At 30.2% G+C, this 57,671-nt stretch carries 59 protein-coding genes; all 59 read left to right on the plus strand.

Going from position 1 to position 57,671, the window contains the following annotated elements; translation table 11 throughout:
• Positions 1–225: 225 nt before the first annotated feature.
• Positions 226–633, plus strand: coding sequence for a DUF6241 domain-containing protein (locus ACX6CF_RS24520; RefSeq protein WP_458788011.1), 408 nt, complete (start codon positions 226–228; stop codon positions 631–633).
• Between the two features lie 479 nt (positions 634–1,112).
• The gene (locus ACX6CF_RS24525) at positions 1,113–2,651 is read left to right on the plus strand and encodes a YifB family Mg chelatase-like AAA ATPase (protein ID WP_458788012.1); all 1,539 of its coding nucleotides are present in this window, start codon (positions 1,113–1,115) and stop codon (positions 2,649–2,651) included.
• Between the two features lie 84 nt (positions 2,652–2,735).
• Positions 2,736–3,839: an alanine racemase gene (gene alr / locus ACX6CF_RS24530; RefSeq protein ID WP_458788013.1), complete on the plus strand. Its 1,104-nt coding sequence runs from the start codon at positions 2,736–2,738 to the stop codon at positions 3,837–3,839.
• Positions 3,839–5,068: a lipid II:glycine glycyltransferase FemX gene (locus tag ACX6CF_RS24535; protein ID WP_458788014.1), complete on the plus strand. Its 1,230-nt coding sequence runs from the start codon at positions 3,839–3,841 to the stop codon at positions 5,066–5,068. The genes alr and ACX6CF_RS24535 overlap by 1 nt, the downstream gene beginning before the upstream one ends.
• Positions 5,069–5,095: 27 nt before the next feature.
• Positions 5,096–6,193 (plus strand): DNA-processing protein DprA, encoded by a 1,098-nt coding sequence (gene dprA, locus ACX6CF_RS24540; protein WP_458788015.1) that lies wholly within the window; start codon positions 5,096–5,098, stop codon positions 6,191–6,193.
• 12 nt (positions 6,194–6,205) lie between these two features.
• Positions 6,206–8,281 carry a type I DNA topoisomerase gene (topA, locus tag ACX6CF_RS24545; RefSeq protein WP_458788016.1) on the plus strand — a complete coding sequence of 692 codons (2,076 nt, stop codon included), beginning with the start codon at positions 6,206–6,208 and terminating at the stop codon, positions 8,279–8,281.
• A 201-nt stretch (positions 8,282–8,482) separates the two neighbouring features.
• Positions 8,483–9,250 (plus strand): GTP-sensing pleiotropic transcriptional regulator CodY, encoded by a 768-nt coding sequence (gene codY, locus ACX6CF_RS24550; protein ID WP_458788017.1) that lies wholly within the window; start codon positions 8,483–8,485, stop codon positions 9,248–9,250.
• A gap of 317 nt (positions 9,251–9,567) precedes the next feature.
• Positions 9,568–9,942 (plus strand): flagellar basal body rod protein FlgB, encoded by a 375-nt coding sequence (gene flgB / locus ACX6CF_RS24555; RefSeq protein ID WP_458788018.1) that lies wholly within the window; start codon positions 9,568–9,570, stop codon positions 9,940–9,942.
• A 58-nt stretch (positions 9,943–10,000) separates the two neighbouring features.
• Entirely contained in the window at positions 10,001–10,438 is a 438-nt protein-coding gene (gene flgC / locus ACX6CF_RS24560) for a flagellar basal body rod protein FlgC (RefSeq protein WP_458788019.1), read from the plus strand.
• A 37-nt stretch (positions 10,439–10,475) separates the two neighbouring features.
• Complete coding sequence (gene fliE / locus ACX6CF_RS24565) at positions 10,476–10,781, plus strand: flagellar hook-basal body complex protein FliE (RefSeq protein WP_458788020.1); 306 nt, start codon at positions 10,476–10,478, stop codon at positions 10,779–10,781.
• Positions 10,782–10,858: 77 nt separating this feature from the next.
• Entirely contained in the window at positions 10,859–12,454 is a 1,596-nt protein-coding gene (gene fliF, locus ACX6CF_RS24570) for a flagellar basal-body MS-ring/collar protein FliF (protein ID WP_458788021.1), read from the plus strand.
• Between the two features lie 7 nt (positions 12,455–12,461).
• Positions 12,462–13,469, plus strand: a complete 1,008-nt coding sequence (gene fliG, locus ACX6CF_RS24575) for a flagellar motor switch protein FliG (RefSeq protein ID WP_458788022.1) — start codon at positions 12,462–12,464, stop codon at positions 13,467–13,469.
• Positions 13,462–14,214, plus strand: coding sequence for a FliH/SctL family protein (locus ACX6CF_RS24580; protein ID WP_458788023.1), 753 nt, complete (start codon positions 13,462–13,464; stop codon positions 14,212–14,214). The genes fliG and ACX6CF_RS24580 overlap by 8 nt, the downstream gene beginning before the upstream one ends.
• Before the next feature lie 13 nt (positions 14,215–14,227).
• Positions 14,228–15,553: a flagellar protein export ATPase FliI gene (fliI, locus tag ACX6CF_RS24585; protein WP_458788024.1), complete on the plus strand. Its 1,326-nt coding sequence runs from the start codon at positions 14,228–14,230 to the stop codon at positions 15,551–15,553.
• Positions 15,553–15,990 (plus strand): flagellar export protein FliJ, encoded by a 438-nt coding sequence (gene fliJ / locus ACX6CF_RS24590; protein WP_458788025.1) that lies wholly within the window; start codon positions 15,553–15,555, stop codon positions 15,988–15,990. The genes fliI and fliJ overlap by 1 nt, the downstream gene beginning before the upstream one ends.
• Positions 15,991–16,084: 94 nt before the next feature.
• Positions 16,085–16,846 (plus strand): MotE family protein, encoded by a 762-nt coding sequence (locus ACX6CF_RS24595; RefSeq protein WP_458788026.1) that lies wholly within the window; start codon positions 16,085–16,087, stop codon positions 16,844–16,846.
• A gap of 47 nt (positions 16,847–16,893) precedes the next feature.
• On the plus strand, positions 16,894–18,192 hold the full coding sequence (locus tag ACX6CF_RS24600; RefSeq protein ID WP_458788027.1) for a flagellar hook-length control protein FliK: 1,299 nt from the start codon (positions 16,894–16,896) through the stop codon (positions 18,190–18,192).
• 13 nt (positions 18,193–18,205) lie between these two features.
• Entirely contained in the window at positions 18,206–18,784 is a 579-nt protein-coding gene (locus ACX6CF_RS24605; protein WP_458788028.1) for a flagellar hook capping FlgD N-terminal domain-containing protein, read from the plus strand.
• Between the two features lie 19 nt (positions 18,785–18,803).
• Entirely contained in the window at positions 18,804–19,196 is a 393-nt protein-coding gene (locus ACX6CF_RS24610; RefSeq protein ID WP_458788029.1) for a TIGR02530 family flagellar biosynthesis protein, read from the plus strand.
• Positions 19,197–19,275: 79 nt separating this feature from the next.
• The gene (locus tag ACX6CF_RS24615) at positions 19,276–20,586 is read left to right on the plus strand and encodes a flagellar hook protein FlgE (RefSeq protein ID WP_458788030.1); all 1,311 of its coding nucleotides are present in this window, start codon (positions 19,276–19,278) and stop codon (positions 20,584–20,586) included.
• Between the two features lie 77 nt (positions 20,587–20,663).
• Positions 20,664–20,855, plus strand: coding sequence for a flagellar FlbD family protein (locus ACX6CF_RS24620; RefSeq protein ID WP_458788031.1), 192 nt, complete (start codon positions 20,664–20,666; stop codon positions 20,853–20,855).
• A 152-nt stretch (positions 20,856–21,007) separates the two neighbouring features.
• On the plus strand, positions 21,008–21,814 hold the full coding sequence (locus tag ACX6CF_RS24625) for a motility protein A (RefSeq protein WP_458788032.1): 807 nt from the start codon (positions 21,008–21,010) through the stop codon (positions 21,812–21,814).
• Positions 21,807–22,628, plus strand: a complete 822-nt coding sequence (locus tag ACX6CF_RS24630; protein ID WP_458788033.1) for a flagellar motor protein MotB — start codon at positions 21,807–21,809, stop codon at positions 22,626–22,628. Before ACX6CF_RS24625 ends, ACX6CF_RS24630 begins: the two co-directional genes overlap by 8 nt.
• Positions 22,629–22,638: 10 nt before the next feature.
• Entirely contained in the window at positions 22,639–23,157 is a 519-nt protein-coding gene (locus tag ACX6CF_RS24635) for a flagellar basal body-associated FliL family protein (RefSeq protein WP_458788034.1), read from the plus strand.
• A gap of 93 nt (positions 23,158–23,250) precedes the next feature.
• Complete coding sequence (fliM, locus tag ACX6CF_RS24640; protein ID WP_458788035.1) at positions 23,251–24,234, plus strand: flagellar motor switch protein FliM; 984 nt, start codon at positions 23,251–23,253, stop codon at positions 24,232–24,234.
• Positions 24,235–24,237: 3 nt separating this feature from the next.
• Positions 24,238–25,386, plus strand: a complete 1,149-nt coding sequence (gene fliY, locus ACX6CF_RS24645) for a flagellar motor switch phosphatase FliY (protein WP_458788036.1) — start codon at positions 24,238–24,240, stop codon at positions 25,384–25,386.
• A 23-nt stretch (positions 25,387–25,409) separates the two neighbouring features.
• On the plus strand, positions 25,410–25,772 hold the full coding sequence (locus ACX6CF_RS24650; protein ID WP_458788037.1) for a response regulator: 363 nt from the start codon (positions 25,410–25,412) through the stop codon (positions 25,770–25,772).
• Between the two features lie 4 nt (positions 25,773–25,776).
• A complete protein-coding gene (gene fliO / locus ACX6CF_RS24655) occupies positions 25,777–26,142 on the plus strand; it encodes a flagellar biosynthetic protein FliO (RefSeq protein WP_458788038.1) in 366 nt (121 codons plus the stop codon).
• Positions 26,143–26,165: 23 nt separating this feature from the next.
• Complete coding sequence (gene fliP, locus ACX6CF_RS24660) at positions 26,166–26,966, plus strand: flagellar type III secretion system pore protein FliP (RefSeq protein ID WP_458788039.1); 801 nt, start codon at positions 26,166–26,168, stop codon at positions 26,964–26,966.
• Positions 26,967–27,005: 39 nt separating this feature from the next.
• Entirely contained in the window at positions 27,006–27,278 is a 273-nt protein-coding gene (gene fliQ / locus ACX6CF_RS24665) for a flagellar biosynthesis protein FliQ (RefSeq protein ID WP_113675203.1), read from the plus strand.
• 10 nt (positions 27,279–27,288) lie between these two features.
• The gene (fliR, locus tag ACX6CF_RS24670; RefSeq protein ID WP_458788040.1) at positions 27,289–28,071 is read left to right on the plus strand and encodes a flagellar biosynthetic protein FliR; all 783 of its coding nucleotides are present in this window, start codon (positions 27,289–27,291) and stop codon (positions 28,069–28,071) included.
• A gap of 4 nt (positions 28,072–28,075) precedes the next feature.
• Positions 28,076–29,209, plus strand: coding sequence for a flagellar biosynthesis protein FlhB (gene flhB / locus ACX6CF_RS24675; RefSeq protein ID WP_458788041.1), 1,134 nt, complete (start codon positions 28,076–28,078; stop codon positions 29,207–29,209).
• A gap of 5 nt (positions 29,210–29,214) precedes the next feature.
• Positions 29,215–31,257 carry a flagellar biosynthesis protein FlhA gene (flhA, locus tag ACX6CF_RS24680; protein ID WP_458788042.1) on the plus strand — a complete coding sequence of 681 codons (2,043 nt, stop codon included), beginning with the start codon at positions 29,215–29,217 and terminating at the stop codon, positions 31,255–31,257.
• Complete coding sequence (flhF, locus tag ACX6CF_RS24685; RefSeq protein ID WP_458788043.1) at positions 31,254–32,405, plus strand: flagellar biosynthesis protein FlhF; 1,152 nt, start codon at positions 31,254–31,256, stop codon at positions 32,403–32,405. Before flhA ends, flhF begins: the two co-directional genes overlap by 4 nt.
• A gap of 2 nt (positions 32,406–32,407) precedes the next feature.
• Entirely contained in the window at positions 32,408–33,292 is an 885-nt protein-coding gene (locus ACX6CF_RS24690; protein ID WP_458788044.1) for a MinD/ParA family protein, read from the plus strand.
• A 13-nt stretch (positions 33,293–33,305) separates the two neighbouring features.
• Positions 33,306–33,977 (plus strand): flagellar brake protein, encoded by a 672-nt coding sequence (locus ACX6CF_RS24695; protein WP_458788045.1) that lies wholly within the window; start codon positions 33,306–33,308, stop codon positions 33,975–33,977.
• Between the two features lie 13 nt (positions 33,978–33,990).
• A complete protein-coding gene (locus ACX6CF_RS24700; RefSeq protein ID WP_458788046.1) occupies positions 33,991–35,064 on the plus strand; it encodes a protein-glutamate methylesterase/protein-glutamine glutaminase in 1,074 nt (357 codons plus the stop codon).
• A gap of 1 nt (position 35,065) precedes the next feature.
• Positions 35,066–37,123, plus strand: coding sequence for a chemotaxis protein CheW (locus ACX6CF_RS24705; RefSeq protein ID WP_458788047.1), 2,058 nt, complete (start codon positions 35,066–35,068; stop codon positions 37,121–37,123).
• 14 nt (positions 37,124–37,137) lie between these two features.
• Positions 37,138–37,584, plus strand: a complete 447-nt coding sequence (locus tag ACX6CF_RS24710) for a chemotaxis protein CheW (protein ID WP_458788048.1) — start codon at positions 37,138–37,140, stop codon at positions 37,582–37,584.
• Between the two features lie 79 nt (positions 37,585–37,663).
• Positions 37,664–38,287 (plus strand): chemotaxis protein CheC, encoded by a 624-nt coding sequence (locus ACX6CF_RS24715; RefSeq protein ID WP_458788049.1) that lies wholly within the window; start codon positions 37,664–37,666, stop codon positions 38,285–38,287.
• Between the two features lie 3 nt (positions 38,288–38,290).
• Entirely contained in the window at positions 38,291–38,776 is a 486-nt protein-coding gene (locus ACX6CF_RS24720; protein WP_458788050.1) for a chemotaxis protein CheD, read from the plus strand.
• Between the two features lie 14 nt (positions 38,777–38,790).
• Complete coding sequence (locus ACX6CF_RS24725; RefSeq protein WP_458788051.1) at positions 38,791–39,099, plus strand: hypothetical protein; 309 nt, start codon at positions 38,791–38,793, stop codon at positions 39,097–39,099.
• Between the two features lie 20 nt (positions 39,100–39,119).
• Entirely contained in the window at positions 39,120–39,887 is a 768-nt protein-coding gene (locus tag ACX6CF_RS24730) for a FliA/WhiG family RNA polymerase sigma factor (RefSeq protein WP_458788052.1), read from the plus strand.
• Between the two features lie 12 nt (positions 39,888–39,899).
• Positions 39,900–41,504, plus strand: a complete 1,605-nt coding sequence (locus ACX6CF_RS24735) for a DUF342 domain-containing protein (RefSeq protein ID WP_458788053.1) — start codon at positions 39,900–39,902, stop codon at positions 41,502–41,504.
• A 28-nt stretch (positions 41,505–41,532) separates the two neighbouring features.
• The gene (locus tag ACX6CF_RS24740; RefSeq protein WP_458788054.1) at positions 41,533–41,850 is read left to right on the plus strand and encodes a hypothetical protein; all 318 of its coding nucleotides are present in this window, start codon (positions 41,533–41,535) and stop codon (positions 41,848–41,850) included.
• Positions 41,851–41,897: 47 nt separating this feature from the next.
• Entirely contained in the window at positions 41,898–42,461 is a 564-nt protein-coding gene (locus tag ACX6CF_RS24745) for a DUF6115 domain-containing protein (RefSeq protein ID WP_458788055.1), read from the plus strand.
• A 19-nt stretch (positions 42,462–42,480) separates the two neighbouring features.
• Positions 42,481–43,014, plus strand: a complete 534-nt coding sequence (locus ACX6CF_RS24750) for a hypothetical protein (RefSeq protein WP_458788056.1) — start codon at positions 42,481–42,483, stop codon at positions 43,012–43,014.
• 137 nt (positions 43,015–43,151) lie between these two features.
• Positions 43,152–43,886 carry a 30S ribosomal protein S2 gene (gene rpsB / locus ACX6CF_RS24755; RefSeq protein ID WP_458788057.1) on the plus strand — a complete coding sequence of 245 codons (735 nt, stop codon included), beginning with the start codon at positions 43,152–43,154 and terminating at the stop codon, positions 43,884–43,886.
• A gap of 194 nt (positions 43,887–44,080) precedes the next feature.
• Positions 44,081–45,001: a translation elongation factor Ts gene (gene tsf, locus ACX6CF_RS24760; RefSeq protein ID WP_458788058.1), complete on the plus strand. Its 921-nt coding sequence runs from the start codon at positions 44,081–44,083 to the stop codon at positions 44,999–45,001.
• Between the two features lie 126 nt (positions 45,002–45,127).
• Positions 45,128–45,832 carry a UMP kinase gene (gene pyrH, locus ACX6CF_RS24765; RefSeq protein ID WP_458788059.1) on the plus strand — a complete coding sequence of 235 codons (705 nt, stop codon included), beginning with the start codon at positions 45,128–45,130 and terminating at the stop codon, positions 45,830–45,832.
• A 72-nt stretch (positions 45,833–45,904) separates the two neighbouring features.
• Positions 45,905–46,459 carry a ribosome recycling factor gene (gene frr, locus ACX6CF_RS24770; RefSeq protein WP_458788060.1) on the plus strand — a complete coding sequence of 185 codons (555 nt, stop codon included), beginning with the start codon at positions 45,905–45,907 and terminating at the stop codon, positions 46,457–46,459.
• Positions 46,460–46,549: 90 nt separating this feature from the next.
• Positions 46,550–47,275, plus strand: a complete 726-nt coding sequence (locus tag ACX6CF_RS24775) for an isoprenyl transferase (protein ID WP_458788061.1) — start codon at positions 46,550–46,552, stop codon at positions 47,273–47,275.
• A 20-nt stretch (positions 47,276–47,295) separates the two neighbouring features.
• A complete protein-coding gene (locus ACX6CF_RS24780; RefSeq protein WP_458788062.1) occupies positions 47,296–48,102 on the plus strand; it encodes a phosphatidate cytidylyltransferase in 807 nt (268 codons plus the stop codon).
• Positions 48,103–48,218: 116 nt separating this feature from the next.
• Positions 48,219–49,361: a 1-deoxy-D-xylulose-5-phosphate reductoisomerase gene (locus ACX6CF_RS24785; RefSeq protein ID WP_458788063.1), complete on the plus strand. Its 1,143-nt coding sequence runs from the start codon at positions 48,219–48,221 to the stop codon at positions 49,359–49,361.
• Between the two features lie 32 nt (positions 49,362–49,393).
• Positions 49,394–50,419 (plus strand): RIP metalloprotease RseP, encoded by a 1,026-nt coding sequence (gene rseP, locus ACX6CF_RS24790; RefSeq protein WP_458788064.1) that lies wholly within the window; start codon positions 49,394–49,396, stop codon positions 50,417–50,419.
• Between the two features lie 119 nt (positions 50,420–50,538).
• Positions 50,539–51,597: a flavodoxin-dependent (E)-4-hydroxy-3-methylbut-2-enyl-diphosphate synthase gene (ispG, locus tag ACX6CF_RS24795; RefSeq protein ID WP_458788065.1), complete on the plus strand. Its 1,059-nt coding sequence runs from the start codon at positions 50,539–50,541 to the stop codon at positions 51,595–51,597.
• 21 nt (positions 51,598–51,618) lie between these two features.
• Positions 51,619–55,944, plus strand: a complete 4,326-nt coding sequence (locus tag ACX6CF_RS24800; RefSeq protein WP_458788066.1) for a PolC-type DNA polymerase III — start codon at positions 51,619–51,621, stop codon at positions 55,942–55,944.
• Between the two features lie 103 nt (positions 55,945–56,047).
• Positions 56,048–57,550 carry a sodium-dependent transporter gene (locus ACX6CF_RS24805; protein WP_458788067.1) on the plus strand — a complete coding sequence of 501 codons (1,503 nt, stop codon included), beginning with the start codon at positions 56,048–56,050 and terminating at the stop codon, positions 57,548–57,550.
• Positions 57,550–57,657 (plus strand): MetS family NSS transporter small subunit, encoded by a 108-nt coding sequence (locus tag ACX6CF_RS24810; RefSeq protein ID WP_458788068.1) that lies wholly within the window; start codon positions 57,550–57,552, stop codon positions 57,655–57,657. Before ACX6CF_RS24805 ends, ACX6CF_RS24810 begins: the two co-directional genes overlap by 1 nt.
• Positions 57,658–57,671 lie beyond the last annotated feature (14 nt).

Consider the following 57,671-nt stretch of genomic DNA (forward strand, 5'->3'; position numbering starts at 1 on the left):
CCTTAACTTAATGACATTGCCCCTAGGGGAAACCTTTTTTTGTTTTTTATAGGAAAGTTACGACGGAAGACGAGGCATAGCTTCTTTTCGTGTATGGAATAATATAACACTTGTTAGTTTAGCATGAATATAATAATCCTAATTCAGATTGGAAAAGCTAGTATAAAAGGGAAACTTATTCTAATTATACAATTATAAATGTTTAACTAGCTAGAGGTGACAGACTTGAAAAAAAATGGGATGTTTATAACAATATTAATAATTATAGCAATGACTGGATGTTCAAATAAAATAGAACAGATAGATGATACTAAGTATCAAGAACTCATTCAAAAAACTGAATTAACAAAAGTATATGTAAGATGTGAAGAAGAAGTTTGGGAAGAAATGCATATGATGGCTAATACAAAAATTGTTGCTGATGAAATATGGGGTGAAATTGAAATTACTGAGGAAAGAGTGGATTATTTAATTACAGAAGTTCTTGTATCAGAGTATTCAGATAGAAAAAAATTATTAAGCATATTATACAATTGGAAGAATAAAGATTTTTCTTGTGCAGTAGATGAACATAATTATCTATGGGAAAAATTAGGAGGAAGTGTTGGAAAAGCTTATGAATTAAGGAAATAGTCAATTTTGGATTTAATTAGCTGTAATAGAAGAATGATTATCTTCTTATAATTGCATATTTTGGCTTTAAATGGATTTTTAATACTAAAGCCATATAATTATACGTTTTGTATTTTTAAAGCAGTAATATGGGCGTTTTTTTAAGTGCGCATATATTTTTCATATGTTCAGCAACTTGGTTTGAACTAGTTTCTTCTATATTAATAGAGGGCTGATTTCTATTATTATAATTTATTTGGTATGAGTAATAGATTTAAAAAATATAGAAACTGGTATTTAATTTTTTACTATATTTAATTGGAATGATAATTTGTTATTAATAATATGATTATTTTATGATATAATGATATAAATTGCTTATATACTAAATATTACTAATAAGGTTAATGCTTTTAATAAGTTAAACAAAATAAATTATTAATTTGTTTAACATTTCATTTTATTGCATAACCAAATATACATATGATAAGGGGGACAACATGTTTAACAGAGTTTATAGTGCTGCATTAATGGGTATTGATGGATATATGGTAGGAGTAGAGGTAGATATATCAAGTGGCTTTCCTAGGCTTGACTTGGTCGGGTTACCAGACTCTGCTGTTAAAGAGTCTATAGAAAGAGTAAGAACATCTATAAACAATTCAGGATTTCAGTTTCCTTGTAAAAGAATAACAGTAAATTTAGCTCCAGCTGATATAAGAAAAGAAGGACCTGCATTTGATTTACCAATTGCTGTTGGTATTCTAGCATGTATGGAGTTAATAGATACAAAATCATTGGATAAAACATTAATTATTGGGGAATTATCTCTAAATGGTGAAGTGCAGAAAGTAAATGGTATACTACCTATTGTTTACAAAGCATATAAGAATGGCTTCAGACGATGTATCCTTCCCTTAGATAATGTTGATGAGGGTGCAGTAGTAGAAGGTATTGATGTTATTGGTGTTAATAATCTATCTGAAGTAGTCAAATTATTAAATGATGATATAAAAATGAAACCAAAGAAAATTGACATAGAAAAATTATTCAAAGAATCATGGAACAATGAAGAAAATACAATAGATTTCAGTGATATAAAAGGACAAGAAAATGTAAGAAGGGCATTAGAAATTGCAGCTGCTGGAGCTCATAACGTTTTAATGATAGGACCACCTGGTTCTGGTAAAACCATGATGGCAAAAAGATTACCTACTATATTACCAGACTTGACTTTTGAAGAAAGTATTGAAATAACAAAAGTATATAGTGTGGCTGGATTATTAAGCACAGATCAGGCATTAGTAACTAAAAGACCATTTAGAGCTCCCCACCATACAGTATCTAATTCGGCATTGACAGGTGGAGGTAGAATTCCGAGACCAGGAGAAATCAGTTTATCTCATAATGGGGTTTTGTTCCTAGATGAAATGCCTGAGTTTAGCAAAAATGTATTAGAAGTAATGAGACAACCACTAGAAGATGGCAAGGTAACAATTTCTAGAGTAAATGCAACAATTACATATCCAGCGAATTTCATGCTTGTAGCGTCTCTTAATCCGTGTCCATGTGGATATTATCCCGACAGAGAAAAATGCAGTTGTACTCCACTACAAATAAAAAGATACGTCAATAAAATATCAGGACCACTTCTTGATAGAATAGATTTGCATGTAGAGGCCAATAATGTTAATTACAATGATCTTAATAATAAAAAGAAGATGGAGTCTTCAAAAGATATTAAAAACAGAGTAATGAAAGCCCATAAGATTCAACAGCAGCGATATAAAGATTCTAAGATATATTTTAACTCAATGTTAAGCGTGGTTCAGATTGATAAATATTGTAAGTTAGATGATTCGTCAAGGGAAATGATGCAATTAGCCTTCAAGAAGCTTGATTTGAGTGCTAGAGCATATCATAGAATATTAAAAGTCGCAAGAACAATAGCGGATCTAGAAGGTAAAAATGACATTGAGGAGAAACATCTAGCAGAAGCAATACAATATAGATCTCTTGACCGTAACTACCTAGATTAAAAAATAGTAACTTGATATTATTCCATAAACTGTTTATAATGTTAACTTAGGGAAATTAATAGAATGATTTGAGGAGGAAAACAATTGTCTGATATCTATTTGGAAGTTAACCTTCATAACCTATATTATAATCTATCCAAAATTAAAGAACAACTAAATAATGATACTATGATTATGGCAGTTGTAAAAGGTAATGCTTATGGACATGGTAGTGGAGAAATTGCAAAAGCATTAAGGGATGATGTGGATTATTTTGGAGTAGGATTACTTGATGAAGGTGTTCAACTTAGAAAAAATGGTTTAGAACAATCTATTTTTTTAATGGGTCCCACAGAGGAATTTGAAATAGTCTATGAGAATAATATTACTATGAGCATTTGTTCATTAAGCCAATTAAAAAAATTAATTAATTGGACAGATAATTATAAGAAAAAAATCAAGTTTCACTTAAAAGTAGAAACGGGAATGAATAGATTTGGCATAAATTATGACCAATTGGAAGAAGTTGAATCACTATGTAAAAAATCTACTTATGCAATACTAGAAGGAGTATATTCTCATTTTGCAACAACATATAAAAACAATAGGTCTTATGTATTGGGACAGAAAGAAAAGTTTGATAAATATATAACTTTCTTTAATCAACACTATAACAACTTGATTTATCATATATGTAATAGTGAAAATACGATAGATTATAAAGAAGCTCATTATAATATGGTAAGGCTAGGTAATGCTTTATATGGTCCTTGCAACAGTAAAAAAAGAGTAGGATTAAAAAAAACAGCTAACATTAGGGCGAAAGTCATATATGCTAAAAAAGTTAAAGCAGGAGAATATATAGGTTATGGAAATAGTTATAAATCAAAAAAGGATAAAACTATAGGAATAGTTCCCATGGGATTTTATTGTGGAATGGGTCTAATTAAAAAACCTATAGGTTCCAAATTTGGTTCTGTCTTTATATATTATTTGAAAGAAATATACAGGTTTTTATTTAGAAATAAAACAGTGATATATTATAAAGGAAAACCTTTAGAGATACTAGGAAGACCAAATATGCAATACACTATTGTTGATATAACAGGTATAGATAATACAGATAAAATGATGGTTGAGATAAAAGTCTCGCCTATTTTTGTAAAAGAGAATATAAAAAGGACATACATTTCGGAGGTAAAAAGTTAATGGAATTTGTTACACACATAGATGAAAAAAAATTCACTTTATTCAATGAAAATCACCCTAATGGACATGCTTTACAATCCGTAGAATGGGGTAACTTAAAGTGTATTGGAGAATGGACTAAAGAATTGGTTGGACTAGAAAATAGTAAAAAGGAATTACAAGCTACGGCTATGCTATTAAGACGAAAATTACCAGGAATATCAAGATATATTTTATATGCTCCAAGAGGGTATGTTCTTGATTATAAAAATATAGATTTAGTGAAAGAATTCACAAATCAGTTGAAACAGTATGCCAAGAAATCAAAAGCAATTTTTGTGAAGATAGATCCATGTATAATCTATAAGGAAAGAACTATTGATGGAGATATACGAGAAGATGGTATAGATAATACTAAATTGATTAAATCATTAAAAGATATGGGTTACGCACACAAAGGAACCAATCTTGATTTTGAAGGAATTCAACCAAGGTTTGTGTTTAAGTTAGATGTAGATAAGGATAAAGATACTTTATTCAAAAGTTTTCATCATAAAACTCGATATAATATTAGGTTAGCAGAAAAAAAAGGTATCGAAATATATGAAGGTAGTATAGAAGACCTAAAAGAATTTGAAAGAATAATGAGAGTTACAGGTTCAAGAGATGATTTTATCACAAGGCCGTTAAAGTACTTTAGTGATATGTATAATACCATGGAAAAACAGGGGAAAATGAAACTGTTCATGGCAAAATATAATGTAAAGAAAGCATTAGATAAAGCTGTTAAAGACTTGGATAAAGAAGAAAATTCTAAGAAACCCAATGAAGATAGAATTAATAAATTACAAAAAGAAATTCCAGAAATGACAGAGCTAGCTAACAAAAATCCAGAAGGTATTATAGTATCAGGTGCAATCGTATTGTTGAATGGTAATAAATCATGGTATCTATATGGAGCAAGTGATAACTTGTACAGAAACCTGATGCCTAATTACTTATTACAGTGGCATATGATATCATATTCTATGGATTATGGTTGTACATTGTATGATTTTAGGGGGATTTCAGGTGATCTTGACCCGAATCATCACTTGTATGGTTTATATAGGTTTAAAAAGGGATTTAATGGTGATTTTGTGGAGTATATAGGTGAGTTTGATTTAGTGGTTAACAAGTTTTATTATAATCTATGGGAGTTTTGGGTGCCGAAAGTGAAAAAACTAATTAGAAAAATCAGGAGTAAATAACTAAAAAAGAATTAGAGGATGATGTGTATGGGGAGTGTTATGGAAAAGGAACACTATTGGTTATGGTTAAATAATATAAAAGGTATTGGGCTTAAGAAGATAAAATACTTATTGAATTATTTTGATGAACCAAAGAATATTTGGAAAGCAACTGATGAACTTAGTGAAGTAAAGGGCTTAAGAGAAATAGATAGAAAATCAATTATAGAGTCTAGAAACCAAGAAAAGATAATAGAATATTATAACAGAATAAATAAGAATAATATTAAATTTTATTCTATTGATGATGATTTGTACCCAGAAAACTTGAAAAATATTTATGATTACCCTTATGGTATCTATGTAAAAGGTGATTTAGAAGAAAAATTACCTATCATAGCTATTGTGGGAGCTAGAAGATGTACAGAATATGGTAGAGAAGTAGCAAAACTTTTTGGAAGAGAATTAGCAAAAATGGGAATTATAATTATTAGTGGGATGGCTAGAGGCATAGATACTGCTGCTCATAAAGGTGCTTTAGAAGGCAAAGGTAAAACATATGCCGTACTTGGGTCTGGTGTTAACATATGTTATCCAAAGGAAAATTATAAATTAATGGATGACATTAGTCATAATGGAGCACTGATATCTGAATTTCCAGTTAATCAAATTCCAAAACCAGGTAACTTTCCTCTTAGAAACAGAATTATTAGTGGAATTAGTGATGGAGTTTTAGTTATAGAAGCTGCAGGAAAAAGTGGTTCGCTAATAACTGCTGACCAAGCGTTAGAACAAGGGAAAGATGTCTATAGTATCCCTGGCAGGATAACGGACAAATTAAGTGAAGGTACTAATAATTTGATTAAAATGGGTGCTAAAATGGTAACTAATATTGATGATATTTTAGAGGAAATTTCTGTAAGTTTCAGCAATGAAAAACAAAAAAATTCAGAAAATATTACTTTAGGACTTGCAGAAATTGAAAAAATAGTGTATTCTTGTTTAAGTTTAGAACCTTTATTTATTGACGATATACATATTAAGTCAAACATACCAATTAGTGAACTTGGGTTGATATTAACAAAACTGGAACTTAAGGGCGTAATAAAACAACTGCCAAACAAATATTTTATTAAAAAATTGTAGTGGAGGGTAAAAATGGCAAAGAATTTAGTAATAGTTGAATCGCCTGCAAAAGCAAAGACTATAAAAAAATTTTTAGGTAGCAATTATAAAGTTGAAGCTTCAATGGGACATGTAAGAGATTTACCCAAAAGTCAGTTAGGCGTAGATGTAGAAAATGACTTTGAGCCCAAATATATAACTATAAGAGGTAAAGGAGAACTCCTAAAACTTCTTAGAAAAGAAGTGAAGAAGGCTAATAAAGTTTATTTAGCTACTGACCCTGACCGTGAAGGTGAAGCTATATCATGGCATTTGTTATTTTCTCTTAATTTAGAGGACAAAAAATTTTACAGAATAACTTTTAATGAAATTACAAAAAATGCAGTTAAAAATTCTATAAAAGAAGCTAGAGAAATTAACATGGATTTAGTTGATGCTCAACAGGCTAGAAGAATATTGGACAGAATAGTCGGATATAAGATTAGTCCGCTACTATGGAAAAAGATTAAAAAAGGACTCAGTGCAGGAAGGGTCCAGTCAACTGCTCTAAAACTTATTTGTGATAGAGAAGAAGAAATTAATAGTTTCATTCCAGAAGAATATTGGTCATTAGATGCAAAATTACAAGACAAGAAATCCAAAGACGAATTCACGGCTACATTCTATGGTAAAAATAAAAAAATGAAAATATCTTCTAAAGAACAAGTTGATGAAATTATTGATTACCTTAAAGATAAAGAATATATTGTAAGTGATGTTAAGGAAAGTGAAAGGCTAAAAAAACCACTTCTACCGTTTATTACAAGTACTCTTCAACAAGAAGCTGCCAAGAAATTGAATTTTACAACTTCTAAATCTATGAGAATAGCTCAGCAATTATACGAAGGTATAGATGTAAAAGGAAAAGGTACTATAGGACTTATTACTTATCTTCGTACTGATTCAACTCGTATATCTGATGATGCGGATAAAGCTGTAAAAGAATATATCTCAAGTAGTTTTGGAGAAGAGTATGTTAATAATAATAAAATCTCAAGCAATAAAAAAAGTAATGTACAAGATGCCCATGAAGCTATAAGACCAACTTATGTTGATATCTACCCTGATGATATAAAAGTGTCATTATCAAGGGATCAATTTAGATTATATAAGTTGATTTATAACAGATTTGTTGCAAGTAGAATGAAACCCGCAAAATACGCTACAAAATCAATTAAAATTAATGGAGGAGATTACAGATTTAATGCTTCTGGTTCTGTTTTAATCTTCGAGGGATTCCTAAAAGTATATAATATTTCAGATGAAACAGAAGATAACCAAAAAATTGGAAATATTAATAAAGATTCTATTTTAAATTTAATAGATTTAAGCCAAAAACAACATTTTACTCAACCAGCGCCTAGATATACAGAAGCATCATTAGTAAAGACATTAGAAGAAAATGGTGTTGGTAGACCAAGTACTTATGCACCAACTATATCTACCATACAAAAAAGAGGCTATGTTTCTAAAGAAAAGAAAAATATCTTTCCTACTGAATTAGGTGAAATTGTTAACGAGATAATGGAAAAATATTTTGAAGATATAGTGAATGTTAAATTCACGGCAGCACTAGAAAAAGAACTAGATGAAGTAGAGACTGGAAATATACAATGGAAAGAAGTACTTAGAAAATTTTATCCTGATTTTCATAATACAATTGAATACGCTGAAGAAAAAATAGGCAAAATTGAAATAAAGGATGAAGTTTCTGACGTTCTATGTGATAAATGTGGTAGAAACATGGTAATCAAAATTGGCAGATATGGTAAATTTTTAGCATGTCCTGGTTTCCCAGAGTGTAGAAATGCTAAACCATTATATGAAAAAGTTGAGGGTGTCTCTTGCCCGAAATGTAGTGGAGAAGTCTTTATTAAAAAGACTAAAAAAGGCAGAAGATATTATGGGTGTGAAAATAATCCAGAATGTGATTTTATGACTTGGAACAGACCTACTAAAGAAATTTGTCCAAAGTGTGAAACCATTATGGTTGAAAAGGGCAAATATCTAAAATGTAACAATGAAGAATGTAATTATAGCGTTCTAAAAGAAAAAGAAGAACATGAATAATAATTTTGTTATTCATAAAAATTGTCAAAGTAATTAGAAATAAAATTCTAGGGCAGTTACTTTGGTATTAAATAAAGCAAGGTAAAAGCGTCAATTTTAAATATATACTTGAATATTTAGAAGCTTCGTAATATAATAAAATATGCAACTTGGTTGATGCTTTTAGCTTAATAGCATAATAATTTAGGAGGGAAAAATTTAATGAGTGTACAACTACTGGATAAAACGAGAAAGATTAACAGATTACTACAAAGAACAGGTACACAAAGGGTAATATTTACCGACATATGTGAAGTGCTTAGTGATATATTATATTCTAATGCATTAGTGATTAGTAAAAAGGGCAAATTACTAGGACTTCATAACAGGGAAGAAGTTGGTATTATTGAAGAGTTGTTACAAGATAGACTGGGAGAATGTATTGATAGAAATTTAAATGAAAGATTATTAAATGTTTTATCAACAAAAGAAAATGTTAATCTTGAAACATTAGGGTTCTCTTCAAACGTAAACGCAAATAATTATATTGGAATTATTGTTCCGATTGATATTGCGGGTGAAAGACTTGGAACTTTATTCCTATATAAGAATAATGATTCCTATGACATTGAGGACATAATATTAAGTGAATATGGTGCTACTGTTGTAGGACTAGAAATCATGAGATCAATTAACGAAGAAAATACAGAAGAAATTAGAAAGACTACTATCGTTAAATCTGCAATTGGTACTTTATCATTCTCTGAACAAGAAGCTATTACACATATATTTGAGGAGTTAAATGGTAAAGAGGGCATACTTGTTGCAAGTAAAATAGCTGATAGGGTTGGAATTACTAGATCTGTTATTGTTAATGCACTTAGAAAATTCGAAAGTGCAGGAGTTATTGAATCTCGTTCATTAGGTATGAAAGGAACTTATATTAAAGTTCTTAATGATGTATTGATTGAAGAACTCAATAAACTATAAGATTTTAAAATAAAAGGGGAAGCTTGAAAAAGCTTTCCCTTTTTTAATTACAAAAATAGCTATTACTGTAAAATATGTGTAATATTTTCAAAAATTGTTAAGTATATATTGTATATTATGACATAAACTGATACAATATATAGGATAAAAGTATTTTTTTGGAAAAGATAACTGAGTATTTAATAACTACAATTAATAATTAAGTCTTATTTATTAGATTAGTGTAAATTAAGTCTAATTGCTCATTACAAAAGCCTTGCAATTTTCGACATATAAATTATAATAAATATTAATGGATAAAAAAGGCAGGTGGAATTATGATAAGTAATAATATGTACAATGGAATTAATATTTTAGGAAAATCTTTAAATGCAAGTTTGATGAGACACGATGTGATTTCAGAAAATGTAGCTAATGAAGATACACCAGGTTATAAAAGAAAAGATGTTAAATTTGAAGGATTATTACAAGAAGCATTACTATCTAATAATAAATTATCTAATATAGATATTAATGCACTAACACCTCAGGTAGTTGTCGATAAATCAAATCTAAGTTATAGATTAGATGGTAATAATGTTAATATTGACACCGAAATGACAGAACTTACAAAAAATCAAATTAAATTCAATGTTTTAGTTGACCAGGTTTCTAATAATTTTGGTAGAATTAAAACAGTTTTAAATCATTAATTAGGATAAGAGGTATATATGTTATATAAATATTAATTACGATAGGAGGTAAAGATAAATGTCTTTTTTTAATTCAATGAACGTTAGCGCTACTGGGTTAACTGCCCAAAGATTGAGGATGGATATTATTTCTCAAAACATTGCTAATGTCAATACAACTAAAACAAAAGATGGCGGACCATATAGAAGAAAAGTTTTGCTTTTTGAAGAACAGAAAAAAAATGATTTCAGTTCCATGCTTAATGATTCAATTGATAATTATACAGCTTCAGGAGTTAAAGTATCCAAGATTATTGAAGATACTGAACCATTAAAAAGAGTATATGATCCAAGTCATCCAGAAGCAGACAAAGATGGTTATGTATCAATGCCTAATGTTAATACAATAGAAGAAATGGTAAATATGATATCGGCTAATCGTTCATATGAGGCAAATGTGACTGCAATGAATGCAGCTAAATCAATGGCAATGAAATCTTTAGAGATTGGCAAATAAGAGATTAATAGAATTGACATGATTGGAGAGATGCGAAATGGGAATTCAAATTGGAGATATTAGCAGTATAAATAATCTTATAACCAGTGGAAATAAGAAAGAAAAAGAATCTGGACAATTATTTGAGGATATATACAAAGCGGCAATAGGATTAGTAGATGATACAAATCAATTGCAGAAAAAGTCCGAACAAATAACTACAGATTTTGCTGCAGGTAAAACTGATAATTTTGTTGATGTTCTAATCGCATCAGAAAAAGCTTCAGTAGCATTACAATACACAGTAAAAATAAGAGATAAATTACTTGATGCATATAATGAAATAATGCGTATGCAAGTCTAAATATTATTTGTATTTAGATGTCAAACCTAAACTAAGTTAGAAAATGGATGTGTGATTTATGTTAAAGGGGTGTACATATGCCTGGTTTTATAAGTAAAATTTCAGACCAAATAACCGGGTTCTGGAACAAGTTTGACAAAAAACAGAAGTTGCAAATAATTGCAGCCTTGGTAGTTACGGTTATTGCATTGAGTATATTGACAATAGCATTGAACAAAACAAAGATGGTACCATTTGTTTCTGGATTGGAACCAAAAACTACTAACGAAGTTAAAACTTTATTACTTGAACAAGGAATTAAATATGAAGTTCGAGATAATGCTTCTTCTGTATATGTAGATAAAAACAGAAAACAAGACGCTCAAATGGCACTAGACAGTATGGGAATCATATCAAATACTGGTATGACATATAAAGAAGCTTTTAATTCTAGCCTTAGCACCACTGAAGCAGAAAAAAAAGCAAAACACAGATTAGCATTTGAAAATGAATTAGGAGATAAGATTTCTGTTATTGAAGATGTTGAGTCAGCAGTGGTTAAATTAGTTATACCTGATCAAGACAGAACAATATTTGATGATGTCAAGGAATCTAAAGCATCTGCAATACTTAATACTTCAAATGAATTAACAGAAGAACAAATTGTTGGTATAGCTAACTTTTTAGCATCTTCAGTAGAGAATTTAGAACTTAAAAATGTAAGAATTCTTAATAATTCTGGTAAAATGTTGTATTATGGTGAAGATATTGATGAAAATGGTACAAGTCTAAATAAAAAGATAAATTATGAAGTAACTATGGAAAACAAAATAGAAAAAGATGTTTTATCTATATTATTAGGAGAATTTGATGATGCTGTAGTTACAGCGGATTTAATAATTGATTTTGATACTCAATCTTCAATAAAAGAAGAATATAGTACACCAGAAGGACAATCAAAAGGAATACCTTCATCTGAATATCATTATGAATCAGAAGGTACAGATCAGACACCATCTGGTATTCCAGGAACAGATTCTAATAATGGTACGACTGATTATCTTATGCCAAATAATAGTACTTCTGATAGCAGTACCAAAATAGATAAAGTAGATTATGATGTAAGTAAAACTATTACAAATGAAACTAAACATATAGGGAATATAAGATACAATGAATCGTCTGTATCTATATCAGCTAAAAAATATAAAATATATGACCAAGCACTTCTTAAAAAACAGGGTATTCTAGATGAGATAACATGGGAAGAATATAAAGCTCAAAATAGCGAGTCAAAAAAAATAGCTATTGATAATGACCTTATGTCACTTGTTAAGAATGCTACTAATGGTTCAAAAGTTGAAATAATTGGATATGAAGTTCCTACATTTATACCTATTTCAGTTAAGAAGAAGCCTATTACAGATTATATTTTCATAGCTATTATTGTAATTATGATAGCGTTACTTGGATATGCAGTCTACAAAGGAACTGAACCAGTAGAAGTTACAGAGATACAACCAGAACTATCTGTTGAAGATATGCTTGCAAGTACGAGAGAACAACAAGATCTAGAAGAAATAGAATTTGATGAAAAATCTGATACACGAGTTCAAATAGAAAAATTTGTTGATGAAAAACCTGATGCAGTAGCGCAGTTGCTTAGAAACTGGCTAAATGAAGATTGGGAGTGATAATAATATGGCTAATAAAGATTTAAAAGGATTACAGAAAGCAGCTATATTGCTAATTGCTTTAGGTCCTGAGAAATCATCAAAAGTATTTAAACATCTAAAAGAAGAGGAAATTGAACAATTGACTCTTGAAATAGCAAATACGAGAAGTGTTTCTCCGAAAGATAAAGAATCTGTATTACAAGATTTTTATGAGGTATGTTTAGCTCAACAATACATAGCAGAAGGTGGAATTGGTTATGCCAAAGAACTACTTGAACACGCTCTTGGTTCAGATAAGGCAAAACAGGTCATTGGAAGACTTACAGCCTCATTACAGGTTAGACCTTTTGAATTTGTTAGAAAAACAGAACCTAGTCAATTGCTTAACTTTATTCAGGACGAACATAACCAAACAATAGCACTTATATTATCATACTTAAGTCCAGCTCAATCAGCAATGATACTTGCTTCACTGCCACAAGAAAAACAAGCTGATGTTGCAAGAAGAATAGCTGAAATGGATAGGACATCACCAGATGTCATTAAAGATGTAGAAAATGTATTAGAGAAAAAACTATCATCATTAGTTACTCAAGATTATACAATAGTTGGCGGCGTTGATTCTATAGTTCAAATATTAAATTCTGTTGACAGATCTACAGAGAAGAATATTATGGAAACATTAGAAATTGAAAATACAGAACTTGCTGAAGAGATCAGAAAGAAAATGTTTGTATTCGAAGATATCTTATCACTTGATAGTCGCTCAATTCAAACTATACTTCGTGATGTGGATAATAATGAATTAGCAACAGCATTAAAAGGTGCAGGTGAAGAAGTACAAAATACTATATTCAATAATTTATCTAAGCGTTTAGCGACTATGATAAAAGAAGATATGGAATATATGGGACCTGTTAGACTTAAAGATGTAGAAGAAGCTCAACAAAAGATTGTTGGTATAATCAGAAAATTAGAAGATGCTGGTGAAATTGTTATCTCTAGAGGTGGAGGTGACGAGATAATTGTCTAGTATTATCAAATCACCATTTATAAATTATGCCTCTAATAATAAAAAGATTATTGGTGTAAGTAATAAAAAGGACATCTATGAGAATAACGAAAATGATGTACATATTAGTACTGCTAAGATTACTAAATCCATTGAAAAACAAAAAAAACAAGCAGAACAAGTTGCTAATGATATTATCAATAAGGCAATGGGAGACGCTCAGTGTATAGTTGAAGATGCTAAAAAAAATGCTATAGATATTACTGGGGAGGCCTATAATAAAGCATTAAAAGACGGATATAATGATGGTTTTAGTAAGGGAGAACAAGAAGTAATACGTGTGAAAAATGAAGCTGATTTAATACTTCAACAAGCTCATGATGAAAAAACAAAGATTCTTAGTGATATAGAACCAAAAATGGTTGATATTTTAATGGACTTGGTAAAAAACCTGACTGGTTATGTTATTGATAATGAAAATATAATTATTTATCTAATTAGAAAAGGTTTTTCAGAAATTGAAACAATAGATGACTTGATTGTTCATGTATCGCCTAATGATTTTGATTATGTCAATGGAAATAGAGATAAGCTATGTGAAGATATAAGTCAAACTGTTAATGTTGAGATTATTAAGGATAGAACATTAGAATCTAACGATTGTTTTATAGAAACTAAATTAGGGAATTTAGATTGTAGCCTCAATACAAGATTAAGTGGTTTAACATCAGATTTGAAGCTTATTGCAAATAGTTTAAATTCTTAAAAGGATGAATCCTATGGAAAATATTGATTTTAACAAATATGAGACACTGAAAAGTAATTCTTATATAAGACATCTAGGAAGAGTTACAAGAGTAGTAGGATTGACTATTGAGTCATTAGGTCCAAAGGTTCGGATGGGAGGATTATGTCTTATCCATTCAGGCATTGATAAAGCATCTGTTTTAGCAGAAGTAGTTGGATTTAAAGAAAATAGAATATTACTTATGCCTTTAGGCGACTTAGAAGGTGTTGGATTAGGAAGTACAGTTGAAGCTCTTGGACAAACTCTTACAGTAACAGTTGGTGATAAGCTTTTAGGTAGAGTGTTAGATGGGCTAGGAAACCCTATTGATGATAAAGAAATGATTTATACTGACACTAATTATAATATACACAGTGAACCTCCAGATCCCCTTAAAAGGAAAAGGATTAAAGAAGTATTACCTATTGGTGTAAAAGCTGTTGATGGTTTACTGACTATAGGTAAAGGTCAACGGGTAGGTATATTTGCAGGAAGTGGTGTTGGTAAGAGTACATTATTAGGTATGATTGCAAGAAACACAAGTGCTGATATTAATGTTATAGCACTAATTGGAGAAAGAGGAAGAGAAGTTAAAGAATTTATTGAGAGGGATTTAGGTGAAGAAGGGCTGAAAAGGTCAGTAGTAGTAGTAGCAACTTCTGATAAACCTGCTCTGGTAAGGCAAAAAGCTGCTAGTACGGCTACAGCAATAGCTGAATATTTTAGAGATAAAGGAAAAGATGTTTTACTAATGATGGACTCATTAACAAGATTTTCTATGGCTCAGAGGGAAATTGGTCTTGCTATAGGGGAACCGCCTGTTAGTAGAGGATATACCCCATCTGTATTTGCTGTAATGCCAAAACTATTAGAAAGAGCGGGGAACTCAGATGTAGGTTCTATTACAGGGCTTTATACAGTGCTGGTTGATGGTGATGATATGAATGAACCAATTACCGATACTGCGAGAGGTATACTTGATGGTCATATTGTATTAACAAGAAAATTAGCATATAAGAATCATTATCCAGCAATTGATATTCTACAAAGTGTTTCAAGAGTTATGTCAGAAGTTGCAGATGATAGGCACAAAGATATGGCAAATCATATGAAGACGGTTCTGGCAACCTATAAAGATGTAGAAGATCTAATAAATATTGGTGCCTATTCTAAAGGTAGTAATGAAGATATTGATTATGCAATTGACAAAATTAAACCAGTTAACAATTACTTAAAACAAAAAACAGAAGATAAGTTTAATTTTGAAGAAGAAATAGATGCAATGGAAAAGATATTTTTAGAAAGTAGTGATAAGTAATGGCTAAATTCCAATTCAGATTACAGAATATATTAAGAGTCAAAGAAAAATTTGAAGATCAAAAGAGGATGGAATTAAGTAATGCTAATCAATTGCTTGAAATAGAAGAAAAAAGATTAACACAGTTAATTAATCTAAGAGATATGAATAACAACCTATATAGAGAAAAGGTTAGCGATAAAATCACAGTAAAAGATATTAGAGATTTTGGAGAAATAAACAGATATTATTCTACTGTAGTTATAGAACAAAATATTACTGTTACTAAGGCAAATAATCAAGTTGAATCAATTAGAGATGAATTAAAAGAAGCATTAATTGAAAAAAAGATGTATGAAAAATTGAAAGAAAATGCTTATGAAGAATATTACAAAGACGAATGTAGAGAAGAACAAAAACATTTAGATGAAATAGTAAGTTATAAGTATAGAAAATAAATAAACTGAAAAACAGTGATATTTTCGCTGTTTCAAAGTAACATACGTTAATAAAGCCATTAAAGTTTTAGTGGACTGAAAGGAATGTACGTTCATGGAAAACGAAAGTATTGAATTTAAAGAAAGTAAATCGGGTTTTGGCAAAATCATAGCAGTACTTATTATATTAATCATAATAATAGGAGGTATATGTGCTGTTATTAAGTTAGATATAGGTAATATAGGAAGTAATTATGCTTATCCGGTTTTAAAGAATATTCCAGTATTAAACAATATATTACCTAATGTAGCAGAGGATGCATTGAGTGATGATACTACAGATGAAAATAGTGATTATGCATTTGAGAATGTTGATGAAGCTGTAGAAAGATTAAAAGTAACAGAAACTCTTTTGAAAGATAAGGAAATAGAAGTAGAAAAGATTTTAGAGGAATTGAAATTAGTACAAGATGAAAACACAAGGTTAAAAGTATTTGAAGAAAATCAAGCAAGTTTTGATGAGAAGAAAAAAGAATTTGATGAATTAGTAGTATTAGGCGAAGGCGTTCCTGATATTAGCCATTTTATTAGTTTTTATAAAGAAATGAAACCAGAGAATGCTGCAAATATATATGCTGAAGCTATTCAAATAGAAAAGTATAACAAAGAGATTATTGATATAGCATTATCCTATGGACAGATGAAGGCTGCTAATGCAGCTGCCATATTAGCGAAGATGACAACAACATCTTCAAAAATGAAAATGGTTGTTCAAATCCTTAATAATATAGATAGTGAACAGCGTGGAGCAATACTCGGTGCTATGGACACAAAAACAGCAGCTAAAATCACTGAATATATGTTTCCCAAAAAGTAATTATTGAGATTTATATTATCTCTAACTAAAGAAAGGAGGCGAAAAAAATGGCTACAATGGTTGTAGGTAAAATGGATTTTTCAGCTGGGGTTAATAATAACGTAAAAACTAATAATAACAAAAGACCAGATGATAATTTCAACAAAATACTTAATCAAAAATCTAATAATCATACTAAACATGATAACTCAGAAAAACCTGTTACCAACGTTAAACCGACAAATAATAATCAGCATAAAATTAAAAAAACAGATAAGCCGGTACAACGTGAAACTAAAAATAAAGTTGATGTTGATGACTTAGAAGCAGAAATTGTTGATAAAGTGACTGAAGAGTTGAATATTACAGAAGATCAATTAAGTAAAATGTTAGCTGAGCTTAATATGACTGTTTTTGATTTGCTGTTGCCAGAGAAACTTAATACTTTTTTAACTGCATTATATAATGTTGAAGATTCACTTGATTTATTGACAGTACCTAATGCAGCTGCTAACATAAAAGAACTAAAAACAGAACTTAGTGAATTAACTAAAGACTGTGAGTTAGAAACAGAAGACATCAAAAAAATAATAGCAGCAATAGAACAAGATAGTGATACAAGACCTAATATTAATCAATCAGCAGAATCAAACAACTCAAATATTTCAGAAGAAGAAGTTACTACAAAAGAACAAGATTTTAACAGTAAACAGAATCAACCACAAATAGATATAACAGATGATAGAACTGATAAAAGTAATACTGTTAAAGATGAAACAAAAGTAGAACCAGTAGGTAATAGTAGCAAAGAGATTTTTGAAAACGTACAGAACGTAAATATAAATCAAGCTGTACAAAAAGTAGAAGTTGTTGACCAAAGTGGAGAGAAACAAGTTATTACATATAACATGAATACTGAAGAAGTGATTGATCAAATAGTGTCTAGTTTTAAAGTTAATTTAACCGATGATGTTAACAAGATGTTCATTCAACTTAGACCAGAACATCTAGGAAGACTTGCTTTTTCACTTACAACACAAGAAGGTGTTGTTACAGCTAATTTCATGGCTGAAAATCCAGCAGTAAAAGAACTGATTGAAGCGAACTTAGCTAATCTTAGGATGTCTCTTCAAGAGCAAGGAATAACAGTGGATAAGTTAGAAGTAGTGGTAAGTGATAACAGTATGTTTAATGAAAACAATAATCCTAACCAGTTTAATAATAATAGTAATAAAAAAAGAAGAGCTGCTAAGATGATGAAAGTTAATAATATTCAAGATGATGAAATCATAGAAGGATTAGCAGAAGATGATGGAAATATATCTTCTGAATTAGAAAATATTAATTCTATCGATTATTCAGTATAAGGAGGTATGTATTATGGCAGATATTTCAGGTACTAACAGTCAAAGTAATGCTGTTAAAGATATTATGGATAAATATGGTATTGATACTTTAAAAACAGATAAGAAGACCAATGACTTAGATAAAGATGCTTTTCTTAATTTATTAGTAACTCAAATGAGATACCAAGATCCACTTAATCCTACACAAGATAAAGATTTCTTGGCTCAAATGGCACAATTTTCAGCTTTAGAACAAATGCAGAACTTAAATACAAGTGCTTCTATGTCAAGAGCATATGAGTTAATGAATAAAGATATTTTCGCTAATGTAGTTAATCCTGTTAACTTGGAAGTAACACCTGTGGCAGGAACTGTTAGAGGAGTATTTATGCAAAACGGTAACGTGTTTCTAAAAGTTGGTGATATTGACGTTCCACTTGATAAGGTTGAAGGTGTATTAGCTCCAATTGATTTAATAGAATTAAGTAAAAAAGTAGAAGAAATTAGTAAAGATATTTCTAAATTACAAGAGAAATATGCTCCAGGAGAAGTAGATGAGGATTCAGATGAAGATGATTCTGAAGGTGTTGACGAACCTGAAGAAACTAATTAGATGCTAGTAGGTGAATGACATGAAGATCAATCCTTCTATGTATAATGTTTCAACTAATAAGATAAAAGTTACTAAAAATCAAATTAAAATTAATAGTAATGTTAATTCCAAAGTTGATAATTTTAGTAAGGTTTTACAAGAGAAATTAAATAAAACTGATGAGCTGAATTTTTCCAAGCATGCTAACATGCGTCTTAGTTCAAGGAAAATTAAATTTTCAGATGAACAATTAGATAGAATTAACAAAGGAATAGATCAGGCAAAGCAAAAAGGGATTAAAGATTCATTGGTTATTATTGATGATGTTGCATTAGTTGTAAATATTGAAAACAAGATAGTTGTTACAGCTATGGAAAAATCAGAACAAGATAACAAAGTTTTTACAAATATTGATGGTGCTGTCATTATATAAACTGGACCTCATAGAGGGGGTTTTAATCTCTGACTGACAGATGAGATTATATGACTGCACAGAAAAGGAGGTTGTTAATATGATGCGTTCTATGTATTCTGGTGTTTCTGGATTAAGAATACACCAAACTAGAATGGATGTTATAGGTAATAATATTGCAAATGTTAATACAACAGGTTTTAAGTCAGGAAGAGTAACTTTTAATGAAATATTTAGTCAAACTTTACAAGGTGCAAGTGGGGCTAGTGATTCTATAGGTGGTCGAAATCCAATGCAGGTAGGACTTGGTGCTAATATATCATCTATTGATACATTAATGACTGAAGGTGCTGCACAGAGAACTGATAATCCACTTGATATGAAGATTGAGGGTGATGGATTCTTTATTCTAAACAGTGCAGGTGGTTTTAAATTTTCTAGAGCAGGAGCTTTTAGATTGGATGAAGTAGGTAATTTAGTTAACCCAGAAGGATTAAATGTTATGGGATGGCAACCAGATGCACAGGGTAATATTGTAAAAGAAAAAGTATCTAAGATACAAATTCTTAAACCTGATAATGTTTATTCACAACCTACTATGACTAGTAAAGCACATTTTGCTGGAAATATAGATAAAAACGATAATAATTTATCAAAAGATGGAATTTCTATATCTTTTAATATTTTTGATAGTATGGGATATAAGTATACTGTTGATGCTAAAATAAAGCCAGTTACAAAAGCTCAACCTTCGGATCCTGATCAATATCAAGTAGTAATTGATAAAGATACAGGTATAAAAGATGAAAAGGGAAATTTTATTACCTGTGATGCAATCGCTACTCCTAATGATATCATACAATTTGATTCAAATGGTAATTTAGATGCTGCAATTACAAAAAATATAATAATTTCTGGTATTGGTAGTAAAATTCCTGCAGATTTTGTACCAATAGAAATTGATTTAACAGGTTTAACTCAATTTGGTGGAAAAACAACAGCAGAAGGTGTTGCTGGAGATACAGATGGTCTTGATTCCGGAAATCCAGCAGGTGTTATATCTGGTTTCGATATAGGACCAGATGGTAAAATTCTTGGTAAATATACTAATTCTCAGACTAAACTATTAGGCCAAGTTGCTGTAGCAAAATTCCAAAATCCAGCAGGACTTCAAAAAGCAGGAAATAATCTTTTTGAAGTAACTAATAACTCAGGTGAATTTGATGGTATTGGTGCTGACCCTACAGCAGATGGAGGCAGTCTTAACGGTGGAGTTCTAGAAATGTCCAACGTAGATTTATCTAGAGAATTTACTGATATGATTACTACTCAGAGAGGATTTCAAGCCAATTCTAGAATAATAACTACTTCAGATGAAATGCTTCAAGAGCTTGTTAACCTTAAACGATAACATTATTTAATAAATAACTAATAATTAGTGGCTGGTTAAGCACTAGCCACTAATAAAAATTATTCGAAGGTGATAATATGATATATGTTACAAAGCTTAATAGCGAGGAAATAGTTATTAATTCTGACTTAATCGAAGTCATAGAGGAAACGCCTAATACTATAATAACTCTGACAACCGGTAAAAAAATCATACTAAAGGATTCATCTAAAGAGATTATAGATAAGGTTATTAAATATAAAAGAAAAATTGGTATAGAGATTCAATAACCAATTATTCATAGATGCTTATTATTACTTTAGTAGGTTGTTATATATTAAACTAATCTATAACCTTACTTAGTATAGAATAAATAGGCAATTAAGTTTCTATATTAAATGGGTAAAAAGTATTGCCTATTAACAAGAATCATTAAAGTGAGGTGAAAACGTTGGATTTAGCTACTATTGGAGGTTTGGTCGCAGGTATTTTCTTTATTATCAGTTCAATACTTATGAAAGGTTCTTTAATGAGTTTTGCTGATGCAGCTTCTGTAATGATTACTATTGGTGGAGCATTTGCAGCGACTTTAATATCTTATCCTCTTTCTGATTTTATTAAATCCATCAAAGCTGCGTCATTAGTATTTAAGAGTAAACAGCTTAATGAAGGAGATATAATTAAGAAAATTATAGAATTATCTAATATCGCTAGAAAAGAAGGATTACTTGCGTTAGAAGAAGCTGCAGAATCTATTGATGATGAATTTATGAAAAAAGGGATTCTACTGATTGTTGATGGAACTGACCCTGAATTAGTAAGAAACATACTTGAAACAGAGTTGGTATTCATTGAAGGAAGACATAAAAATGTTCAAAGCTTTTGGGAAAAAGTTGGAGAATTTGGTCCTGCTTGGGGTATGATAGGTACATTAATTGGACTTATTGCTATGTTAAAAACGATGAATGATCCAAGTACGATTGGTGGAAATATGTCAGTTGCTTTGATAACTACATTGTATGGTTCTCTATTAGCCAATTTTATTGCGTTACCTTTTGCAAATAAAATGAAAGTTATAAGTGAATCAGAAATATTATTAAAAGAAGTTTCAATAGAAGGATTACTTTCTATTCAAGCAGGTGAAAACCCTCGAGTAATCGAAGAAAAACTTAAAGCATTCTTGGCACCTAGCTTAAGAAATGAAATAAGTAAAGACCAAGATGGTGAAGAGGGTGAAACTAATGGGTAGAAAAAGAAAAGCAGATGAAACCAAATCTGGTTCGCCAGCTTGGATGAGTACATATGGAGATTTAGTAACACTATTACTTTGCTTTTTTGTTTTGCTTTTTTCAATGTCAAGCATAGATGTAGCCAAATTTAAAGCTGCAATGAGCTCTTTTAGAAATCAGATAGATATTATGCCTGGTGGTACTTCACTTACAGATGATGAATTAATATCTAATGGTATAAGTCAAGTTAACGGTCTTGAGACCATATTTGACAATAAAATACCTTTAGAAGAAGAAGGTGAAGAAGATGCAGACCTTACAAAGAGTAAATTGGAGCAAGCAAAAAAAGATGCAGAAGATATTAATGAATATTTAAAAAAAGAAGGATATGAAAACGAAGTTGAAGTAGAGTACAATTCAAATATTATTAAACTTACGATTGAAGGTGAAATATTATTTGAAAGTGGTCATGCTGAATTAACATCTGATGCTATTAAACTAGTAGATGTTATATCTGTAAAAGTAAAAGAACTATTGGCAGATAAAACTATACAAATAGAAGGTCATACGGATAATAGACCAATCAATACTGTTAGATATCCTAGTAACTGGGAATTATCCCAAGCTAGAGCCATAGCGGTTGGGTATAGATTGATAAAAGAACATAGTATTGATCCTTCTAAAATTGCCGCTACAGGTTACGGAGAATACCGTCCATTAACTGACAATAGTACACCTGAAGGGCGTGCTATAAATAGGCGAGTAGAAATTAAGCTTGTTAGTGAAGAGTATAAAAATATTGATGAGCTTAACGAAGTAGAAGAAGTAGAATAGAGGTGAACTAATGGCAAAGGAAAAGAAAGTTAAAGTGAAAAGTGAAAAGGATAATGGTAATGGTAAATTAGTACTAATGATTGGAGTAATTTTAATTGTTTGCTCAGTAATTTTATTAGGTATTTCAGTATTTATTTTGAAACCTACAGGGAATTCTGATAAAGTAGAACAAGTAATAGATCCTGAAAAGATACCTCTAAGTCAAATAGAAAGTTATGAAACAGAAAATATAGTGGTCATATTACCTTCGATTGATAATCCTGATAAACGAATGAGTTTTACTTTCTATGTAGGTTTTGCGCTAGATAAAAAAAGCAAAGAATTAGATGATACAAAAACTCTACTAGAAGAAAGCAAAGGTATCATAAAATCTAGAATTTCAAAATTATTAACCACTAAGTATTCTGAAGATATGTTAAAGCAAGATAGCCAACAAATGTTATCAGATGAAATATTTGAAATGATGGAAGAGATATTAGATACAGATGCCCTCGTAGAAGTATATATTAGAGATTTCCTATATAGATAAATTAACTTCATTTATAATTATAGAACAAAAGAGGCGTTGCCTCGTTCCGCAAGATAAAAAGGATTATTAACACTTACTGTAGGAGGTGAGGATATGGGTGAAGTCTTATCTCAACACGAAATTGATGATTTGTTGAATGCATTAAATACTGGTGAATTAGACGTAGACGAATATCGTTCTAATGCTAATGAAAAACAAATTAAAGATTATGATTTTGCTAGACCATCAAAGTTTTCAAAGGAACAGCTAAGAACATTAGAAATAATTTTTGAACATTATGCAAGACTAATTTCTACGACTTTACCTGCATACTTAAGAACTGCGACACAAGTGGATGTAGTAAATTCTGAAGCAATTTCGTATTCTGAGTTTGCAAATGCATTATCAAATCCTATATTGTTAGGAGTTGTTGACTTTTCGCCGTTAAAGGGGTCATTTGTTGTTGATTTATCAGTAAATATAGGGTATGCTATTATTGATAGATTGCTAGGTGGAAAGGGAGAAACACTTGATAGAGAGAGAGATTTTTCAGAGATAGAAGTACTATTAATTGAAAAAATATTAGTTATTTGTATACAGAACATGAGAGAGCCGTGGAAAAACGTTGTGGAGTTATCTCCTAGGTTGGAGAAGATAGAAACTAATTCACAATTTGCTCAGGTAATATCTCCGACTGATGTAGTTGCTCTTATTACATTAAGTATGAAAATAGGTCCAGTAGAAGGTTTGATGAATTTCTGTATTCCTTATTTATGTTTAGAACCGATTATGGACAAGTTAAACACGAAATATTGGTTCTCGACTATACAAAGCACCAATGAAGAATTATATAAAGAAATCATTGAGCATCAAATAGATAATGTTAAGATACCAATAAAAACAGTTCTTGGTAGATCTAATATTTCAGTGAATGATTTTGTTAATCTTCAAAAAGGGGATATTATTAAACTTTCAGATAAAGTAGATTCTGAAATGGATGTCTACGTAGGAAATATTAAAAAGTTCAAAGGAAAACCTGGTATTTTTAATAATAAAAATGCTATTAAAATAACTTCTATAATTAGGGAGGAGGAATAAGCAATGGATGAAATGTTATCTCAAGAAGAAATAAATGCCCTTTTACAGGGATTAGATGATACAAGTAGCAGTAGTGAAGAAACTGAACAACTAAATGATACTGAAAAAGATGCAATTGGAGAAATATCAAACATAAGTATGGGTACTGCTGCAACAACATTATTTTCTTTAGTTAATCAAAAGGTAGTAATTACTACACCAACAGTTTCAGTATGTAAATGGAAAAATTTAGCTAAAGATTTTGTTAAGCCATGTGTTGCTATTCAAATTGTATATAAAGAAGGTTTAGAAGGAACTAATTTATTAATGCTTCACGAGGATGATGTGAAAATTATTGCTGATTTAATGATGGGTGGAGAAGGTATTAGTACTGAGGCACCATTGTCAGATCTTCACCTCAGTGCAATAAGCGAAGCGATGAATCAGATGATAGGTTCAGCAGCAACTTCAATGTCTTCTATGTTTGGAAAGAAAATAGATATTAATCCTCCTTCATCAAATATTGTGGATTTTAATGTAGAAGAATCAGAAGAATTCGCTGAATTTCTTAATAAAGAGTTTCTTAAGGTATCATTTAAGATGCAAATAGGTGATTTGGTTGATAGTGAAATGATGCAGTTATATCCAATGGAATTTGCAAAAGATATATATGACAATTTTATGGCTTGTCAAGAAGTAGCGGCAGAAGAAGAAAAGATTGAAGAAAAAATACCAGAAGAAAAACCTGTTGAAACTACTCCTAACAAGCAAATGCCTAATCAAAGAATGCAAATGCCTAACCAGATGGGTGGATATAATAATATGTATAATCAGGGTTCAGATAATCAATTTAGAAATATTGATGTACAGCAGGCTCAATTCCAGGATTTTGATATTAATGCTGTAATGCAACAAAAAGAAAATATTGATTTAATAATGGACGTACCATTAGAGGTTACTGTAGAGCTAGGAAGAACTAGCAAACCAATTAAAGAAATACTAGAATTTGCACCTGGAACAATAATTGAGCTAAAAAAACTAGCTGGTGAACCAATTGATGTATTAGTCAATGGAAAAAATGTTGCAAAAGGCGAAGTAGTTGTTATTGATGAAAACTTTGGTATAAGAATTACTGATATTATTAAAAACAACCAGCAAGGCCTAATTAATTAATATTATTAAGAGGAGAGATTTCTATGGGAAAGAATATTTTAATCGTTGATGACGCAGCTTTTATGAGGATGATGATAAAGGACATTTTAACCAAAAATGGATATAATGTTGTTGGCGAAGCAGAGAATGGAATGAAGGCTGTTGAAAAATATAATGAATTTAAACCTGATTTAGTAATTATGGATATTACAATGCCAGAGATGGATGGTATTGAAGCAGTTAAAACTATAAAAGGAAATGATAGCAATGCTGTAATAATTATGTGTTCTGCAATGGGACAACAAGCTATGGTAATTGAATCTATACAAGCTGGAGCTAAAGATTTCATTGTAAAGCCTTTCCAAGCCGAGCGAGTTATTGAAGCTGTTTCAAAAGTTATAGGATAGTCATATGACTACATATTATTTGTATTCAGGACAAAGTGAATGGTGGCAAGTTATAGTTTTATTAGTTTTATTTATTTTAGTATTAGTTGGAACTTATTATGTAACAAAGTTATTTGGAAAATTTCAGATTAAGAAAGGGTCTAGCCAAAATATACATCAGCTTGAGTCTATTTCAGTTGGACCTCAAAAGTTCATTCAATTAATAAAAATTGGTGACGAATATATCTTGATAGGTATTACTAAAGATAAGATTACATTTCTTAAAGAGATAGATAAAGATAATATTGATTTAAGTAAATATAAAAAAGAGAAGATTGCTCAAGTTACTCCATTCAATAAGCAACTTGAGAAATTTCTAGGTAAGAAATAAAATGTACATAATGGAGTAGATTAATGAGGCATATTAAATTAAAACACATAAAATGGTTATCAAAAATTATTTTTTTAGTAAGCATTATATATATTGTTACTTTTTTTAACAATACTAAAGTATTTGCGACTACTACAGATAGTCCAATTCCTTTTTCTATTGATTTTAATGTTAGTGCAGCAGAAAATGGAAAAGATGTCGTTAGTAGCTTACAAATTCTATTTATATTAACTTTAATTGCATTAGCACCTTCTATTTTAGTAATGATGACATCATTTACTAGAATAATTGTTGTTTTACACTTTGTACGATCGGCACTTGCTACTCAACAAACACCACCTAATCAAGTATTGATAGGGTTAGCATTATTTATTACATTATTCGTTATGGCACCAGTAATAACGGATGTTAATGAAACCGCATTACAACCCTATTCTGCGGGAGAGATCTCGCAAGATGAAGCTATTAAAAAAGGGTTGGAGCCAATAAGGAAATTTATGCTTAACCAAGTAAATGATAAAGATCTTGCACTATTTTTAGATATTGCAGAGCGTAGAAGTGTTACTGAAATCGAAGATATTCCAACAAGCGTTCTAATTCCTGCTTTTATTATTAGTGAACTAAGAGCTGCTTTTATTATTGGATTTTTAATATATATACCGTTTATAGTTATAGATATGGTTGTTGCATCAACTCTGATGTCCATGGGAATGATGATGCTTCCTCCAGTTATGATTTCACTACCCTTTAAATTATTACTTTTTATACTTGCAGATGGATGGAATTTAATTATTAGTGAATTAGTTAAAACCATTAGACTATGATGAATGTTTTTGTTGTAATATTGAAAGGATGGTTGTAGTATGAACCAAGATATGATCATAGATGTGGCTAGAGAGGCTTTATTAACCGTTATAAGTGTGGCAGGTCCCTTACTATTATTGGCTTTGACAGTAGGATTATTAGTAAGTATATTTCAAACTGTTACATCTATACAAGAGCCTACACTAGCTTTTGTACCTAAAATATTAGCTGTTTTTCTTGGATTGGTTTTATTTGGACCTTGGATGCTTAATAAACTTTTAACGCTAATCACAAGTTTATACTCTAAGTTTGGTTCATTTATAATTAATTAGGAGATGTGATATGGAGTTACTATTAAACGATCCTTTTACATATTTAGATGTTTTTTTACTTATATTTGTTAGAATGATAAGTTTTTTTATATCAGTGCCTTTGTTTGGTATTAAAAACATTCCCAAGACGGCAAAGATTACAATGGCATTTTTTATGGCTGTTATAATTATAAATCTAAGCCCTTTGGAAATAGATGTTACAAGTGCTAGTGTTGTACCTTATGCGCTATTGGTTGTTAAAGAATTCATAGTTGGATGGCTTATTGGTTTTGGTGCCTATTTGGCTTTTTCTATTATAACACTAGCTGGACAATTAATTGATTACCAAATTGGATTTACAATGGTTAATGTTTTTGACCCATTAAGCCAAATTCAGTTAACTATTACAGGTAATCTATATTATTACTTATTATTATTAATGATGTTAGCAACAAATACACATTTTTTTCTGATAAAAGCTTTAACAGAAAGTTTTAAATGGATACCTCTAGGAAAAGCGGTATTTAGACCTACGTTATATACATCTGTTTTATCATTTTTTACAGAGTATTTTGTAATAGCTCTAAAAATAGCTGCTCCTATGATTGGTGTTATGCTTATAATTAATGTAGTGCTAGGGATATTGGCTAGGGCTACACCACAAATGAATATGTTTGTTATCGGACTTCCACTTAAGTTAATGGTAGGATTAGTTGTTCTATTAATTACATTATCTGTATTTCCAAATATAAGCGAATGGATATTTAATAAGATGTTAAGCTTTGTTGATTTAATTATAAAAGGAATGAGTTAATAAGATGAAATCCTATTTTCTAGAAAAAAAAGTGATTATAACTTATAATCTTCAATTTTTTGCTGGAAGTAATGATGGCGGAGAAAAAACTGAAAAACCAACAGAACGTAAAAAATCAAAAGCTAGAGAAGAAGGACAAGTTGCAAAAAGCATGGAAGTTACAACTGCACTCATGTTAGTAATAATGTTTTCTGCAATTAAGTTATTTACTCCTTATATATATGAAAAGCTGCTAAATATGTACAGATATATTTACTCTACATTTAAACTAGCTACTGATGAGTTAACTATAAATTTTGTTGCAGGAATAATTAAGTACACTCTTACTGGTATACTAGAAATATTATTTCCTTTTTTTGCTATTGTAGTTGCAATTGGTTTGGTTGGTAATTTTCTTCAAGTTGGATGGAAACCATCAGCAAAAACAATGAAGCCCAAATTCAATAAATTAAGCCCTTTACAAGGGTTTAAGAGACTTTTTTCATTGCGTTCAATTATGGAATTATTAAAGGCATTACTTAAGATAAGCATAATTATAATAATTGTTTATTCTAGCATTAAAGGAAAAGAAGATCTTATACTACTGGTGTATGATTTATCTTTGCTTGATGGATTGAAATTGATGACAGATCTAGCTCTTGATATTGGGATTAAAGTAGGAGCTTATTATATAATTGTTGCTGTAATTGATTATATTTATCAAAGATATTCTTTGGAAAAACAATTAAAGATGACAAAGCAGGAAGTTAAGCAGGAATATAAGGAAACAGAAGGTAATCCAGAAATCAAATCAAAAATTCGTCAAAAAATGCGAGAGGCTTCAATGAAGAGAATGATGCAAGACCTACCTAATGCAGATGTAATTATTACGAATCCAACGCATTTTGCTGTTGCTATTAAATATGATAGTGAGGAATCGTTAGCCCCTGTGGTAATAGCAAAGGGTGTTGATATATTGGCGGCAAAGATTAAAAGTGTAGCTATTGATAATGATATAGAAATTGTTGAAAATAAACCATTAGCCAGAACTTTATATTATACAGTTGACATAGGTGACGCAATACCTGCAGAATTATATCAAACTGTAGCAGAAGTCTTAGCATTTGTTTACAATCTTAAGAAGAATAAGGAGGGCTAGGCATTATGAAGATAAAAGTCGGGGACATCACATTAGGACTATTTGTTATTCTAGCTATTGTTATAATGATAGTGCCAATGAACACTCTCTTCTTAGACATATTAATTACACTCAATATTACATTAGCATTGATTATATTATTTAATGCCTTATTTGCACAAGAAGCGTTAAATATGTCTTCTTTTCCAACAATGTTACTTTTTATTACTATTTATCGTTTATCATTAAACCTGTCTTCAACAAGGTCTATATTGACTAGTGGTAAAGCTGGTAAGGTAATTGAAACATTTGGTAGATTTGTTGGTGGTGATGATATTGTTGTAGGTATAGTTATGTTCATTATATTAATCATCGTTCAATTTTTAGTTATTACAAAGGGTTCAGAGAGAGTATCAGAAGTATCTGCAAGATTTACTTTAGATGCTATGCCTGGTAAACAGATGGCAATAGATGCAGACCTTAATTCTGGACTTATAGATGAAATGCAAGCTAAGGAGAGAAGAACAAAAATTCAAGATGAAGCATCCTTCTATGGAGCAATGGATGGTGCTAGTAAATATGTAAAAGGTGATGCAATAACAGGTTTAATCATTACATTTATTAATATTGTAGGTGGATTGATTATTGGTAGTACTAGAGGAGGACTTAGTCTAAATGAAGCTTTCCAAAAGTATACAATGCTTACAATTGGTGATGGACTTGTAAGTCAAATTCCAGCTCTGCTAATATCTTTGGCTACTGGTATTTTAGTTACAAAAGTTTCCAAAGAAGCCGAAGTCGGAGACCAGATGATGGAACAATTATTTTCACTTCCTAAAGTATTGTATTTTAGTGGAAGTGTATTAGTGTTTTTAGGTCTTTTTACCCCGCTTCCTTTTTTCATAGTTTCTGTAGCAGGTATATTAATAATCATGTCTGCATGGAAAATACAGAACACTATGCAAATTCAAGCAGTTGATCAAGAGATTTCTACTGAGGATATTGAAGCAGAAGAGATTAGAAAGCCAGAGAATGTTGTTTCTTTACTTCAAGTTGACCCTATAGTACTTGAATTCGGTTATGGTATTATACCATTGGCTGATGTAAATCAAGGTGGGGACCTATTAGATAGAGTAGTAATGATTAGACGTCAAATAGCTCTTGAACTTGGAACAATAGTTCCTATCATTAGATTAAGAGACAATATACAATTAAACCCTAATCAGTATATAATTAAGATAAAAGGGACTAAAGTTACTGAAGGGGAAATACTTTTTGACCACTATATGGCAATGAATCCAGGGTTTGTTGAAGAAGAATTAGACGGAATAGAAACTGTAGAACCTGCATTTAATCTGGCAGCTTTATGGATTACAGAAAACCAAAGAGAAAGAGCAGAAACTATTGGATATACAGTAGTTGATCCACCATCAATTATAGCTACTCATTTAACTGAAGTTATTAAGAAACACCTTGATGAACTTATGACAAGACAAGATGTACAGACTCTAATAAATAATGTTAAAGAAAGTAATCCAACATTGGTTGATGAATTAGTACCAAAACTACTTGGCGTAGGTGAAGTACAGAAAGTTCTTATGAACTTACTAAATGAAGGCGTTTCTATAAGGGATTTAGTTACTATCTTTGAGACATTGGCTGATAATGCTATTACTAACAGAGATACTGATATATTAACTGAATATGTTAGACAAAGTTTGAAACGGTCCATATCATCAGCATTTTTTGATGAAAATGAAAGTAATAGTGTAATTACTTTGGACCCAGGTTTAGAACAAAAGATAATGGATAGTGTAAAGAATACAGAACAAGGTACATATTTGGCATTAGATCCAGAGATTACTGCTAAGATATTTACTTCTGTTGAGCAAGAAACTAATAAATTAAGTTCAATAGGTCGTACCCCAATATTATTAACTTCTCCTATTGTAAGAATTTATTTTAGACGTCTAACAGAAGAACAATATCCAGATTTAATTCTATTATCCTATAATGAATTGGATGCTAATGCAGAAATACAATCAGTAGGGATGGTGAGTATTGGTTGAAAATAAGGCAATTTGAAGCAAATACAGAAAAAGAAGCTATGTTGCAGGTAAAAGAAGAGTTTGGTAAAGAGGCTTTAATAGTAAGTGTAAAAAACATTAAGCCAAGAGGAATATTTAAATTATTTAAAAATCCGTGTGTACAAGTTACAGCTGCGCTTGAAGATAAAGAAGCTGCGGCAATAAATGAAAAACAAGTTTTAGACAAAAAATTATTAGAAGCGGAAGAGAATAATGATAACATATATCATTCAAAGTCAATAGAAAATATTGAAGATAAACTTAATAAGCTGGAACAGATTATTAGGAATGGTGAAAAAGAAAATCATCTGATTATAGAAAAAGAACAGGTATCAGAAAAAAATATACCACTGATAAATCTAATTTATAATCAATTAATTAAGAATGAAGTTAATGAAAAAGTTGCTAACAAAATAATGTTCGGTTTGAATGAGTCTTTATCAAAAGGTAGTATTAAGATTAATGATTTAGTTTCAATAATATATAAAAGGATAATAGATGAATTAGGTGAAATTGAAACTGTTGATTTCAATGGTACAGGACCTAAGATTATTACTTTTATTGGTCCAACAGGAGTTGGGAAAACAACAACAATAGCAAAACTTGCATCTTACTTTGCATTAAATAACGATAAGAGCATTGGATTAATAACTGCTGATACATATAGAATTGCTGCAGTTGAACAATTAAGAACTTTTGCAAATATATTGAATATACCTGTTGAAGTGGTTTATAATAATGAAGATATAAAATCTGCTATAAAAAGATTTGAGGATAAAGATTTGATAATCATTGATACAGCAGGTAGGTCTCATAAAAACAGTGAAAAATTAGTAGATATGGAAGAACTATTGAATTTTATTCCTAGGAACGAAGTATATTTAGTATTAAGTGTTACAACTAAATATAAAGATTTAATAAGTATCGCTGAGAGTTATATGAATATAACAGATTTTAAAGTTATCTTTACTAAATTAGACGAGTCAATATGTGTAGGTAATATACTTAATTTTAGGTACAAATTAGGAGTTAAGTTATCCTATGTGGCATTTGGACAAAATGTACCTGATGATATTACAGAAGTTAATCCACATAATATTGCAAAAAGTTTATTAGGGGGACAAGGATAACTATGGATCAAGCTATTAACTTAAGGAATATGATGAGAAAAAAGCAATCATTTAGTAACAGAAGTTCTTCTAAAGTAATAACTGTAACAAGTGGAAAAGGTGGTGTAGGTAAATCTAACGTATCAGTTAACTTAGCAATTAATTTTAAGAAAATGGGTAAAAGAGTCGTTATATTTGATGCTGATTTTGGACTTGCCAACATTGAAGTGATATTTGGGATTATACCTAAGTATAATCTTTTTGACTTGATATATAATGGTATGAGTATAGAAGAAGTCTTGACTTCAGGACCCCTAGGAATTGAATTTATATCAGGTGGATCAGGGGTGCAAGAGTTAATTAATTTATCCAAAGACCAACTTAATTTTTTGAATGAAAAATTATTAGAATTAGACCACCTAGCAGATATTATAATAATTGATACAGGAGCCGGTATATCAGATTCAGTATTAGACTTCATTGTTTCTTCTAACGAGGTGATTTTGGTAACTACTCCAGAACCAACTTCAATAACTGACGCTTATGCTGTATTAAAAGCTCTAAAAAATAGAAAAAGAGAAGATTACAAATCCACAGATATTAACTTGTTAGTTAATAGAGTGTCCAGCGAATCAGAGGGACTAGAAATATATAACAAACTTAATAGGGTAACCAATAAATTTTTAGATATAGAACTAAATAATATAGGATTTTTGCCACAAGATGGGTTTTTAACAAAAGCGGTTATACAACAAAAACCTGTATCCATACTATATCCAAGATCAAAAGTATCTAAAGCTTTTGAAGTTGTATCTAATAACTTATTGAACCATAGCACTTATAAAGCTAAACAAGATGTTGGACTTAGAAGTGTTTTTAATAATTTAATGAAATTTAAAAAGAACTAATAGGGTGATAAATATGAAACACAAAGCATTGGCATTAGGAGACAAAATTGAAATATCTAGATTGAAATTTAATACAAACGAAACTTATAAGAATGAGAAAGTATATATTAGTATAATACAAGACATCAATAATGATGAAATAATAATATCTGCTCCAGTAGAAAATGGGAAAATTATTCCGTTAGAAGTAGGAGCCGCGTATATACTATCTATCTATACTAAAGGTGGATTATATAAATGCAAATCCTCTGTTAAGAATAGATATAAGAATAAGAATTTACACTTTATTACAATGGAAGTACAATCTGCTATGGTTAAAAGTCAAAGAAGACAATATTTCAGATTAGAATGCATTCTTTCTATTCTTTTTGCAGATATAAAGGAAGATTCATGGAATGAAGGGATTATTGTAGACATAAGTGGTGGAGGATTAAGATTTACCTCCAAAAACAAGATGGACACCAATAGTACTTTAAAATGTAAAATAGAAATGAATATTAATAATAAAGTAAATATTGTAGAGCTTAAAGGCAATGTGATATTATCTGATATCGTGGATTTTGAAACAATGAAATACGAAACAAGAATAATGTTTAACGATATTTCAAATGAGGATAGAGAAAAAATAATTAAATTTATCTTTGAAGAAGAGCGAAAGAGACGAAAGCGAAAAAAAGGACTGTGATGATATGGGCATAATGAAGAAAAAAATACTTGTTATTGATGACTCTGCATTCATGAGAAGAGTTATATCTGATATAATTAAAAGTGATTCTAGGTGTGAAGTAATAGGAACTGCAAAAAATGGAAAAGAAGGGCTTGCAAAAATAGAAGAGTTGAAACCAGATGTTATAACTCTTGACATTGAAATGCCTATAATGAATGGGTTACAGATGCTAGAACAATTAAAAGTTCTGAATCTTAATGTTCCTGTAATTGTTATGAGTACTTTAGCTATTGAAGGTAGACAGGAGACGATTAAGGCACTTGAACTTGGAGCAATTGATTTTGTTACTAAACCTCAAAACATATTTAAGGTTAATACAGAGGAAATGAAAAATAGGTTAATTGAAAAACTATTAATGGCAGTTAATACAAATACTTCAAAGATACCACAGTTAAAACCTATTGAAAATAAAGAAAAAATAACAAAATCTTTTAGTAGCAACAGGAAAAAAAGCTGTTTATGCAAAAATAAAGTAGTTGCTATTGGTTGCTCAACTGGTGGACCTAGAGCACTTCAATATGTTTTGCCTTATCTTCCTAGTAATTTGGATGCAGGGATTATTATTGTACAACATATGCCAGCAGGATTTACAAAGTCTCTAGCTGACCGACTTAATCAATTAAGTGATATACATATAAAAGAGGCTGAAGATGGCGATGTGATTGTAAATGGTACAGCTTACATTGCACCAGGTAATTGCCATATTAAGGTAATACAAGATAAAAATTGTAATTTGATTGTAAAATTATCTAAAGACGATCCTCTTAGAGGACATCGGCCAGCGGTAGATGTAATGATGAATTCTTTGGTTGACATCAATATTAAAGATCTTACAGGTGTAATTATGACTGGTATGGGAAGTGATGGCACTGAAGGACTTGATAATCTTAAAAAAAGCCAACAAATTCATATAATCGCTCAAAATGAAGAAACTTGTGTTGTATATGGAATGCCTAAGGCAGTAGTTGCTAAGGGTATTGCAGATGAAATAGTACCATTAGAATCAATATCAGACTCAATACTTAAGAAAGTGGGGGTGCTTTAATTTGGATATAAGCCAATATCTAGACATATTTATTGAAGAATCAAAAGAACATTTACAAAGTTTAAATGAATCATTATTAGAACTTGAAAAGAACACAGATAACGTAGAGTTAATTAATGAAGTTTTTAGAGTTGCTCATACTTTAAAAGGTATGGCTGCTACAATGGGATATAAGCGTATGCAGAAGTTGACACATGATATGGAAAATGTGTTATCTGAAATAAGAAGCGGAAACATTAAAGTAGAAGCTAATTTGTTGGATGTTTTATTTCAATGTTTAGATGCTTTAGAACAGTATGTTGATTTAATTGTTGAATCTGGTTCAGAAGGGGACAATGATAATCATAATATTATTGATAAACTTAATATGATATTAAATAATGATGTTGAAGAGGCAAGTACTAAGAAAGATGATGTAGGTAGCACTCATGATACGTCTGTAAAAGTAGAACCATTATCAGATTCAGAAAAAAGAAAACATCTAAATATTAATTTTACCGATTTTGAAAAAAATGCGATTTTAAAAGCATATGAAGAAGATTTTAAGGTTTATGGAATAACTATCTATATAAGTGAAAGCTGTGTTTTGAAGTCAGCAAGGGCTTTTATAGTATTTAGAACACTAGAAAAATTAGGACAAGTCATAAAATCTTATCCAGCAGTTCAAGATATTGAAGATGAAAAATTTGATACTGATTTTTCTACTTTCATAGTAACTAAAGAAGATTCATCAAATATCATAAAAGAATTAACTTCTATCGCTGAAGTTACAGAAGTATTGACAGATGAAATTAATATTCCTAGCGAACAAAATCAAGAGGTAGTGGAGAAACAAGATAACGCTGCTACTAATGATAAAAATATTAAAAAAGAAAACACCAATTCTAATAAAACTAAATTATCTAAACCAAAGACAAATAGAACTGTTAGAGTAGATATTGAAAGACTAGATACTCTTATGAATTTAGTCAGTGAACTTATTATTATAAAAAATGGCTTAGAGACTATAGAGTTAAAAAACACTAGCCAAAATTTCAATGAACAAATAGAATATCTTGAAAGAATTACGACTAATTTACATGATGCGGTTATGAAAGTTAGAATGGTTCCCATAGAACGTGTATTTAATCGTTTCCCAAGATTGATTCGTGACTTATCCAGAAAATTGAATAAAAAAATCGAATTACATATGTCAGGTGAAGAAACTGAACTTGATAGAACAGTTATAGATGAGATAGGCGATCCTTTAGTTCATTTATTAAGAAATGCTGGAGATCACGGATTAGAGACTCCAGATGTAAGAGTAAAAGCAGGCAAAGACCCTGTAGGTAATATTGATCTGAGAGCTTATCAAGATGGAAATAACGTAATTATTGAAGTTAATGACGATGGTAATGGTATTGATGTAAGTAGGATAAAGAATAAAGCTATTAGTAATGGAGTTTTATCAGCTGAGCAAGCTGATAGTATGAATGACCAAGAGATTATAGAATTATTATTTAGACCAAGCTTTAGTACTGCAGAGAAAATATCAGATGTATCTGGTAGGGGTGTAGGTCTAGACGTAGTTAAGACTAAAATAGAGGCTCTTGGTGGAGATATTGAAGTTAAGACAGAAATTAATAAGGGCAGTAAGTTTATTATTAGACTTCCTCTTACTCTTGCTATTATACAAGCTCTAATGGTTAACCTTGGCGATGAAAAATATGCAATACCTCTAAATACTATTCAGAATATAGAGGATGTATTGATTTCAGACATTAAATATATCCAAAACCAAGAGGTCATTAATCTTAGAGGTCATGTAATACCAATTATAAGGCTTCATGATAAATTAGATATTCCAAGTGAAGATACAGAAAAAGATTCTTTAACAGTAGTTATTGTCAATAAAGGAGAAAAACAAGCAGGGATAGTGGTTGATTCTCTAATTGGACAACAAGAAATAGTAATTAAGACGCTTGGAAAATATTTAACTAATATCAAATTGATTGCAGGAGCTACTATACTTGGTGATGGTGAGGTTGCATTAATTTTAGATGTCAATTCATTAGTATAATAGGAGGACCTATAATGGAAGAAAATAAAAATCAAGAATTAATACAATTTATAGTTGCAAAAATCGGTCATGAACAATATGGAGTTAATATACAATTTGTTCATAATATTGAAAGAATGTTAAAAGTTACTAGAGTTCCCAAAGCACCATATTACGTGAAAGGTGTTATTAATCTAAGAGGAGATATCATTCCAGTAATGAGTTTAAGACTTAAGTTTGGACTTGAACCTGATGAATATACCAATAACACAAGGATTATTATTGTTAAATTGGATGGAAATCCAATGGGACTAATAGTTGATGAAGTTAAAGAAGTCATTAACCTGACAGAAGAAGATATTGAAAAAATAGCTAAAGATTCAAACGATGAAAAAAGTATTTATGTTAAAGGTGTTGGTAAGATAGGGAAAGAATTAGTAACTCTACTTAATATTGATGGCTTAATAAATACTAATGATTAGAGTTAGCAATTAAATTGACTAGATATTATAGACTAAAAATAAGTGGTTCATGTCTTATGTGAAGGGATTGGATATTTTAATGGATAATATTAATATTGATACTTTAGATAATATACAGCTGGATGTTTTAAGAGAAATTGGTAATATTGGGGCAGGTAATGCTACAACTGCCCTATCTCAAATGATTAACAAAAAAATTGATATGGGAGTACCTAAAGTTAATATATCTGAATTTAAGGAACTATCAGAGGTATTAGGTGGTGCTGAAACTCAAGTTGTTGGAATACTTCTTAATGTTGAAGGTGAAATCAATGGAATGATGATGTTTGTACTTGAGAAGATATCAGCACATAATTTAGTAAATATTCTTATGGGAAAAGAACTAAATACTTTTGAAGATTTTACTGAAATAGATTTATCTGCTTTAAAAGAAATAGGAAATATTATAACTGGTGCATATTTAAATTCATTATCATCATTGACTAATTTGAAAATCATATCATCTATACCATATATGGCTATTGACATGGCTGGAGCAATACTGAGTGTACCTGCTATTGAATTTGGTAAAATTGGGGACAAAGCATTATTAATACAAACAGAATTTGGCGAAGGTGAGGATAAAGTTTTTGGTAACTTTATATTAATTCCTGATGTTAAATCTTATGGGACAATACTAAATTCTCTAGGGATAACAGAATAACATATGGATGAAAAAATAAAAGTTGGGATGGCAGATCTTAATGTCTGTGTATCCCCTGGTATTTTGACAACACTTGGACTCGGTTCCTGTGTAGGCATTGTGCTATATGATCCAATCAAGAAGATTGGAGGACTTGCACATGTCATGTTACCCGATAGTACTCAGATAAAAAACAATAGCAATTTAGCAAAATTTGCAGATACTGGTATAAAAAAATTAATTGATGATATGACTAAGTTAGGTGCTAGCAAAAATCGACTTGTAGCAAAGTTGGCAGGAGGAGCACAAATGTTCGCATTTAAAAGTAGTAATGATTTAATGCGAATAGGTGAGAGAAATGCAGAGGCATCAATCAAGATGCTAAAAACGTTAGGGATAAAAATCCTTTCAAAAGATACAGGTGAAAATTATGGTAGAACAATAGAATTTTATACAGAAACTGGAGATTTATTAATTAAAACAATTGGTAAAGACATAAAAATTATATAAGGATGGTAAGTAACATGGTTAGAAATTTACGTATCATAATAATGCTTATTGCAGGTATTATTGTTTGCATACTAGGTTTAATAAATAGATATGATATTAAAACACTAACTATAACAATGATTATCGTTTTAGCTATATTCTTTATCTTAGGTTCTATCATACAAAAAGTAATCAATAGGTTATATGTTCAAGTGAAAAAGAGAGAAAAGGAAAAAAAACTCAGTGAACTGAGTGAGAAATTAGCAAAACTTGATAAAGAAAAAGATGATGAAGAAGAAATAGAAGAAGATATTAAACCCGTAGAAGATGGTAAAACAGACTAAAAACTTTAACGGAGGCTAAAATGGATGAGAAGAGTAGGGTAATATTATGGCAAAAGTATTCAAAAGAAAAATCATTCGAAATCAAAGAAAAATTGATTATAGAATATGCACAACTTGTAAAAGTTGTAGCAGGCAGATTGAATATGTATCTAGGTAATAATGTTGAATACGAAGATCTTGTTGGGTATGGTGTTTTTGGTCTAATTGATGCAATTGATAAATTTAATTTTGAAAAGGGAGTTAAGTTTGAAACTTATGCCTCCCTAAGAATTAGAGGTGCCATATTAGATAATATTAGACGAATGGACTGGATTCCAAGATCGCTTAGAAAAAAACAAAAATTAATAGACAATGCTAACTCCCAATTAGAAAGTACTTTAGGACGATTAGCTACTGATGAGGAGATAGCTTGTGAGCTTGATATAACTTTAAAAGAATATAAAAAATGGTTAAACCAAACTAAATTATTAACATTAACATCCCTTGAAGAATATATTGAGCAAGGAAGCGAAATTAGAATTGAGCCTATGAACAAATCTAGATATACGCAACCTGAAAGAGTTGTTGAAAAAAATGAGCTTAAAGAAATATTAGCTGATGTTATTGATAATTTACTTGAAAATGAAAAACGGGTTATTGTTTTATACTATTTTGAGGAACTAACATTAAAAGAAATAAGTCATATTTTAGGGGTATCTGAATCAAGGATTTCTCAAATACATACTAAGGCACTAAAAAAATTAAAAATAAAGTTGGGTAATAATATGGAACTATTAGCAGGTTTCTAGGGGAGTGATAATATGGATACCAATATTTATGATGGATATTTTAATTTATTAAACAAAGAAGATGGGTTATATATTAAGTTGTTTCCATGCAAGGATAATGGAAACAACATAGAACTAGACGACATAGTTACAACTTTGGAAAACAAAAATATTATTGACTTCAATAAAGATTTATTAATTAAAGAATTGAATACTCTTGAAGAGATAAAAGAATTTAAAATATCAGATTCTATCATAGAGACAATTAATGAAACAATGGATTTAAATGTTTCTATGGATAAATTAAGTGTTTATATTAGATTTTATCCACCAGTTGGAGAAGGAAAAATTTTATTCAGTAAAGAGATAACACAAAAATTACAAGAGAAGAATATTGTATTTGGTATAGATCATGGTAAAATGGAAGATATTGTAAAAAATAAAAAATACAACAAAGATATTTTAATAGCAAAAGGATTAAAACCTATAAATGGAAAAGACGGTAGGATAGAATATCTGTTTGATACAGAAAAAAAATTAAAACCTCATATGAATAATGACGGTACTGTAGACTATCATAAGCTTAATCTTATAACTAATGTCAAAAGTGGTGACACATTAGCAAGACTAATAGCAGAAGAAGAGGGTATAGTTGGTAAAAATGTTTTCGGAGAAGAAATCTCACCACCAAAGGTAAAAGCTAAGAAGTTATATTTCGGTAAGAACACTAAAGTCAGAGATAATACATTGTATGCAATAAAAGACGGACAAGTAAAACTAGATGATGGAAAAGTAATAGTTCTTGATTATCTAGAAATACCTGGTAATGTTGATAATTCAACTGGAGATATTGAATTTTTAGGAACTATTCTTGTGCGTGGTAATGTGCTAACTGGTTATAATGTTAAAGCTAAAGGTGACGTGGAAGTTAGTGGAGTTGTTGAAGGAGCACATATTGTTGCGGATGGAAATATTATTCTCCACAGAGGAATACAAGGCATGGACAGAGGAGTCATTGAAGCAAAAGGTAATGTTATGGCTAAGTATATTGAAAATAGTAAAGTAACAGCAGGTGGATGTATACATTCAGATGCTATTTTACATAGTGATGTTTCTAGTAAAGGAAATATATTAGTGGATGGTAAAAAAGGATTGATATCTGGTGGAACTTTGAGGTCTGGTGTTGAAGTCAGTGCAAAAGTAATAGGATCTCATATGGGTACAGTGACTACAATTGACGTAGGTGTTGATCCAACATATATAGATGAATTCAATGAAATACAAAAAGATATTAAACAATTAACAAAGGAAGAAATTAAGTTAACTCAGATAATAACTTTGTTAAATAAGAAAAAAAGGATTAATGGAAATCTTGATGAAGAAAAAAAAGAGATGCTTATAACAGCAACACGTAGTAAAATATTTGTAAGTAATAAATTAACAAGTAGTCAAAAACGATATGATGAAATGGTGGATAATATTGATAATAAAAATATTGGTAAAGTTAGAGTTATAGGAAATATATATCCAGGAGTAAGAGTATCTATTGGCAATGTAAAATATTATGTAAGAAAAGATATTAAATATTGCGTTATGTATCAAGATGGTGCCGATATAAAAGTTGCAAGTTATAACTAATAATGAAAATATAAGAGGAGGTAATTCTATGTCTATAAGACCACTAGATATGCAAGTGATGTTACCTAAAACTCAAGAGATTGCAAGTATTAAACATCTTGACCAGCAAAAGGCAAATATAAATCAACATAATATATCTCAATCCATCAATAGTAAGGTTGAGAATGAAACTAAAAATGTGGTGAAATCTGGTGAAAATGAGAAAGCATACTCTAGATCAGATGCCAAGAAAAAAGGCAATAACAAATACCAAAACAATAAAAATAAAAAAGATAATAAAAAAGAAGATAGTAATAAAGGAAAACAGAGTTATAGTGGAAGAACAAAAATAGATATCAGAATATGATTATTTAATATAATATTAATATAAAATAATAATAAGAGGTAACTTACATGGATAACATAAATATACTTGTTATAATTTCTATAATCATAGGGATTATATTTATAATATTAAGTTTTATATTTAAAGATAAATCAGATGGAAACAAAAATAATCAAAATGAAGACAAAAAACTTGAAGATTTCATATCCAATGTTGACCATAAAGAAAATATAACTTTTGATAAAGAGCAGGTAATGGAGGAAATAAGCAATAAAATTCTGGAATTAAATGATTATTCTAGTTTTATCAAACAAGAACTTAATGATAAGCATAAAGAATTACTTTTTCTATATCAACTAATAAGTGAGAAAGAAAAAAATATTAAAAAATTGTCAAATCTTAAAAATATAAAAAAAGATGAAAAGCCCCAACAAGTTATTACTAATTCAGTTAAAAAATTAGATTCTAATAATATATCAAATAATATAAGTAACAATATAAAGGATAATAATGACGAAATACATAATCTTCATAGAGAAGGATATTCCATTACAGATATAGCAAAAGTTAAGGGATTGGGCAAGGGAGAAGTAAAATTGATATTAGAGTTGGGTGTAACAAAAGAAAACTAAATTAGCTTGAGGTGCATAAATGAATAAACATAAATATTTTTTTAGAGGTGTAGGTATTACTTTAATAATAACTGCTTCAATTTTCTATTTTATAGGATTGAACATCACTAAAAAATCAATAGAAGTTATAAGTGACGACGAAATAATATTAAGGGCCGAAGAACTAGGTATGATAGATAAAAATCAGATGAATACTAAAAAAGAGAAATTAACAGATGATGAAATAATTGATAGAGCAACTAAATTAGGTATGGTATTTGAAGAGACTATAGAAAAAGACGGCGATGAAGAGGTTAGGATTGAAGGAATAGAAAGATTAACTGAGAATGAGCAAGCGTCACAAGAAAGTGATACTGTTAAGATAGACATAAATTATGGGATGGGTTCAGAAGAAGTAGCTAAGATATTGTTTGATAATAAGATTGTAGATAATGCCCAAGAATTTGATAACTATTTAATGAAAAATAAATTTGCCCATAGAATAAAGATAGGTACATATGAATTTAAATTGAACAGTACATATGAAGAAGTTATGAAAATTTTTACAAATTAACTTGATTAATTTTGTGTATTGTGATATACTAGCACTCGTGAAAAAACACGCATTTAGATTTTTAGAAAGGTGCCTGATGGGTATTCTAAAAAGATGAAGAATGCGGAAGAAAAAAACCAAAAACACGGAGGTACAACATGAGCGTTATTTCGATGAAACAATTGTTAGAAGCGGGTGTTCATTTTGGACATCAAACTAGAAGATGGAATCCTAAAATGGCTGAGTATATTTATACTGAGAGAAATGGAATTTACATCATTGATTTACAAAAAACTGTAGGTAAAGTAGACGATGCATATAATGCTATTAAAGATGCAGTAGCAGATGGTGGAAATGTATTGTTTGTTGGTACTAAAAAGCAAGCGCAAGATGCAATTAAGATAGAATCAGAACGTTGTGGAATGTTCTATGTTAACCAAAGATGGTTAGGTGGAATGTTAACTAACTTCAAGACTATTCAAGCTAGAATTGGAAGACTTAAGAAATTAGAAAGAATGCAAGAAGATGGTACATTTGATTTATTACCAAAAAAAGAAGTAATTAAGTTAAAGCATGAGATGGAAAAACTTGAAAAGAACCTTGGCGGTATCAAGGAAATGAAAGGTATTCCAGACATTATGTTTATAGTCGATCCTAGAAAAGAAAAAATTGCAATTCAAGAAGCTCACATTTTAGGTATCCCTATTGTATCAATTGTAGATACAAATTGTGACCCAGAAGAAGTTGATTATGTAATCCCTGGTAATGATGATGCTATTAGAGCGGTTAAATTAATTGTTTCTAAGATGGCAGATGCTGTAATTGAAGCTAACCAAGGAGCACAAGATAATATAGAAAAAGCTGCAGGAGAAGCAGAAGCAAAAGCAAAATAGTAATTAATAAAATGCTTCAACCAGCTACTATGGTTGAAGCATTTATTGTATATTTCAAAATATGTATTGGGTATGTTTATTATGTTAATAATTTATAATAGTAAAAACAATGCATTGCTGAAATTATAATATATACAATATTAATAAATGTGATAAAGTACGAATATAATAAATGAATATGGAGGGTGTAAATTATGGCAGTAACTGCTAGTATGGTAAAAGAGTTAAGAGAAAGAACTGGTGCTGGTATGATGGATTGTAAAAAAGCACTTATAGAAAATAATGAAGATATGGAACAAGCTATTGAATTTTTAAGAGAAAAAGGATTATCAAAAGCAGCTAAAAAAGCTGGTAGAATTGCAGCTGAAGGTTTAGTTGCAGCATATGTATCAGACGATAATAAAGTTGCTTCAATCGTAGAGGTTAACAGTGAAACAGATTTCGTTGCTAAAAATGATACTTTCAAAAAATATGTTGCAGATGTTGCAATAGGAGCTTCTAAAACAGAAGCACAAGATATTGAAGGATTTTTAAATGATGCTTGGATTAATGATGAAAGTAAATCTGTTAAAGAAGTTTTAACAGAGCAAATAGCAGTAATCGGCGAAAACATGAATATTAGAAGATTTGAAAAATTCATGGCTGATGGAAGCTTTATTACATCTTATATCCATGGCGGAGGAAAAATTGGTGTTATTGTAGAAATGACTGGAGAAGCTAATGAAGCTACATTAGAATGTGCTAAGAATATTGCGATGCAAATTGCTGCGGTATCTCCAAAATATATTTCTAGAGATCAAGTGGATGCTGAATATGTCGAAAAAGAAAAAGAAATCTTAAAGCAACAAGCTAAGAATGAAAATCCTGACAAACCAGATGGTATTATTGAAAAAATGATCATTGGTCGTGTTAATAAAATGATGAAAGAAATTTGTTTATTAGATCAAGCATATGTAAAAGATGGTGATGTAAATGTTTCTAAATATATTGCATCAGTTGCGAAAGAAACAGGTGTAGAATTATCAATTAAGAGATATGTACGTTTCGAAACTGGTGAAGGTTTAGAAAAAAGAGAAGAAAACTTTGCAGAAGAAGTTGCTAAACAAATGCAATAATATGAATTTTCATATGTAAGTTAAATAAAAGGAAACACTTAGTGTTTCCTTTTTTTAAAGAAATGAATATTTTATACTAGTAAAAATTACTAGTTTGTGATAAATTAATAGATAGAGGTGTTTTATATGTCAAAGTATAACAGAGTATTACTAAAATTAAGCGGAGAAGCTCTTTCGGGTGGAAAAGGCATAGGATTTGATGAACAAACTGTATTAATGGTTGCTAATCAAATTAAAGATATAGTAAATGATGATAATCAAGTAGCTATAGTTATTGGTGGAGGTAACTTCTGGAGAGGAAGAAGCAGCCAGAATATGGATAGGACTAAATCAGATCAAATCGGAATGATGGCTACAGTTATGAATTCATTGTATATGGCAGAAATATTAAGAACTCTAGGCATGAAAAGCGTTGTGCAAACACCTTTTAGAGTTGGAACAGTGACAGAAGAATTTTCTAAAGACAAGGCACTAGAACGTTTAGCAAATAATGAAGTTGTACTATTTGCAGGAGGCACAGGACATCCATATTTTTCTACAGATACAGCAGCAGCGTTACGAGCTATTGAAACTGAATGTGATGTTATATTACTTGCCAAAAATATTGACGGTGTCTATGATTGCGACCCAAATCAAAACAAGAATGCTAAGAAATATGATAAATTAACTTATAAGGATGTAGTATCGAAAAGTTTAAATGTAATTGACTTGACAGCAGCAATTATGTGTATGGAACAAAAGGTTCCAATGCTAGTATTTTCTTTGAATGAACAAGACAGCATTAAAAATGCTATGGATGATAACATTAAAGGTACATTTATTACAGTATAAGCTATATAATAAATAGTTAATATCCTGCTATTTATTATAGTATAACTAATGAAAATAATAGGAGGAGATAAAATGTTAGAAGAGATTAAAAAATATGAAGAGAAAATGAAAAAGACAATTAATGCATTAGAAAATGATTATAATGCAGTTAGAGCAGGTAGAGCTAATCCACATGTATTAGATAAGATTACTGTAGAATACTATGGACAAGCAACACCTTTACAACAAGTTGGAAATGTTTCTATTCCAGAACCTAGAATGATACAAATACAACCATGGGATACAAGTATGATGAAGGAAATAGAAAAAGCAATTCTTGCATCTGATGTAGGGATTACACCTAATAATGATGGTAAACTCATTAGACTAGTATTTCCAGAGCTTACAGAAGATAGAAGAAAATCTTTGACTAAAGAAATTAAGAAAAAAGGTGAAGATGCTAAAGTAGCTGTTAGAAATATTAGAAGAGATGGTTTAGATAGATTCAAGAAAGCATTAAAAACTCATGAAATAACTGAAGATGATTTGAAAGATTATGAAACAAGTATGCAGAAATTAACAGATAAATATATTAAAGATATAGATGTACATGTAGAAAACAAGACTAAAGAAATATTAACAGTCTAAAACTGTTTTGGTTTACCCCTCTATATGAGGGGTTGTTTTTAATATATTTTAAGATATGAAGATGCTTTTAAATGAGAGGAATTGTTGTTTATGGTAGTTGATAGTAACTATAATGTTCCAAGACATGTCGCAATAATAATGGATGGTAATGGTAGATGGGCAATGGCAAGGGGTAAAAAAAGACAATACGGTCATAGACAAGGTTCTAAAACATTAGAAACTATTTGTAAGCAGGCTTATGACATAGGTATAGACTATATAACAGTATATGCTTTTTCGACTGAGAATTGGTCAAGACCAAAAGAAGAAATAGATAACTTGATGAATTTATTAAGACAATACTTAAAAAGTAGTTTGAAAAATGCTAGTAGGGATAATATAAAAGTGAGAGTAATAGGGGATAAAAAAGGGTTGGATAAGGATATTAACGCTAGTATTGATAGATTGGAAGAGGGCTCGAAAGACAACACAGGATTACAATTACAGATTGCACTAAATTATGGAGGACGAGATGAAATTGTAAGAATGACAAAAAAGATAGTTACTGACTTTGAAAATAATAACATTAATATAAATACCATTAATCAGAAAACAATAGAGAGGTATCTTGACACAAAAGATATACCTGACCCGGATTTATTAATAAGAACAAGTGGTGAAATGAGAATAAGTAACTTCTTGCTTTGGCAATTAGCGTATACAGAGTTTTACTTTGTTCAAAAACATTGGCCAGATTTTACTATTGATGATTTGAAAGATGCTATAGAATATTATAGTAATATTGAACGAAGATATGGCAAAGTCAAAGAAAAATAGGAAAGAAGGGAATAGGTAAAATGAAAACGAGAATAATATCATCTATTATAGCGTTACCTATATTGTTAGTTCCTTTAATACTTGGAGGTAAGATACTAATACTTGTATTATTTTTAGTATCATTGTTAGGACTTTATGAGTTTTATAGAGCTTATAAGGTTGAACGTTTAGAACTAAAATTAGTTGGATATATAGCATCCCTAGTATATTATTTATTATTGATATTTGATAAAAGTGCATATTTTGGGGAATTTTATGGTATATTCTTTTTAATATTATTAATAAGTTATGTATTTGTTTATCCAAAATTTAATCTTAAAGATATTATGACTATTTTTATTGGGTTTTTCTATGTAGTCTATCTCTTATCATATATACTATTAGTAAGAAGCAATGAAACTTATGGTACATGGTTGATATGGTTAATATTCATTGTTGCATTTGGTAGTGATACTATGGCTTATTTTGTTGGAGTCAATTTTGGTAAACATAGATTAGCAGAAAAATTAAGTCCCAAAAAGAGTATTGAAGGTTCCATAGGAGGAATTGTTGGAGCTATTGTACTTTCAGTTATTTATGGTATCATATTACTTAATATTGGTGAATTGGCAGATCCTATGATACTAATACCTTTCATATTTATTGGAGGAATTGGTTCTATATTATCTCAAATAGGAGATTTAGCTGCTTCAGCAATGAAAAGGCAGAATAACATTAAAGATTTTGGTACTATTATGCCAGGTCATGGAGGTATATTAGATAGATTAGATAGTATTATTTTTACAGCTCCATTTGTATATTATATTATGAAGTTTTTTATTTTGTAGTAGAGAAAAATACTTTTTATAATATAAATTTAGATTAAAAGAAATAAATAATTATACTAAAAAATATATTTAATATATAAAGCAAATATATTAGTCATTTGAAAGAGGAGAATAAATTGAAGAAGATATCTATTCTAGGGTCTACTGGCTCAATTGGTAAACAAACAATAGATATTGTTTGTAGGCAAAGAGACATACAAATATTAGGTCTAACTGCAAATACCAATATAGATTTATTAGAGAAACAAATTGAAATTGTTAAACCAAAAGTTGTAGCTGTAATGGATGAAAACAAAGCATCCATTCTCAAAAAAAGAGTTGGTAGTAAAGTAGAAGTGCTAAGTGGAATGGATGGACTAATTAGAGTTGCTACTTTAGAAAATGTTGATATAGTTGTTACAGCTGTAGTAGGTATGATAGGTATTAGACCTACAGTTGAAGCTATAAAAGCATCCAAAGATATAGCTTTAGCTAATAAAGAGACATTAGTTACTGCTGGTCAAATAATTATGGATTTAGTAAAAGAATATGGCGTGAATATATTCCCTGTAGATAGTGAACATTCTGCTATATTTCAATGCTTAAAGGGAGAAAATAAGAAAGAAATTAGTAAAATTTTATTAACAGCTTCTGGGGGACCATTCAGAACTAAAAAAATAGAGCAATTGAATAATATAACCAAAGAAGAGGCACTTAATCACCCTAATTGGTCTATGGGTCCCAAAATTACAATAGATTCAGCTACGCTTATGAACAAAGGTCTAGAAGTAATAGAAGCTAAATGGCTTTTTAATGTAGCACCTGATCAGATACAAGTTGTTGTGCATCCACAAAGCATAATTCATTCAATGGTAGAATATAACGATGGTTCTATAATTGCACAGTTAGGTGTTCCAGATATGAGGATTCCAATACAATACGCTCTTAATTATCCTAGGCGGGTAGAGAATAATATTAAAAAACTTGATTTATTTAAAGTGGCAAATTTAACATTTGAAAAACCTGATATTGAAACATTCAAATCTCTAGGTTTGGCATATAGAGCACTTGAAGAAGGAGGTTCTATACTATCAGTGTTAAATGCAGCCAATGAATTAGCAGTTGATAAATTTTTAAAAAATAAAATAAGATTTCTTGAAATTCCTGAAATGATTGAATATGCTATGGATAAACATTGTAACATAAAAAATCCATCACTAGATAATATTATCGAAGCAGAAGCAGAAACTTATGAGATTATTGAAAATAAATGGGGATAGAGAGTTAATAATGGAAAGGAATGAATGGTTATATGAATATTGTTGTTGCAATCTTGATATTTGGGTTGCTTGTTCTTGTACATGAGTTAGGTCATTTTCTTGCAGCTAGAAAAAATGGTATACTTGTTGAAGAATTCGCTATAGGTATGGGACCAAAACTTGCTGGTATTAAAAGAGGAGATACGCTATACTCTATTAGGTTACTACCATTTGGTGGTTATTGTAAAATGCTTGGTGAAGATGAATCGGTTGAAGACGACCCCAGGGCTTTTTCTAACAAATCAGTTGGAGCAAGAATTGTCGTAGTCGTAGCTGGTGCAGCTTTTAACATTTTATTAGCTTTTATATTTGCGTGTATAATAGTTGGTAATATGGGCGATTATACTACTACTGTTGATAAGGTTACTGATGGTTCACCAGCATTTAATGCAGGATTAGAATCAGGTGATAAAATATTGAAAATAGATAATCATAATTTAGTAGCATATGATGAAATTAGTCTGTATATTAATCTCAAAAAAGGTGAAGCCATTGATATAACTTATAAAAGAGATGAAAAAACATATACAACTAACATAACGCCTTTAGAACAAGATGGCAGATATGTAATTGGTATCTCACCTGCCAAAATGAATCAAGGTAATTTCTTTGAAATAATAAAATACGGTTTTATTAAAGTTCTTTTCTGGATTAAAACAGTATTTTTAAGTTTAGGCATGCTTTTAAGTGGGAAATTTACTAGACAAGATATTGGTGGACCTGTAAGAATTATTTCTATGATAAGTGAAGGTTATACCGAAAGTGTTAAATATGGTATAAAACAAGTATTTATGACTATATCATCTTATATTGTTCTACTAAGTGCTAACCTTGGTATAATGAATCTATTACCATTACCTGCTCTTGATGGTGGTAGACTTGTATTCTTAATTATAGAAGCGATTAGGAAAAAACCTATTAATAGAGAAAAAGAAGCATATGTTAACTTTATTGGATTTGTATTATTAATGGTACTGATGGTATTTATGTTGTTTAATGATTTTAGTAATGTATTTTAAATAAAATAATATAATATATGCAACTAATCCAAGGGTCTATCTTACTAATATTGATGTATTATGTATTATAAGACAGCCCCTTGTATTTTATGCCTTTATACAGGAAGGAGTAATGGTAAATGTATAGAGATGATACAAAAGTAATTAAAATAGGGAATAAGGTCATTGGTGGCGGTAATCCTATACTTATTCAATCGATGACAAATACAAAGACTCATGATATAGAAGCAACTGTTAAACAAATTCTTACCTTAGAAGAAGAAGGTTGTGATATAATAAGGGTTGCTGTACCTGATATAGAAGCAGCCAAAGCAGTTAGTGAAATAAAAAAAAGAATACATATTCCTATTGTGACAGATATTCATTTTGATTATAAATTAGCATTAATGTCAATGGACCATGGTGCCGATAAAATAAGAATCAATCCATCTAACATAGGGAATTTAGATAGAGTTAGAAAAGTAGTCGAAAGAGCTAAAATTGATAACATTCCCATTAGGATTGGAATTAATGGTGGGTCTGTAGAAAGAAAAATTCTTGATAAATATGGTCATGTAACAGCTGAAGGATTAGTTGAAAGTACTGTTAATAATGTTAAGGTAATTGAAGAAATGGGATATGACAATATTGTTATATCTTTAAAGTCTTCAGATGTACCAATGGCTATTAAGGCACATGAACTTATAGCAAAAGTAGTAAGGTATCCTTTGCATGTAGGTATAACAGAGGCTGGAACAGTATGGTCAGGAACAATTAAATCCACAGTTGGATTAAGTGTCATTTTAGCTAGTGGAATAGGAGATACTATAAGAGTTTCATTAACAGGTGATACTACAGAAGAGGTCAGAGTAGCTAAGAAAGTTTTGGAAACACTTAACTTACGTGAAAGAAATCATATTGAAATTGTTTCGTGTCCGACTTGTGGAAGAACTGAGATAGATCTGATTAAATTAGCTAATATGGTTGAAAAAAGATTTGGTAACCTTAACAAAAAAATGAAAATTGCTGTTATGGGTTGTGTAGTTAATGGTCCAGGCGAAGCTAAAGAGGCTGACCTTGGTATAGCTGGTGGTAAGGGAGTTGGCCTTATCTTTAGAAAAGGTGAGATCATTAAAAAAGTTCCAGAAGATAGATTAATTGATGAACTTGCTATAGAAATAAAGAAGTATACTGAGTAATACTTAAGGAGTTGATTTTATATGGACAAATGTTTTGCAGATGTTTTCGATGATATGAATCTCAATGATAATATAGCTGTATATTTTGATAATGCTTTGGTTAAACGTGTTGTAATTAATACAAAAATTAAAGAATTACAAGTATACGTAATTTTTAACAATATCGTTCATATAAAATTTATACACCAAGTAGAAAAACAAATAGAAAACAATTTATGTGCTAACTCTGATTTAACAGTTAAAATTATATGTGAATATAATGTGAAATATGATTTGGATAAGCTATTATTACTATACCAAGATAGTATTTTATATGAAATAAAACTGTATAGTCCCATTTGTTTTGGTATTCTAAGAAAGGCTGATATAAAAGCCCAAGATGGTAATATCATTATCGTACTAAACAATGATATTGAAAATTTTCTAAAAGATAAAAATGTTGATAAAAAAATAGAAGATATGATTAATAGTAGATTTAATCTCAATACTACTGTCTCTTTTAAAGTTAACGAAAAGGCAATTGAAAATAATAAAAAATTTGTTAAAAAAAGAGATGAAAAAGAAAAGGAGTTTGTTACTAAAATCTTAAACAATATTCCTTCTACTTCTAACAAAAATACTACAAAAGATAAAAAACAGCAATCATCAAAAAATGTTGATGATAGTAAAATGATATACGGTAGAAAATTTAGTGGAGAAATTACTCCCATAGAAGAAATTAATAATGAAATTGATGATTTGATTTTTGATGGTATTATAATTAGTGTTGAGAGTAGAGAAATCAAGAATGATAAGTACATAGTAGCATTTGATTTAACTAATGATAAAGATTCAGTAACTGCAAAATGTTTTATTAAAAAAGAACAATTCGAAGAGCAAGTAAAAGATAGATTAGTTAAAGGAAAAACGGTAAGAGTTAAAGGCAATCTACAGTTTGATACATTTTCAAAAGAAATGACCGTTATGGCAAGAGCAATCATGGAAATTAATGATTTTAGGATCAAACGTCTCGACTTAAGTAAAGACAAAAGGGTGGAACTCCATGCTCATACTCAAATGAGTAATATGGATAGTGTGGTAAGTGCATCAGCTTTAGTTAAACAAGCTATTGCATGGGGCCATGATGCTATTGCAATAACGGATCATGGAGTAGTCCAAGCTTTTCCAGAAGCTTTCCATACTGCTAGTGGTAGTGATATTAAGATTATATATGGTGTGGAAGCCTATCTGGTTGATGACCTTAAGTCAATTGTACAGAAATCTCGTAAACAAAATTTAGATGATGAATATGTAGTATTTGACCTTGAAACTACTGGGTTTTATCCTGGGAAAGACAGAATTACTGAAATCGGTGCAGTAAAAGTAAAAAATGGGGAGATTATTGATGAGTTCAGTTCATTTGTTAATCCAGAGAGGATTATTCCAGATGAAGTAGTCAAACTAACAGGTATAACTGATGATTTAGTAGCCCAAGCACCTAAATATCAAGAAATTCTACCTAAGTTTATAGAATTTATTGGTGATACAGTTTTAGTAGCGCACAATGCTGATTTTGATATTAATTTTATTAGGCATTTCTGTAAAGAACTAAAGATTAATGTTGATAATACAGTTCTTGACACATTAGAATTAGGAAGAGTGCTTCTTCCTGATCTTAATAATTATAAGCTTAATACAATTACAAAAAAAATAGGGGTAAAACTAGAAAATCATCATAGGGCAGTTGATGATGCAATGGCAACAGCAATGATTTTTATAGAATTCATCAATATGCTAAAGAATAAAAATGTATATGACTTAGAAGAATTAGAAAGATATTCTCATGAAGCAACTAAAAATGTTAAAAAATTAAAGTATTATCATGCCATTATACTAGCTAAAAATCTTGTAGGACTTAGAAATCTTTATGAGTTGATTTCTAAATCCCATATAGATTATTTTTTCAGGAAACCAAGAATACCTAAGAGTGTTTATTTGGAATTCAAAGAAGGATTAATAATTGGTTCTGCGTGTGAAGCAGGGGAGCTATATAAGGCTGTTCTTGATGACAAACCAAAAGAAGAGATTAATAGACTTATTAATTTTTATGATTATCTGGAGATTCAACCATTAATGAATAATGAATTCATGATCAGGAATGGAAGAGTAGGTGGTAAAGAGGAGCTTATAGAAATTAATAAGAAAATTATTCAGCTTGGAAAGGAACATAATAAATTAGTAGTTGCTACATGTGATGTTCATTTTCTTGATCCTGGTGATGAAGTTTACAGACGTATTATTATGGCTGGTCAAGGGTTTAAAGATGCGGATGAACAACCACCACTATATTTTAGGACTACTGAGGAAATGTTAAAAGAATTTTCTTATCTAGGTGAAGAAAAAGCTAGAGAAGTTGTTATTGAAAACACTAGGAAAATATCAGATATGATTGAGAAAATTGATCCTGTACCTCCAGATAAATATCCTCCGGTTATAGATGGTTCTGAAGAGGATCTTAGAAATATTTGTGAAAGTAAGGCTAAATCAATATATGGTGATCCATTACCAGATATTGTTGAAGAACGTTTGGAACGTGAATTGAATTCAATAATATCTAATGGCTTTGCGGTTATGTATATTATTGCACAAAAATTAGTATGGAAATCTAATGAGGATGGATATTTAGTTGGTTCTAGAGGTTCAGTTGGTTCATCTTTTGCAGCCACTATGTCTGGTATTACAGAGGTAAATCCTCTATCACCTCATTATATTTGTCCTGATTGTAAGTATAGCGATTTTGATTCAGAGATAGTTAAAAAAAATGCAGGTAATTCTGGCTGTGATTTACCAGATAAAAAATGCCCAAAATGTGGAGCCGATCTAATAAAAGAAGGGCATGATATACCCTTTGAAACCTTTTTGGGATTCAAAGGTAATAAAGAACCTGATATTGATCTTAACTTTTCAGGAGAATATCAAAGTAAAGCACATGATTATACTGAAGTCATTTTTGGTAAAGGACATGTTTTTAGAGCTGGAACAATTGGAACATTGGCTGAAAAAACTGCTTACGGGTTTGTTATGAAGTATTTTGATGAAAAAGGTATTACTGTTAGAAATGCCGAAGTCAACAGACTTGTAACAGGTTGTACAGGTGCGAGACGTACAACAGGACAGCATCCTGGTGGAATTATTGTTGTTCCTACTAGTGAAGAAATATATAAATTCACCCCGGTCCAAAGACCAGCTAATGATATGAAGACTAAAACTATCACAACTCATTTTGATTATCATTCAATTGACCATAACTTATTAAAGTTAGATATTCTAGGGCATGATGACCCGACAATGATTAGAATGCTTGAAGATATTACTGGACTAGATGCTCAAGAAATAAGATTTGATGAACCAAAAGTTGCTTCATTATTTACAAGTACAAAAGAATTAGGGATTAAACCAGAAGATATAGACGGTTGTCCACTTGGTTCGCTGGGAATACCAGAGTTTGGAACTGATTTTGTTATACAAATGTTGCTTGATACGAAGCCTACAACTTTTTCGGAGCTATGTAAAATATCAGTTTTATCTCACGGAACCGATGTTTGGTTAAATAATGCACAAGAATTGATTAGAGATGGTAAAGCTACAATTGCTGATGTAATATCATCTCGTGACGATATTATGGTATATCTTATCAATATGGGATTAGATAAGGAATTATCTTTTACTATAATGGAAAGTGTAAGAAAAGGAAAAGGGTTAAAGCCTGAATGGGAAGAAATTATGACGTCTAATAGTGTACCGGATTGGTATATTTGGTCATGTAAACAAATTAAATACATGTTTCCAAAAGCACATGCTGTTGCTTACGTTATGATGGCATATAGAATAGCTTATTTTAAAGTATATCATCCAAAAGCTTATTATGCGACATATTTCAGTATCAGGGCATCAGATTTCGATTATGAATTAATGTGTCATGGAAAAGATAAAATAGATACTTATATAAAAGATTATAAAAGTAGATTCAATGATTTATCCAAAAAAGAAAAAGATACATTAAAAGATATGAAAATCGTACAAGAGATGTATGCGAGAAAGATTGATTTTGTACCAATTGATTTGTACAAAGTTAAATCAAAATTGTTCCAAGTGCTTGATAAAGGTATTATGCCATCACTTAGTGCTATACAAGGACTTGGAGAAAAAGCGGCTGATAATATTGTTACTGCAAGAAAAGATGGTATTTTTCTATCTATTGATGAACTTAGACAAAGAACCAAGATAAGTAAGACTGTAATTGAAATAATGAAACAAAATCATATATTGGATGGTATGCCACAATCCAATCAGTTAAGTTTGTTCTAATTAGAGAAACATTAGCCTGAATTGAAAAGTGATAATATTAGAATAATAATATATATAGAATAATATAGAGATACTAGATATATACAGAAAGGGAGATTATAAAATGGCAAAAAGAGAGGAATGGGGATCTAGGGTAGGATTTATATTAGCTGCCATAGGTTCAGCAATAGGATTGGGAAATATATGGAGATTTCCTTATACAGTTGCAGAAAATGGAGGAGGAGCATTTCTTATACCTTATTTCATAGCATTAATTACAGCAGGTATACCACTTCTAATTTTAGAATTCGGTTTAGGACATAAGATGAGAACATCTGCTCCAGGTGTATTTGGTAGATTAAATGCAAAATGGCAGAAATTAGGTTGGTGGCAGACTATGATTGCATTTGCCATTGCAGTATATTATATGGCAATTATTGCATGGACATTTAGATATGTATTATTTTCATTTAATTTATCATGGGGTGCAGATACTAAATCATTCTTTTATAGTTTCCTGCATTTATCTGAGTCGCCATTTGATTTAGGAGGATTACATCTTGACTTATTAATTCCACTATTAGCTATATGGGGTGTTAATTTTGTTGTATTGGCACTTGGAGTTAAAAAAGGTATAGAAAAAGCTAATAAAGTATTTATGCCAATCTTATTTATTTCCATTGTTATCATTACTATTAGAGGACTTACACTACCTGGTGCATTTGATGGGCTTAATTACTTTTTCAAGCCTGATTTCAGTAAAATATTGGATGGTCGTGTATGGGTAGCTGCTTACGGACAGATATTTTATTCATTAAGTATATGTTTTGGTATAATGTTAGCATATTCTAGTTACTTACCTAAGAAATCAGATATTGTTAACAATGCATTCATTACAGCATTCGGAAACTGTTCTTTCAGCCTCTTATCAGGAATAGCTGTATTCAGTATTCTTGGAAACATGGCATTTAATAATGGTCAATCAGTTGCAGATGTTGCAGATGGTGGAGTTGGACTTGCATTTGTTGTTTTCCCAGCGGCTATAAACGGTTTGCCTAATTTTAATCAAATATTTGGTGTATTATTCTTCGTTTCCTTATTCTTTGCAGGTGTATCATCAAGTATATCAATTATCGAGACGACAATATCTGCTGTTTCAGATAAGTTTAATATAAAAAGAATTAAATCATTAGCAATAATTTGTGGTTTTGGTTTCATAATATCAACTGTTTTCGCAACAGGTGCAGGATTATATGTTCTTGATATAGCAGACTATTTCTTGAACAATTATGGTGTAGCTGTAGCAGGTCTCATAGAAACTATATTAATTGGCTGGTTCTTTAACCTAAAGAGTATTAAAGAATATGTAAATCCAATATCAGATTTTACAGTTGGTAACTGGTGGATAGTTAGTATTAAGATAATTACACCACTTGTTCTAGGTATTATGACAGTATTAAAGATTATTGAAGATGTTAAAAAACCATATGGAGATTATTCTTTTGTTGCTCTTATGACATATGGAGTTGGAGTTATCATAATGACTGTAGTAGTTGGCTTAATAGTTTCATCATTTAAAGGTTCTAAAAGTTTTGAATCATCTTTAAAGAAAAGGAGTGAAAAGTAATGGGTATTGATTCAATTATTTTTTGCGCATTCAGCTTATTGTTCTTATGGGGTGGTTTTGGAGTATGTTTGAGAATTGCTTTAAAGAATAATAAATTTGACAATTAGAATTCACCAAATTA

Source organism: Vallitalea sediminicola (assembly GCF_054408565.1).

Coding starts and splice junctions, on each gene's coding strand:
- ACX6CF_RS24600 (WP_458788027.1), top strand. CDS start 16,894: ATGGCTACAATGGTTGTAGGTAAAATGGATTTTTCAGCTGGGGTTAAT.
- ACX6CF_RS24525 (WP_458788012.1), top strand. CDS start 1,113: ATGTTTAACAGAGTTTATAGTGCTGCATTAATGGGTATTGATGGATAT.
- codY (WP_458788017.1), top strand. CDS start 8,483: ATGAGTGTACAACTACTGGATAAAACGAGAAAGATTAACAGATTACTA.
- fliM (WP_458788035.1), top strand. CDS start 23,251: ATGGGTGAAGTCTTATCTCAACACGAAATTGATGATTTGTTGAATGCA.
- topA (WP_458788016.1), top strand. CDS start 6,206: ATGGCAAAGAATTTAGTAATAGTTGAATCGCCTGCAAAAGCAAAGACT.
- ACX6CF_RS24805 (WP_458788067.1), top strand. CDS start 56,048: ATGGCAAAAAGAGAGGAATGGGGATCTAGGGTAGGATTTATATTAGCT.
- ACX6CF_RS24650 (WP_458788037.1), top strand. CDS start 25,410: ATGGGAAAGAATATTTTAATCGTTGATGACGCAGCTTTTATGAGGATG.
- ACX6CF_RS24715 (WP_458788049.1), top strand. CDS start 37,664: ATGGATAATATTAATATTGATACTTTAGATAATATACAGCTGGATGTT.
- ACX6CF_RS24800 (WP_458788066.1), top strand. CDS start 51,619: ATGGACAAATGTTTTGCAGATGTTTTCGATGATATGAATCTCAATGAT.
- ACX6CF_RS24745 (WP_458788055.1), top strand. CDS start 41,898: ATGGATAACATAAATATACTTGTTATAATTTCTATAATCATAGGGATT.
- ACX6CF_RS24710 (WP_458788048.1), top strand. CDS start 37,138: ATGGAAGAAAATAAAAATCAAGAATTAATACAATTTATAGTTGCAAAA.
- fliY (WP_458788036.1), top strand. CDS start 24,238: ATGGATGAAATGTTATCTCAAGAAGAAATAAATGCCCTTTTACAGGGA.
- flgC (WP_458788019.1), top strand. CDS start 10,001: ATGTCTTTTTTTAATTCAATGAACGTTAGCGCTACTGGGTTAACTGCC.
- dprA (WP_458788015.1), top strand. CDS start 5,096: ATGGGGAGTGTTATGGAAAAGGAACACTATTGGTTATGGTTAAATAAT.
- fliQ (WP_113675203.1), top strand. CDS start 27,006: ATGAACCAAGATATGATCATAGATGTGGCTAGAGAGGCTTTATTAACC.
- tsf (WP_458788058.1), top strand. CDS start 44,081: ATGGCAGTAACTGCTAGTATGGTAAAAGAGTTAAGAGAAAGAACTGGT.
- ACX6CF_RS24750 (WP_458788056.1), top strand. CDS start 42,481: ATGAATAAACATAAATATTTTTTTAGAGGTGTAGGTATTACTTTAATA.
- ACX6CF_RS24535 (WP_458788014.1), top strand. CDS start 3,839: ATGGAATTTGTTACACACATAGATGAAAAAAAATTCACTTTATTCAAT.
- fliE (WP_458788020.1), top strand. CDS start 10,476: ATGGGAATTCAAATTGGAGATATTAGCAGTATAAATAATCTTATAACC.
- pyrH (WP_458788059.1), top strand. CDS start 45,128: ATGTCAAAGTATAACAGAGTATTACTAAAATTAAGCGGAGAAGCTCTT.
- ACX6CF_RS24730 (WP_458788052.1), top strand. CDS start 39,120: ATGGATGAGAAGAGTAGGGTAATATTATGGCAAAAGTATTCAAAAGAA.
- flhA (WP_458788042.1), top strand. CDS start 29,215: ATGAAGATAAAAGTCGGGGACATCACATTAGGACTATTTGTTATTCTA.
- fliI (WP_458788024.1), top strand. CDS start 14,228: ATGGAAAATATTGATTTTAACAAATATGAGACACTGAAAAGTAATTCT.
- fliF (WP_458788021.1), top strand. CDS start 10,859: ATGCCTGGTTTTATAAGTAAAATTTCAGACCAAATAACCGGGTTCTGG.
- ACX6CF_RS24605 (WP_458788028.1), top strand. CDS start 18,206: ATGGCAGATATTTCAGGTACTAACAGTCAAAGTAATGCTGTTAAAGAT.
- ACX6CF_RS24740 (WP_458788054.1), top strand. CDS start 41,533: ATGTCTATAAGACCACTAGATATGCAAGTGATGTTACCTAAAACTCAA.
- ACX6CF_RS24780 (WP_458788062.1), top strand. CDS start 47,296: ATGAAAACGAGAATAATATCATCTATTATAGCGTTACCTATATTGTTA.
- ACX6CF_RS24725 (WP_458788051.1), top strand. CDS start 38,791: ATGGTTAGAAATTTACGTATCATAATAATGCTTATTGCAGGTATTATT.
- ACX6CF_RS24700 (WP_458788046.1), top strand. CDS start 33,991: ATGAAGAAAAAAATACTTGTTATTGATGACTCTGCATTCATGAGAAGA.
- ACX6CF_RS24735 (WP_458788053.1), top strand. CDS start 39,900: ATGGATACCAATATTTATGATGGATATTTTAATTTATTAAACAAAGAA.
- ACX6CF_RS24620 (WP_458788031.1), top strand. CDS start 20,664: ATGATATATGTTACAAAGCTTAATAGCGAGGAAATAGTTATTAATTCT.
- ACX6CF_RS24810 (WP_458788068.1), top strand. CDS start 57,550: ATGGGTATTGATTCAATTATTTTTTGCGCATTCAGCTTATTGTTCTTA.
- frr (WP_458788060.1), top strand. CDS start 45,905: ATGTTAGAAGAGATTAAAAAATATGAAGAGAAAATGAAAAAGACAATT.
- flgB (WP_458788018.1), top strand. CDS start 9,568: ATGATAAGTAATAATATGTACAATGGAATTAATATTTTAGGAAAATCT.
- ACX6CF_RS24595 (WP_458788026.1), top strand. CDS start 16,085: ATGGAAAACGAAAGTATTGAATTTAAAGAAAGTAAATCGGGTTTTGGC.
- fliG (WP_458788022.1), top strand. CDS start 12,462: ATGGCTAATAAAGATTTAAAAGGATTACAGAAAGCAGCTATATTGCTA.
- ACX6CF_RS24635 (WP_458788034.1), top strand. CDS start 22,639: ATGGCAAAGGAAAAGAAAGTTAAAGTGAAAAGTGAAAAGGATAATGGT.
- rseP (WP_458788064.1), top strand. CDS start 49,394: ATGAATATTGTTGTTGCAATCTTGATATTTGGGTTGCTTGTTCTTGTA.
- rpsB (WP_458788057.1), top strand. CDS start 43,152: ATGAGCGTTATTTCGATGAAACAATTGTTAGAAGCGGGTGTTCATTTT.
- ACX6CF_RS24720 (WP_458788050.1), top strand. CDS start 38,291: ATGGATGAAAAAATAAAAGTTGGGATGGCAGATCTTAATGTCTGTGTA.
- ACX6CF_RS24630 (WP_458788033.1), top strand. CDS start 21,807: ATGGGTAGAAAAAGAAAAGCAGATGAAACCAAATCTGGTTCGCCAGCT.
- ispG (WP_458788065.1), top strand. CDS start 50,539: ATGTATAGAGATGATACAAAAGTAATTAAAATAGGGAATAAGGTCATT.
- fliP (WP_458788039.1), top strand. CDS start 26,166: ATGAGGCATATTAAATTAAAACACATAAAATGGTTATCAAAAATTATT.
- flhB (WP_458788041.1), top strand. CDS start 28,076: ATGAAATCCTATTTTCTAGAAAAAAAAGTGATTATAACTTATAATCTT.
- ACX6CF_RS24610 (WP_458788029.1), top strand. CDS start 18,804: ATGAAGATCAATCCTTCTATGTATAATGTTTCAACTAATAAGATAAAA.
- ACX6CF_RS24615 (WP_458788030.1), top strand. CDS start 19,276: ATGATGCGTTCTATGTATTCTGGTGTTTCTGGATTAAGAATACACCAA.
- fliO (WP_458788038.1), top strand. CDS start 25,777: ATGACTACATATTATTTGTATTCAGGACAAAGTGAATGGTGGCAAGTT.
- ACX6CF_RS24775 (WP_458788061.1), top strand. CDS start 46,550: ATGGTAGTTGATAGTAACTATAATGTTCCAAGACATGTCGCAATAATA.
- ACX6CF_RS24690 (WP_458788044.1), top strand. CDS start 32,408: ATGGATCAAGCTATTAACTTAAGGAATATGATGAGAAAAAAGCAATCA.
- fliR (WP_458788040.1), top strand. CDS start 27,289: ATGGAGTTACTATTAAACGATCCTTTTACATATTTAGATGTTTTTTTA.
- ACX6CF_RS24695 (WP_458788045.1), top strand. CDS start 33,306: ATGAAACACAAAGCATTGGCATTAGGAGACAAAATTGAAATATCTAGA.
- fliJ (WP_458788025.1), top strand. CDS start 15,553: ATGGCTAAATTCCAATTCAGATTACAGAATATATTAAGAGTCAAAGAA.